Raw genomic sequence first — 53,451 nt, forward strand, 5'->3', positions numbered from 1 at the left:
AACAACCTGTAAAAGCCAAAAACAAACTTATACAAACTACAATAAAAAACAGTTGCAAAAAGAAAAACGCTTATAACGGATGTTTAAAATCCTGTTACAAGCGTTTTTTTATTGACTAAAAAAGGCACTAATCAAAATAGTCGATGTTTTTCAGTGCCCTCGATTTAATCGGGACTTTTTTATTTTTCGTTTAAAAATTTCAAATACAACTCTTTCATGGTTTCATCCGAAGTTGCTGCTATTTTTTCAACTATTGTTCTGTATTCTTGTTTTTTGAATAATAAGCGAATGTTATCTCTAGCAAATTTGGTAAACTGCCATTTGTGATGTACAGTTGCTTTAAACAATAATTCAATTACTTTTTCATCATTTGGATTTAGTTGCAATAGCAATTCTAAAGCGTTTTGTCTAACGGAACTTTCGTAGTTTTCAGAAGCAAAATCCAACAATTGATTATACGAAGTAGCTTTTACTTGTTCTGGAAGATTTTCGGTATTCATTGCTAAAGCTAACCAAGTTAGACGGAAACTTTTATCATTGTTCCCAACAATCTCTTTTGTTTGTTCTAAACAACGCAAACGGTCATCTGGAAAGTTTTTCCATAAATTAGTTAAAGCAATTTCTTTAGTTTGATATGAATTGTCATTCAACAACGTTTCATATTGCAATTTAAAAGCTTCTGGAATTACAGGTGTTGATTCTGCAACGGCTCTTCGAACTAAAATATTATTTGTGGCTAAAGCAGTTTCTAAAATTACTTTTCGTTCTTCGAAAGGAATATTTCGCGTTTGATATACAATGTATTGTTTGATTGGATAATATGCGTCTGATTTTAAAATTTCAGTCAATTCAGCTAATGATTTTTTACTTTTCTTCAAAGCATAATAGTCTTGAATGAATTTATTTTTAGACAGATATTTTTGAGCGATTTCCATTTCAAATCCTGACTTTTCTAACCAAACCTTTTTAAAATTCTCCACATCATAACCCGAAACTTGTTTCACAATTTTCAAGAAATCATCCGTGTTTACGTTTTTGTATTGGTATCTCTTTAAATACTTTTTTACCGCTTTTTGGAAATTCTTTGCACCAATGTCTTCTCGCATTACATGTAATGCCCAAGCGCCTTTTTTGTAAAACGATAACGAACTAGCCTTTTCATTCATCACTGGAATTGTATCGGTTTTGGAAGCACGTTTTAATTGTTCGGCATAATCGTTTAATTCTTCGTAGAAATAATCATCTCCAAATAAATGACGTTCTGCTAATAACGCATAATAAGTCGCAAAACCTTCCTGCAACCAATGATGTTTACCAGATTGAGCCGTAATCAAATCCCCAAACCATTGATGTGCTAATTCATGTGCATTGACATTGACATAATTTCTATCGTTAAACCCTATTTCATCGACTACAAAATCTTGTGAAAAAATGGTAGAAGTCGTATTTTCCATTCCCGCATATAAAAAGTCCCGAACCGGAACTTGGCGGTAAATGCCCCAAGGATACTTCACTCCTATTTCTTGCTCCAAATAATCAAACATTTCTTTGGAATAACGAAACGTGGGTTCAAATTTAGAAACATCTTTCTTATCCAGATAAAATTCTAATGGCGTTCCTGATTTAGTTGTTGATGTTTGTTTTGCAAAGTTTCCTATGGCTAGCATAACTAAGTATGACGACATTGGTTTTTGCATTTGATAATTCCAAGTAATTAAATTTCCTTTCGAATTGTACTTATTTGAAATAAAAGCACCATTTGAAATCACTGGGAAAACATTTCTAAATTCAACTGAAATATTAAAAGTTACCTTTTCATTCACATCATCAAAACTTGGCAACCAATGACTAGTGTAGCGTCCTTGACCTTGTGTCCAAATTTGTAAATTTTCATCTTGACCTGTAAAATAAAGAGTTTGCTTCGGTTTTGCTGAATATCTGAAAGTTAGTTTGTTCTTTCCTTTTTTAAATCCTTCAAATAAATTTAATGCTTTTCCTGAGTTTTTGAAATTCACAGATTTTCCATTGATCATAACCCTTGAAAATTCCATGCTTTTAGCATCAATTTTAATGGTATCGATTGCTTTTTTTACTTTAAATTCATAAACAACATCACCATAAATTGATTTTTCTGAGGCATATGGAGAAACTGAAGCATCACATTTTATAAAATCAACTTTATTCGTTTGTTGGGCAAATGAAAGACTTACAAATAATAAAGAAAAAAGAATACGAAACATCTTAATAGAATTTAATAAGGTACGAATATAAACATTTTCAAATTCTCTCCTTTTTAAATTAACAAATTATAAACTATCTTCGCTTTTGAATCCACACATAAGTACAGACAAGTCACGACTTGTCACTACGACAAATAATAATAAATGAATCTACTCGAAACTCCCATAGAATATCTCAAAGGCGTTGGTCCACAACGTGGCGATTTATTGCGCAAGGAGTTGGGCATTTATAAGTACGCAGATTTACTGAATTTATTTCCCAATCGCTATATCGATAGAACGCGTTATTACAAGATTAACGAACTACAAAACAGCAATTCAGAAGTTCAAATTGTTGGAAAAATCATCAATATTAAAACCGTTGAACAAGGCAAAGGAAAATCAAGAGTAGTTGCCACTTTTGTTGACGAGACTGGTCAAATGGAACTCGTATGGTTTCAAGGTCAAAAATGGATTCGAGAAAGTATCAAAATCAATATTCCGTATGTGATTTTTGGAAAAGTTTCCCAATTTGGCTCTACTTTCAATATGGCGCATCCCGAAATGGAATTGTTAGATGAACACAAAGCCAGTCTTCGTTCGGCAATGCAACCCGTTTATCCAAGTACCGAAAAATTAGCCAATAAAGGGATTTCGAATAAAGTCATCAATAAAATGATGCAACAATTGTTTGTGGAAACCCAAGCTTTGTTTTCGGAAAACCTGCCCAATTATCTTTTAGACGAATTGAAATTGATTCCAAAAAATGCCGCGTTATTCAATATTCATTTTCCGAAAAGTCAAGATTTATTGGCAAAAGCGCAATTTCGATTGAAGTTTGAAGAGTTGTTTTTCATTCAATTGCAATTGATTACGAAAAATCTCATTCGCAAACACAAAATCAAAGGAATGCCGTTTGAAAAAGTGGGTGAAAACTTCAATAATTTCTATAAAAATCATTTGCCTTTCGATTTAACCAATGCCCAAAAACGAGTATTAAAAGAAATTAGAAACGACTTAGGAAGCAATGCTCAAATGAATCGTTTACTTCAAGGTGACGTAGGTTCTGGAAAAACGATTGTGGCTTTAATGTGCATGCTTTTGGCAAAAGATAATGGCTTTCAAAGTTGCTTAATGGCGCCAACAGAAATTTTAGCCAATCAACATTTTAACGGAATTACTGAATTAGCTAAAGAACTCAATATCAAAATAAAAATATTAACTGGTTCAACTAAAACTTCAGATAGAAAAATCATCCACGAAGAACTTGAAAATGGTAGTTTAGATATTTTAATTGGAACGCATGCCTTGTTAGAAGATAAAGTTCAATTCCATAATTTAGGCTTAGCGATTATAGATGAACAACATAGATTTGGAGTGGAACAAAGAAGTAAATTGTGGGGAAAAGCCTCCCCTAACCCCTCCAGAAGAGGGGAAACAGAGCGTGTGTTACAAAAATACCAAACAGCACGTCCTTCAACCTATGCGCTCTTAAAAGACCTAAAAAAAGAAAATAAAAAAAACAGTACCCAAGCAGAAAATGTTCTTTGGGAATGTTTAAGAAATAAAAATCTAAAGTATAAATTTAGAAGACAACACGTAATTGATATCTTCATTGCGGACTTTGTTTGTTTAGAAAAAAATCTGATAATTGAAGTTGATGGTGGTTATCACAACACTCCAGAACAGAAAGAAGCTGATGAATTACGAACCCAAATATTAAATGAAATTGGTTTTAAAGTAATTCGTTTCACTAATGAAGAAGTGATTAACAATACGGAAAATACATTAAAAAAAATCACGACAATCTTGGAAAGCCTCCCTTCTGGGGAGGTTGGTGGGGCTACTATTCCACCACACGTTCTCGTAATGACCGCAACTCCTATTCCTCGAACATTAGCAATGAGTTTGTATGGCGATTTAGATATTTCTGTCATTGATGAATTACCACCAGGAAGAAAACCGATTCAAACAGTACATAGATATGATTCGAACCGATTGAAAGTTTGGAAATTCTTGAAAGATGAAATTGCTAAAGGTCGCCAAGTGTATATTGTATATCCGTTAATTCAAGAATCTGAAAAAATGGATTACAAGGATTTGATGGATGGTTATGAAAGTATTTCAAGAGATTTTCCTTTACCACAATATTCTATTTCCATCGTTCACGGAAAAATGAAACCAGCTGATAAAGATGAAGAAATGCGTCGTTTTTCAGAAGGAAAAACTAACATTATGGTCGCAACGACTGTAATTGAGGTTGGTGTAAATGTTCCCAATGCTTCCGTGATGGTCATTGAAAGTGCGGAACGTTTTGGTTTATCGCAATTGCATCAGTTACGTGGACGTGTAGGTCGTGGTGCCGAGCAAAGTTATTGTATCTTAATGACAGGTCATAAACTAAGCAACGATAGTAAAATCCGAATGGAAACGATGGTGCGTACCAATGATGGCTTCGAAATTTCGGAAGTAGATTTAAAATTACGTGGTCCGGGTGACATTATGGGCAAACAACAAAGTGGTGTTTTAAATCTTCAAATTGCCGATTTGGTAAGAGATAAAGAAATTTTACAATTGGCGCGTCATCACGCTATCAAATTACTGAAAGATGATGCTCCTATGGAAAAACCAGAGCATGCAAAATTACGTGAAGCATTTATTGAGTTAAGCAAAAAGAAAACGATTTGGAATTACATTAGCTAAATTTCATTTAATGTAACGAAGTTTAGAAAAATTATAACAAAAAATAAATTTCAATACCTATTTCGTAACTTTTTTAAATAAATCTCAAATTTTTAAAACATTTGTACCTACAACAATGTTAAATAAATGGTAAGGTTTTGGCATAATTATTTCTTAAAACCTAGCTTTGTATAAAATCTTAAGTTTAGTCCCGCAATTATGAAAATAAAAACTATAAGCATCACGCTAATCACTTTAACTCTTGTTGGTTTAATTGGATATCGAATTACAAAAAACAATGCCGAATCTGAAAAAGGTGGCGGAAAAGGAGATAAAAAACCGCCAATGATGGTGGATGCTATAGTGGTTTCGGAAACTAATTTTGCGAATACTATTTCTCTTTCTGGTTCTATTGAAGCTAACGAGAATGTTGAAATCAGAAGTGAAGTTTCTGGAATTGTAGAAAAAATTTATTTCACAGAAGGAACAAACGTTAGCAAAGGCCAGGTTTTATTGAAAGTAAACGATATCGAACTTCGTGCCCAACTTTCGCAAGCCCAAACCCGTCAAAGTTTAGCTTCTGAAAATGAAAGAAGAGCTAAATTATTGCTACAAAAAGAAGCTATTTCTCAAGAAGAATATGATATCGCAAGTGCTGAATATAGAAGTCTTAAAGCGCAAACCCAATTGATTCAAGCGCAAATTGCTAAAACAAGTATAAGAGCGCCTTTTTCAGGAAAAATTGGTTTACGAAATATTTCTCCTGGAACTTATGTTACACCTACTACGCTAATCACCAAATTAGTTAGTGCGAATCAGGTAAAAATTAGTTTCTCTATTCCTGAAAAATATGCTTCGGAAGTGGAAAACAATACCAATATTCAATTTACGATTCCAAATAATCCTGAAAAATTCACAGCAAAAATTTACGCAATCGAACCTGAAATTGAAACTTCTACCCGAACCTTAAAAATTAGAGCGATTGCTGAAAATCCGAATGGAAAACTTTTAGCGGGAACCTTTGCTACTATTGAACTTCCTCTAAAAAATATCAAAGGAGCTATTCAAATTCCTTCTGAAGCGGTTGTTCCAGTGCAAGACGGAAAAGTAGTTTATATTGCTAATAACGGAAAAGCAAAAGAAGTAAAAATAGAAACTATCGCCAGAACTGATAAAGATGTAATCGTTACGCAAGGCGTAAAATCAGGAGATACGATTTTAACTTCTGGCGTTATGGCTTTAAAAGACGAAGCCGATATCAAAGTAAAAGTAAAATAAGCTTCTCTAAATTCTAATTTCAAACTTCTAAATTTAAAATGAGTTTATCTACTTTAAGTATAAAAAGACCCGTATTTACCATTGTAATCAATTTACTGATTATACTTTTTGGTATTTTAGGATTTAGTTATTTGGGAGTTCGCGAATTCCCATCAATTGATCCTGCCGTAATTAACGTACGAACGAATTACACCGGTGCTAACGCAGAAATTATCGAATCGCAAATTACCGAACCACTTGAAAAAGCCATTAACTCCATTGATGGTATTCGAAACATAACATCTTCAAGTAATCAAGGTTCGAGTAATATTACAGTCGAATTCAAATTAGAGAAAAACCTAGAAGAAGCTGCTAACGATGTGCGTGATAAAGTTTCGCAAGCCGTTAGAAGTTTACCACAAGATATTGATGCGCCACCAGTAGTTTCGAAAGCTGATGCCGATTCTGATGCTATTATTTCGATGACGGTTCAAAGTCAATCGAGAAACGCATTAGAATTGAGTGATTATGCCGAAAACGTAATTTCTGAAAGAATTCAGACGATTCCAGGCGTGAGTAGCGTACAAATTTGGGGACAAAAGCGTTATTCAATGCGTATTTGGATGGATCCTATCAAATTGAATGCTTACGGAATCACGGTTGCCGATGTTCGAAATGCTTTGGACAAACAAAATGTAGAATTGCCTTCGGGAAAATTAACAGGTGCCAATACCGAATTAATGGTAAAAACGCTTGGAAATTTATCTACAGAAAAAGAATTCAACGATATTATCATTTTAGCTGATGCCAATAAAACCGTTCGTTTAAGCGATATTGGTTATGCGGTTTTAGCTTCTGAAAATTTAGAAACCAAGTTTACCGAATCAGGTAATCCGATGGTGGCTGTGGCTATTATTCCACAACCTGGAACGAATTACTTAGAAATTGCCGAACAATTTTATGCCGAAGTTGATAAATTAAAGAAAGATTTACCGAGCGATATCAAATTAGATATTGCTTTAGATAATACTATTTTCATTAAAAAATCAGTTGTTGAGGTAGCGGAAACATTAGCCATTTCTGTAGTTTTGGTAATCATTATTATCTTCTTATTCTTTAGAGATTGGTCCATCGCATTCCGACCTTTAATTGATATTCCGGTTTCGTTGATTGCTACATTTTTTATCATGTATTTGTGTGGTTTCTCTATCAACGTTTTAACCTTGTTGGCAATTGTTTTAGCCACAGGATTAGTAGTTGACGACGGAATTGTAGTAACCGAAAACATCTTCAAAAAAGTCGAAGAAGGTATGTCGCCTATCCAAGCGGCTATCAAAGGTTCGAATGAGATTTTCTTTGCTGTAATTTCGATCTCGGTAACATTAGCAGCCGTTTTCTTACCGATTATTTTCTTAGAAGGTTTCGTTGGACGATTGTTCCGAGAGTTTGGTGTCGTCATTGGTGCTGCTGTACTGATTTCCGCCTTTGTATCGTTGACTTTAACACCAATGTTGAATGCCTATTTAATGAAAGGTGGTGAGCAAAAGAAAACAAAATTCTATGAATTTACAGAACCTTTCTTCGTAAGTTTAAATACAGGATACGCCAATGCATTAACTAAATTCTTAAAAAGAAAATGGTTGAGTTTCCCAATTATCGGAGTTTGTATTGGATTGATTGTGTTGTTTTTTGCCATTCTTCCTAAAGAAACCGCACCTTATGATGATAGAAGTTTAGGTGTAATTAGTGTCACAACTCCAGAAGGTTCAACTTATGAATATACTGACCGATTCATGGAAGAATTATCCGATTTAATCAACGATTCGATTCCAGAAAAGAAAGTAGCATTAGTAATTACTTCACCAGGTTTTATGTCTTCTTCGGTAAATGCAGGAAGGGTTCGTTTAGCATTGGTAGATCCTAGCGAACGTGAAAAATCACAAAAAGAAATTGTCGATGATTTGAACAAATGGACCAAAAAATATCCACAAGCCAAAGTTAACGTTTCGGAACAACCAACGATTTCAGTTAACAGACGTGGTGGTTTGCCAATTCAATACATTATTCAAGCGCCAAATTTTGAAAAATTAAGAGAAAAAATTCCGCAATTCATGGAAGAAGCGAGTAAAAACGAAACTTTCTCCAATGTCGACGTGAATTTAAAATTCAATAAACCTGAAATCAACGTAACCATTAATCGCGAAAAAGCAGAAAGTTTAGGGATTTCGGTTTTAGATGTAGCGCAAACATTGCAATTATCGTTAAGCGGACAACGTTTTGGTTATTTCATGCAAAACGGAAAACAATATCAAGTTATTGGACAATTTGACGAAAAAGACAGAGATGCTCCATTGGATTTAACTTCGATGTTTGTAAAAAACAAAGCAGGTGAATTAATCCAATTAGATAACGTAGTTGAGGTGGAAGAACAAAGTAATCCACCACAATTATTTCATAACAATCGCTATATGTCGGCAACGGTTTCAGCAGGTTTAGCACCAGGAAAAAGTATGATTGATGGAATCAATGCCATGGACGAAATCAAAGAAAAAGTGTTAGACGATACTTTTACAACCGATTTAGGTGGTGAATCGCGTGACTTCGTAGAAAGTAGTTCCAATACTTCTTTCGCTTTCGGATTGGCATTATTGTTAATTTATTTGATTTTAGCCGCTCAGTTTGAAAGTTTTATTGACCCATTTATTATTATCTTAACCGTACCAATGGCAGTAGCTGGAGCGTTATTCTCGCTTTGGTTATTTGGACAAACTTGGAATATTTTTAGTCAAATTGGAACCGTCATGCTGATTGGACTCGTTACCAAAAACGGAATTCTGATAGTCGAATTTGCCAACCAACTTCGAGAACAAGGAAAATCGAAATACGATGCCATTTTAGAAGCTTCGGAAGCGCGTTTACGACCAATTTTAATGACGAGTTTAGCCATTGCTTTAGGAGCTTTACCAATTGCTTTATCACTTGGAGCGGCTTCGGCAAGTAGAATGGGAATGGGAATTGTAATTGTGGGCGGAACTATGTTTTCGTTAATCTTAACTTTATTTGTAATTCCAGCTATCTATTTAATGTGGTCAAAAGCAAAAAAACACCGACCAGAATTTGATAATTTAGACGCTTTAGAGAAATAATAGTATGCAACATTTATATAAAATAGTATTCCTTTTTATCATCGGATTTTCAGCACAAGCACAAGAATTGCTTTCACTTGAAGACGCGGTAAAAATTGCCTTGGAAAACAATTACGATATTAAAATCGCAAAAAACAATTCCAAAATTGATGCAACCAACAACAATTTAGCCAATGCTGGAATGTTGCCTTCGTTGAATGCAAATTTTACTAACAATAATAGTCAATTAAATACCACTCAAACGCAAGCTGATGGAACCGAAAGAAAATTAGACAACGCTAAAAACATGAACTTAACCTATGGTGTTGGTTTAGATTGGACGATTTTTGATGGCTTAAGCATGTTTGCAAGAAAAGAGCAATTGAACGTTTTAGAACAACAAGGAAAAGCCGAATTACAAATTGCGATTTTAACCCGAATTAGCGATGTTTATACAACTTATTTCGATTTGGTGCAACAACAACAAGTTTTAGCTTCGATTGATACAGCGATTGTGATTTCAAACCAACGCTTAACTACTGCTCAAAATCGTTTTAGTATTGGAAAAGCTTCGAAATTAGAAGTTTTGAATGCGCAAGTAGATTTGAATAGCGATTTAAGTTTGCAATTGAGACAAAAAGAACTCATCAAAATCAGTAAAATTAGATTGAACGAATTATTAGTTCGCGATATTCAAACCGATTTTAAAGTGGCTAACGAAGTTACATTCGAACAAAATTTAGATTTCAACGAATTAAAATCGACAGCAGAAAAACAAAATCCGCAATTACAAGCGCAAATTCTATCTAAAAAAGTAGCCGATTTGAATTTGAAACAAGTCAAAGGCAATAGATATCCAACGGTTCGACTTACTTCAGGATATAATTTCACGCGTTCGGAAGCTTCTTTGGGATTCATCACACAATCTTCTGGACAAGGTTTTGTGTATGGAGTAACGGCTACTGTGCCTATTTTTAATGGCTTTCTTCAAAACAAAAACGAAAAAGTAGCGAAATATCAAGTAGAGAATGCAGGTTTACTTTTGGAACAACAAAAATTATCGTTAACCTCTCAATTATCGTCTTTATATGCGAGTTATCAAACCAATTTAGAGTTGATAAAAGTGGAAGAAAAAAACTTAGAAATCGCCAAACAAAACTTAGATATTACATTAGCGAAATTCAAAATTGGAACCATAACCACAATCGAATTTAGGACAGCTCAGCAAAACTTTGTTGAAGCGTCAGTTCGTTATTCGAATGCACAATATGTAACCAAACTTTCAGAAATTAATTTAAAAGAATTAGCCGGTACTTTAAAATTGAATTAATATTTTAGATTTGTTAAAATGTTTAATTGTGAAACTGTGAAATTGAGAATCTGCTTTTCACTAATCACTAATCACTAATCACTAAAAAATGGTTCAATACAACCCTAAAGACTGGATTACTTTTATCTTTCGTTTTCACGAATCGGATACGTTTCGCCAACTAATTCCTATGATGTTTTTCATTGGTTTTTATGCTTACGGAATTGCCTATTTGGAAATCGAATATTGGAAACTTTCTGAAACCAGTCATGTAAAGAACCTTAATATAATGCACACTACAGTAGGTTTTGTGTTGTCGTTATTATTGGCCTACCGAACCAATACGGCTTACGACCGTTGGTGGGAAGGTCGAAAACAATGGGGCGCTTTAGTAAACAATAGTCGAAATTTAGCTTTAAAACTTTCAGCTTATTTGTCTGATGAAAAAGATAGAAATTTCTTCAGAAAAGTAATTCCAGCTTATGCTTCGGTGCTTTCGAAACATTTGTTGAATGAAGATGTGAGTAAAATGTTGTTTGAAGGTTTGGATTTAGAAATAGATCATCACAAACATCGCCCAAATCAAGTGGCAAAAATGTTGTTTCAAAAGGCAAATGATTTGTACCAATCAGGAAAAATTACAGGTGACCAATTTTACATCATCAATTCAGAATTACAATCGTTTACTGATATTTGTGGCGCTTGCGAACGCATTAAAAACACGCCTATTCCCTACTCGTATAGTTCGTTTATCAAAAAATTTATTTTCTTTTTTGTGATGACGTTACCTTTCGGATTTGTATTTAGCTTGGGTTACTACGTAATTCCGGTAGTGATTTTTATCTTTTATGTTTTAGCGAGTTTAGAATTAATCGCCGAAGAAATCGAAGACCCATTTGGCAATGACGCCAACGATTTACCCATGACAAAAATTGCTTCGAATATAAAGAAACACGTGGAAGAGATTTTGTAAGGGTTTGGAGGAAATTTGGTATATTTGAGATATTTTAACCTAAAAAATCATCATAAAATGGAAATTAAAAATTATGATCATATTATTCCATCTGAAGATTTTGACATTGTTTTTATTGAAAAAAAATATCATAATGAAGATATTGTAAAGTCAACAGTTTTACTTTTTGAAAACAAGGAGATTAAAATCACAATAAAGTTTGACCTAACAAATTATAGCATAATTGATGAAAATAGTTTCTTATTTATTCCAGAAACGAACTTGTTATTTTATAGTGGAAATATTGAATGGTGTGTTTTTGACTTGAAAAACAAAAGCATTATAAGAAATGAAGAAGCAACTCAATTGCCTTATATAGAAAGAAGAAATAATGTAATTTTAATTTTTGATGATTTGTATGTAGAATGTACGAATTTGAAAGGAGAAACAATTGATAAAGTCCCAGTTGACCCACCAACAGAATCTATAGATTATGATGACAGAATCGAATTTAATAGTACTATTTTTGGAAAACAAATATTAAAACTAAAAAAACAACCATGAAAAACCTATTCCACACAACACTCCTACTCTTTACCATAGCTTTATTCACAAGCTGTAAACAAGAAACCGTAGCCACTCAAAACGATTATTTTGCACAATCTTCTGATAGTATTCAAAATGGTGGTGTAAAAGTGATTCCCATTACAACTCCAAAAGGTACTTTTAATGTTTGGACGAAACGTATTGGAAACAATCCAAAAATTAAAGTATTGCTTTTAAATGGCGGTCCAGGCGCTACGCACGAATATTTTGAATGTTTTGAAAACTTCTTACCAGCAGAAGGCATCGAGTTCATTTATTACGACCAATTAGGTTGCGGAAATGCCGATAATCCAAACGATACTGCTATGTGGGATTTACCAAGATATGTGGAAGAAGTAGAACAAGTACGTAAAGCTTTGAACTTAGACAATACTAATTTTTACTTGTTAGGTCATTCATGGGGCGGCATTTTAGCAATGGAATACAGTTTGAAATATCAAAACAACATGAAAGGCTTAATCATTTCGAACATGATGGCAAGTTGCCCTGAATATGATAAATATGCCAATGAAGTATTAGCCAAACAAATGAAACCAGAAGTATTGGCAGAATTGATGAAAATAGAAGCTAATAATGATTTTTCAAATCCAAGATATATGGAATTGTTGCTTCCGAATTTCTATGAAAAACACATTCTTCGTTTCCCAGCAAAAGATTGGCCAGAACCGGTAAATCGTTCGTTTGCTAAGATGAATCAGTCGCTTTATGTCACCATGCAAGGTCCGAGTGAATTTGGTATCTCAGGAAAATTAGAAAAATGGGACCGAAAATCGGATTTGAAAAACGTAAAAATCCCAACACTTGTTATAGGAGCGAAATACGATACCATGGATCCAAAACACATGGAAGAAATTTCGAAAATCCTACCAAATGGTTCGTATTTATTCTGTCCAAAAGGAAGTCATATGGCATTTTACGACGACCAAAAAACGTATTTTTCTGGATTGATTTCGTTCTTGAAAAAGTAATTTTAAGCTTTCAAACTCTTAAACTTTAACTTATATTTGCACTCTTAAAATTCGATACAAAATGCGTATATCTTACAATTGGTTAAAACAATTCATTAAAACCGATTTAAAATCTGAAGAAATTGCCGATATTCTTACCGACTTAGGTTTGGAAGTAGAAGGCGTTGACAAATACGAAAGTTTAAAAGGAGGTTTACAAGGCGTTGTGATTGGTCATGTGTTAACATGCGAAAAACATCCTGATGCTGATAAACTAAAAATCACAACGGTTGATTTAGGTGATGGAAACTCGCCAGTTCAAATTGTTTGTGGTGCTCCAAATGTGGCAGCGGGACAAAAAGTTCCTGTAGCGACAATTGGCACCAAGTTATTTGACAAAGAAGGAAACGCATTCGAAATTAAAAAAGGTAAAATCCGTGGACAAGAAAGTCACGGAATGATTTGTGCTGAAGACGAATTAGGATTAGGCGAAAGTCATGACGGAATTATGATTTTGAACGAAGACTTAAAACCGGGAACGCCAGCTTCAAAAGTATTCGAAATTGAAACGGATGAAGTATTCGAAATTGGTTTAACGCCAAACCGTGCTGACGCTATGTCTCACATGGGAGTTGCGCGTGATTTACGTGCTGGATTATTACAAAAAGGAACTACTTCGGAATTAATTACACCATCGGTAAGTAAATTTAAAGTAGAAAAACGTACTTTAAAAATTGATATAAAAGTAGAAAACGACAAATTAGCACCAAGATATTGTGGTGTTACGATTTCGGGAGTTACTGTAAAACCATCTCCAAATTGGTTACAAAACCGTTTGAAAGCGATTGGTTTAACTCCAAAAAACAATATTGTTGACGTTACGAATTACGTTTTACACGAATTAGGTCAACCGTTGCACGCTTTTGATGCCGCTCAAATTAGAGGAAATAAAGTAGTAGTAAAAACAGTTCCAGCAGGAACTAAATTTGTTACTCTAGATGATATTGAACGTACACTTCACGAAGAAGATTTAATGATTTGTGACGAAAGTGGTCCAATGTGCATTGCAGGTGTTTTCGGAGGAAAAACTTCGGGAGTTTCTGAAAAAACACAGGCTATTTTCTTAGAAAGCGCTTATTTTAATCCGGTTTCAGTTAGAAAAACGGCTAAAAGACATACATTAAGTACCGATGCTTCTTTCCGTTTTGAAAGAGGAATCGATCCAACTATTACCGAATACGCTTTAAAACGTGCGGCTTTATTGATTCAAGAAGTGGCAGGTGGAGAAATTACTTCGGATATTATTGATATTTATCCTAAAAAGATTGAAGATTTTAGTGTGTTTATTCATTTCAATAAAGTGAATAAAATCATTGGTGAAGAAATTAAACCAGAAACCATTAAAAAGATTTTAGTTTCATTAGATATTAAAGTAAATTCAATTTCTGATGCTGGTTTAGGGTTAATTATACCTTCATATCGTGTGGATGTTACTCGCGAAATTGATGTAATTGAAGAAATTTTACGTGTTTACGGATACAATAATATCAAAATTCCTTCTAAAGTGAATGCTACTACAGCCTATTCATCAAGAACGGAAGAATATAAAGTTCAAAATATCATTGCCAACCAATTGTGTTCATTAGGTTTCAACGAAATGATGGCGAATTCTTTAACTACGCCAGATTACGTAAAACTTTCGGAAAACTTGAAAGAAGAATTCAATGTAATGATGTTAAATCCGTTGAGTAGTGATTTATCAGCGATGCGTCAATCGTTATTGTTTTCTGGATTAGAGGCGGTTTCTTTCAATATTAATAGAAAAAGAAGCGATTTAAAGTTCTTCGAATTTGGAAAAAGTTACCACAAAACAGCCAATGGTCACGATGAAAACAAACACTTAACCTTATTGGTAACTGGAAACAGACAAAACGAAAGTTGGACTAATCCACAATCAAAATCTGATTTCTTCTTGTTTAAAGGGTATATCAACACCATTTTAAGTCGTTTGGGATTAGATAAAAAAGTGACTTCATTACCATTTGAAAATGATGTTTTCTCTGAAGGTTTAGCTTTAGCGGTTGGAAAAGAAGTAATTGTAGAATTTGGAACGGTTAAAAAATTAGTTTTAAAGCATTTCGATATCAAACAAGAAGTGTTGTACGCTGATTTTGCTTGGGATAAAATTCAGAAATACGTTTCTACAAAAATTAAATTCACCGATATTCCAAAATATCCTGAAGTTCGTAGAGATTTAGCGTTATTATTAGACGAAAACGTGAAATTTGAACAAATCTACAACATCGCAAAACAAACGGAAAAAGGATTATTAAAAGACGTGAACTTATTCGACGTTTACCAAGGAAATAACTTGCCAGAAGGTAAAAAATCCTACGCCGTAAGTTTCATTTTACAAGATGATTCTAAAACGCTAACCGATACTCAAATTGATAAAATTATGAGTAAACTTCAAAGTAATTTTGAAAGTCAATTAGGAGCTAGCTTACGCTAGTGTTCAGTTTACAGTCGCAGTTTACAGTATAAAAAAACTCTCGATTCAAATGAATCGGGAGTTTTTTTATTACAAAACTTCCTCAAAATTCACTATTTTTACCCCATGATAAAAGTCGTACTAATCGGTTCAGGAAATGTTGCCCAACACTTAATTCAGGTGTTGTTGCAGGCTAAAGAAGTGGATTTGGTACAAGCGTTTGCTCGTAACCCAAGTCATTTATCGCATTTGCTTCCAGAGCATAAAATTACAGCTGATTATCAAAAAATTACGGAAGCTGATTTGTATATTATTTCGGTTTCAGATAATGCTATTGCTAAAGTTTCTGCGCAGTTACCGTTTGAAAATCGTTTGGTAGTGCATACTTCTGGAACTTCTGACATTTCGGTGTTAAACGATAAAAATAGAAAAGGCGTTTTTTATCCGTTACAAACGTTTACTAAAGGAAAAGAAATCGACTTCGCTCCTATTCCCATTTGTTTGGAAGCTGAAAATGAAGCTGATTACCAACTTTTAGAAGAATTAGGCAATTGCATTTCGCAAAAAGTATTTCACATTTCTTCGGAACAACGCAAAAGTTTGCACGTGGCTGCTGTTTTTGTTTGTAATTTTGTGAATCATTTGTATGAAATTGGAAATGAAATTTGCGAAGAAAACAACGTTCCTTTTGAAATATTACATCCTTTAATTCAAGAAACAGCTCATAAAATCACGGAACTTTCTCCAAAAGAAGCGCAAACAGGTCCGGCTTTACGAAACGATACCAAAACCATTGAAAAACATTTAGATTTCTTAGAAAATCCCGAATATAAAAACCTATATCAATTACTTACACAATCGATACAACATGTCAAAAAGTTATAAAGAACTCATGAACGAAATCACCACTTTCATCTTCGACGTTGATGGAGTGCTAACTGACGGAACTATTCACGTAACCCCAACAGGCGAAATGCTTCGCAACATGAATATCAGAGATGGTTATGCCATGAAAGCCGCTGTTGAAAATGGCTACACGGTTTGTATTATTTCGGGAGGAAGTAATGAAGGTGTTCGCGTTCGTTTAAGAAATTTAGGAATTACCGATATTCATTTAGGTGTTCCAAACAAAGTAGAAACCTTCAAAGAATTCACTGATATTTACAATATCCAACCTGAAAATGTGTTATATATGGGAGACGATATTCCAGATTATCACGTAATGCAATTAGTAGGATTACCAACGTGTCCACAAAACGCAGTTCCAGAAATCAAAGGAATTTCTAAATATATTTCGCACGTAGAAGGCGGAAAAGGAGCCGTTCGTGATGTTATCGAGCAAGTGATGAAAGTCCAAGGCAAATGGATGGAACATTTTGATGCGAAGTTTGATTAAATTTATGGAAGTTGGAAGATGGAAGTTGGGTGTCGGAAGTTTTAAATGTAAAATAAACAAGTGAAACATCTCTGTGTGCCTCTTTCAATAAAATCCAAATCAAAAAAAACTCGGTGAAGCTCTGTGTAAAAACCTGAAACTCGTAACAAAAAAAAACATGAAATACCTAAAACTAATTCGATACCAAAATTTATTAATGCTTGTCTTCATGCAATTGGTGTTTCGTTATTTATTTTTAGCACAATCGTATGTAGATTTAGCCTTAACCGATATTAATTATATTTTATTAGTCATTGCAACTGTTTGTATAGCAGCAGGTGGTTATGTCATCAATAATATTATGGATCAAGATACCGATGAAATTGCAAAACCACAAAACCGAGTAGTTGGGGTTTCTATTTCGGAAACGGTGGCTTATAATTGGTACATTGGTTTGACGATTGTGGGAGTTGGAATTGGGTTTTATCTTTCTAATGTAATTTACAAACCTACTTTCGCTTCGATGTTTATTTTGGTGGCGACTTTACTTTATATGTATGCTACGAGTTTTAAACAAATTCCAGTTCTTGGAAATGTGGTAGTAGCTTTGATGCTTTCCACTAGTATTATCATCATTGGATTATTTGATATTTTACCAGCAATTGATGTTGATAATCGTTTCCGAATGAAAGAAGCCTTTGATATTTTAATGCATTATGCGATTTTTGCTTTTATCATTAATTTAATTCGTGAAATTGTAAAAGACATGGAAGATATGGATGGCGATTATCAATCGGGAATTAACTCCTTACCTATTGCCATCGGAATTAAAAAAACGAAGATTATTGTTGGAGTTTTAACCGTACTTTCAATTGGAGTTTTAGCGTATTATGTTAATTCTAATTTATTCGAATTGGATTACGTAGTGTATTATGCGATGATTTTAATTGTTGGCCCACTAATTTATTTCGGAGTAAAATTACTAAATGCTGCAACTAAAAAAGAATTCCATCATTTGAGTTTGGTTTTGAAAATCATATTGTTTTTCGGAATTTTATCGATTGCTGTTATCGTTTTCAATTTAAAATTAGCTAATGCTTAAAGAGAAATTAAATAAAATCAACATCATTTTAGCTTCGGGTTCGCCCAGAAGACAGCAGTTTTTTAAGGAAATGGATTTGCATTACACCATTCGCTTAAAAGAAATTGAAGAAATCTATCCAGAGCATTTACAAGCGGAAGAAATCACCAATTTCTTAGCCGAATTAAAAGCAAGTGCCTTCGAAAACGAACTAAAAGAAAACGATGTTTTAGTTACGAGTGACACTATTGTTTGGCTAAACGGAAAAGCTTTGGGTAAACCAAAAGATTATGACGATGCGTTTAAAATGTTACAACAATTAGCGAATCAAACACATGAAGTGATTACATCTGTTTGCTTGAAATCGATTGACAAAACAGAAGTTTTTCATTGTGTGACCAAAGTTACTTTTGCTAATTTATCGGATGAAGCAATCAGATATTATCTTGATAATTACCAACCTTTTGACAAAGCTGGAAGCTACGGAATTCAAGATTGGATTGGTTTAATCGGTATTTCAAAAATTGAAGGTTCGTATACGAATGTGGTAGGATTACCAACAGAAATATTATTTCAAAAATTAATGAATTATGCTTAAATTTATTGATAATCCGTATTTACACGAAGAAATTGCAACACTTGTTGTGCTACTACTTTATGTTATTTTACGAATTAGCATTGCTAAAATTGTTACGCGTTTCGCCCGATTAAATGAAGTTTTAGAACATCGTACAAATTTGATTATCAAATACATAAATTTACTTCTTGGAATTTTAGCCATAATATCCATAACTATCATTTGGGGAGTTAAAAAAGACCAAATTTTACTTTTCATATCTTCAGTTTTTGCAGTGGTTGGTGTAGCTTCGTTTGCCCAATGGTCGATTTTGAGTAACATTACGGCAGGAATTATTTTATTTTTTTCTTATCCCTTTAAAATTGGTGATAAAATTAAGATTCACGATAAAGAATATCCAATAGAAGGCGAAATTGAGGATATTAAAGCATTTTACGTTGTACTAAAAACTAGCGATGGTGAAATGGTTACTTATCCAAACAATTTATTGATGCAAAAAGGAATTTCTGTTGTAAATAAACCTTTAGAAGAAAAAGAGTTTTTTGATTAAATCAACTTATAAAAAACTGTTAAAAAGGAAGCGATTAAAACTTCCTTTTTTTTATTTCCTTATTTTTGAAACAAAACCATTGTAATGAACAGAAGCTTTACTTCAATTTTTATATTCTTAATTTCTATAATAACATACGCTCAAGCGCCACAAAAACTGAATTCAGTTGAAATATACGAGCAAGTTCAAAAACTAAATTTCTTAGGAAAAGTATTGTATGTTGCCGCACATCCTGATGATGAAAACACAAAACTTATCACCTATTTTTCAAATCATTACCACGCACAAACCGCTTATTTATCGTTAACTCGTGGTGATGGCGGACAAAATTTAATTGGAACTGAATTGAGGGAAAAACTTGGAGCCATAAGAACGCAAGAATTATTAGCAGCAAGAAGAATTGATGGTGGCGAGCAGTTCTTTACGCGCGCTAACGACTTCGGATTTTCAAAAGAACCGAATGAAACCTTTTCCATTTGGAACAAAAATGAAGTGATGGAAGATGTTATTCAAGTAATTGAAACGTTTCGTCCTGATATTATAGTAAATCGTTTTAGTCACAACACTCCAGGAACTACGCACGGACATCATACCGCTTCGGCTATGTTGAGTTTAGAAGCGTATGATTTGGTGAAATATAAACCAAAACGCATTTTTTTCAATACTTCTTGGTGGTTTTACGGAAGTCAGGAAGCGTTTGATGCTGCTGATAAATCAAAATTATTAGCGATAAATTCCAATGTTTATTATCCGTTAAAAGGAAAAAGTAACAACGAAATTGCTGCTTTGAGCCGAAGTCAACACAAATGTCAAGGTTTTGGAACACTTGGAAGTCGTGGTGACGAAATCGAATATTTAGAACTTTTAAAAGGTGATTTACCAAGTAATACCAATCTTTTTGAAGGGATTGATACCTCATGGAATCGAGTAAAAGGTGGAAATGAAATTGGAAAAATTCTTTACGAGATTGAGAAGAATTTCAACTTTGGAAATCCGTCAGTTCATATTCCGAATTTGATTAAAGCGTATGATTTGATTCAAAAATTAGAAGATGCTCATTGGAAAGAAATCAAATCAAAACAAATTATTAAGATTATTGAAGCGTGTAGCGGTTTATTCATGGAAGCGGTTGCAGATACTGAAACCACAACAAAAGATAGTAATTTCAACATCAATATTGAAGTAATTAACAGAAGTCAATCGAATGCAAAATTGATTTCAGTGAAAGCCTTGCAACTTCCGTTAGAAACAAAAAATGCTGTTTTAAAAAATAATGAAAAAAAAAGTTTTCAATTTAAGAATGTAATAATTGGCGAAAATGTTGATTATTCCAACTTATTCTGGTTAAAAGAACAACAAACCGAAGGAATGTATCGTGTTTCGGATAAATCTATTCGAATTTTACCTGAAGTTTCATCAAATTTTCCAGTTGTTTTCACCATCGAAATTGAAGGGAAAACAATTGAATTCGTTAAGAATATTTGCTATAAATTTAATAATCCAGATGACGGAGAAACTTATGTTCCTTTTACCGTTTTACCTGATGTTACTACTAAAATTGAACCTGAAGTTATAATTTTTAACGGAACCCAATCTAAAGAAATAACGGTTTCAGTAAAAGCTCATAAAGCCAATGCAAAAGGCGTTTTATCATTAAATATTCCAACGGATTGGAAAGTAAATCCAAAAGAAATTCCATTTGAAATTACCACCAAAAACGAAGAGAGAAAATTCACATTCACACTTTATCCAACAAAACCCGAAATTGCTACAAAGTTGAGTGCAAAAGCTCAAATTGGTAATCAAACATTTACTGATAAATTAATTACGATTCAATATCCACACATTCCAAAACAAACCATTTTAGTGCCTTCTGAATCTAAATTAGTAAAATTAGACATAGAAACTAAAGGCAAAAATATTGGTTACATTATGGGCGCAGGCGATGAGGTAAACAAGAATTTAGAAAATCTTGGATTTAAAGTTTCAACAATCAATCCGAACGAAATTTCAATAGAAAAACTACAACAATTTGATGCTGTAATTTTGGGAATTCGAGCGTTTAATGTAATTGATGAATTAAAATACAAGAATAAAATATTATTTGAATATGTAGAAAAAGGTGGTAATTTAATAATTCAGTACAACACTACTAACAATTTGGTTACCAAAGAAATAGCACCATACAATTTAAAACTTTCAAGAGATCGTGTAACCGATGAAAATGCAAAAGTTACTTTCTTAGCACCGAATCACAAAGTACTAAATCAACCAAACAAAATTTCAGAAAAAGATTTCACAGGTTGGGTTCAAGAGCAAGGATTGTATTATCCTAACGAATGGAGTTCAGAATTTATTCCTATTTTAGCTTCTAATGACGAAGGTGAAACGCCAAAAAAAGGCGGATTATTAATCGCAAAACATGGAAAAGGAAATTACATTTACACCGGATTAAGTTTCTTTAGAGAACTTCCAGAAGGCGTAAGTGGCGCATATAGATTATTGGCTAATTTAATTGCATTAGATAAGTAATGGAAGAAAAACATCGATGGAAAAAAAGTTATAGCATTGTACTGATTTTGAATGCTATCTACATTTTGATTTTCTATTTATTAAAAGAAATTTATACCTAATTATGGAAAATTTAGATTGGATAGTTTTATCAGTCACTTTATCGTTTATCGTCATTTACGGAATCCTAAAAACCAAAGGAAGTGCCAATGTAAAAGACTATTTATTAGATAACAACGAAACGCCTTGGTTTACCGTTGGAGTTTCGGTTATGGCAACACAAGCCAGCGCGATTACCTTTTTATCAACGCCAGGGCAAGCTTATCATGACGGAATGGGATTTGTACAATTCTATTTCGGACTTCCATTAGCCATGATTGTTATTGCGTATACTTTTATTCCGATTTACCATCGCTTGAAAGTGTATACGGCCTACGAATATTTAGAACAACGATTCAACATTGAAACTAGAACATTAGCCGCTATTTTATTCCTAATTCAAAGAGGATTAGGAACCGGAATTACGATTTATGCTCCTTCTATTATTTTATCGGCTTTATTGGGTTGGAACTTGAATATGCTGAATATCATTATTGGTATTTTAGTAATCGTTTACACCGTAACAGGTGGAACTAAAGCCGTTAACGTTACCCAAAAACAACAGATGTTCGTGATTATGTCGGGAATGTTTATTATTTTCTTTTACATTTTAACGAATTTACCACACGAAGTAGATTTCTCAAATGTTCTTCATTTGGCTGGTGCTAATGGAAAAATGGATATTCTAGATTTCTCTTACAATCCTGAAACACGTTACACGTTCTGGAGCGGAATAACTGGTGGATTCTTTTTAATGCTTTCTTATTTTGGTACCGATCAATCTCAAGTTGGTCGCTACTTATCAGGAAAATCGGTTAAAGAAAGCCAAATGGGATTAATCATGAACGGAATTTTAAAAGTTCCGATGCAATTTTTCATTCTTTTAACTGGAGTTTTGGTTTTTGTTTTCTTTCAATTTAACGATGCACCACTTCATTTCAATCCAACAAATGTTGAAAAAGTAAAAGCTTCGGAATATAAAGCCGATTATGAAAATTTAGAACAAAAGTTAACCCAAATCAACACAGATAAAAAAATTGTGAATCAAATTTACATTGAACAATTAAAACACAATGAATTCGATAATCCAATTCTGAAAAAACAAATGGTAGCGCTTTCTTTAAAAGAGAAAGATTTACGAGAAGACGCCAAAGAAGTAATTAAAAAAGCAGATGGAAAAACAGAAACCAATGACAAAGATTATGTTTTCCTTTACTTTATTCTAAATTACTTACCAAAAGGTCTTTTAGGATTATTGTTAGCTGTAATTTTCAGTGCAGCTATGTCATCAAGTGCTTCTGGCTTGAATTCACTTGGTGCTACTTCAGCTATTGACATCTACAAAAGAAATGTAAGCAATAAATCCGATAAACATTATGTAGTAGCTACACAATATTTCACGGTATTTTGGGGAGTTGTAGCAATTGGATTTGCTTGTATAAGTTCGTTATTCGAAAATTTAATTCAATTAGTAAATATCATTGGTTCGATTTTCTACGGAACGGTTTTAGGAATTTTCTTGATTGGATTTTATATCAAGTATATCAAAGGAAAAGCGGTTTTTATTGGAGCTTGTATTAGTCAGCTAGCCATATTTTATATTTTCTATTTAGATGTAGTGAGTTATTTATGGTTGAATTTTATTGGTGCTTTACTAACAATCAGTATTTCTTATTTACTTCAGAGAACATTCAATAAAACTGACATATAACACATAAAAAAAGTCCCAAATTAATTTGGAACTTTTTATTTGAATTAATTCTTAACTCTTATTTTGACCATTCAGCAATGCTGTCTTTGTTCATTTTTTCATAGTCGGCGTTTCCTGCTTTAACTGATAAAGCTAAAGATTCTTTTGCAGTAGCAATAGCTCCTTTTTTGTCACCCAATTTAGCTTGAATTAATGATTTTAATCTCAAGTACCAAAATGGTGTATCTCTATCTTTTGGTGAATTTGAAATAGCATTGTTAACCCAAGTTAACGCTTTGTTTAAATCACCATTTGATTGATAATAATATTGAGCCGAAGAAAAATAATCAGCAGCCGAAGGGCCTGACAATGCTTTTTCAATACTCTTCATCGCCATTTCTTGTGTTGGAACTGAAAATGGAATACTTACCATTGTTCTTTCCCAAGACAACTCGATAACACCTGTATCATTTGTCAAATTGTTTAAGAAAATTGAAAATGATTCAATTGATTTATTTAATGTTTCTGGCTTAACCGTAACTTTTAATGCAACTTTTGCATCATCCCATTTCTCTGGTAAACCCCAATTGTTTGTATCAGTATAGAAAACTACATCCCAACTATCCGCTTTTGGAGTTGTAAATAATGCATACTTACCTTTTTTAAGGTCTTTACCTGCTACTTTTACATCTTCGCTAAATGAAATAGTGGTATTAGCATTAGCTCCTGTTCTCCATAATTTTCCAAAAGGAACTAAATCTCCATAAACAGTTCTTCCTTTTGCACTCGGTCTAGAGTATTCTACTTGTACAGTTGTTAGTCCAACAACTTGTTCAACTTTTGCTAATGGACTTGATTGAGGTGTTTTTACTTGAGCCTCAACCATAAAATTGGCTAATACTACAGCCAACATTACAATAATTTTTCTCATAGGTTATGTTTTTGATTTCCAAATTTACAAATTGTCATGAAATCAAATGTTAATTTATACTTAAATGATTTAATTTTGTTTAATAAAAACAAATAAAGTTTAAACAATTTTGTAATTTTACAAAAAAATAGAAAATGAAAATCTACCGTTTACATACCAAACAAAATTTACCAATCAGCATTGACAAAGCTTGGGAACTTTTATCTGATCCAAAGAATTTACAACTTATAACACCCGATTACATGGGATTCAAAATTCTTTCAGGAGCAGATAGACCTATGTTTCCAGGTCAAATCATACAATATATTGTAACTCCTGTTCTAGGAATTCCAACTAAATGGGTTACAGAAATAACTCACGTGGTAGACAAACAGTATTTTGTAGATGAGCAACGTTTTGGTCCCTATGCACTATGGCATCATAAACATTTCATCAAAGAAATCCCAGGTGGAGTTGAAATGGAAGATATTGTAGATTATAAAGTGCCTATGGGTATTTTAGGTCAACTCGTTCATCCTATTTTAGTGAAACCTAAACTAGATGAGATATTTGAATACCGAAGAAAAAAATTAATCGAATTGTTTGGAGAATTTAAAGGATAACATCATGAAAAACATATTATTAATAGGTGGTTCTTACGGAATTGGATTAGCCATAGCAAAAGAACTACAATTTGAAAATAACGTTTATATTGCTTCAAGAAGTAATGAAAATTTAGCCGATGTTAAAGCAACTCACATTGCATTTGACGCAACAAATGACACCATTGATACATCTAAATTACCAAATGTAATTGATGGTCTAGTATATTGTCCAGGAAGCATTAATTTAAGACCTTTCAAAGGACTAAAACCAGAAGCTTTTGAATCCGATTTACAAATTAATTTCTTAAGTTTGGTAAAAGTAATTCAATCGGTTTTGCCAAATCTATTAGCATCGGAACAAGCGAGTATAGTTGCTTTTAGTAGTGTAGCTGCTACCATGGGAATGCCATTTCATACTAGCGTTGCCGCTTCAAAAGGAGCAATAGAAGGTTTTGCAAAAGCTTTAGCAGCAGAATATGCACCAAAAATCAGAGTAAACGTAATTGCTCCGTCATTAACCGATACACCTTTAGCCGATAAATTCTTAAACAACGAAACCAAACAAGAAAAATCAGCCGAACGTCATCCATTAAAACGATTTGGAAAACCAGAAGACAGTGCACAAATGGCAACTTTTTTATTAAGTGATAAAAGCAGTTGGGTTTCTGGACAGATATTTCACGTTGATGGCGGAATGTCAACATTATTAGTAAACGGATAACTAGTTCAAGAGCAAGTTCAATTTCAAGTTCAAAAATCAAACCTGAAACTTGAAACTTGAAACCTGAAACTTTAAACAATTAAACAAACATGAACATCTTTTGGTTTAGACGCGATTTAAGAATAGATGACAACGTAGGATTTTTTCATGCTTTAAATAGTAATGAAGAAGTCTTGCCCATTTTTATTTTTGATGAAAATATTCTGTCTGAATTACCAAAAAATGATGCTCGCGTTACTTTTATTCATGAACAATTAGAGAAAATTCAATCGGAATTGAAGAAGCATGGAAAATCATTAGCGGTTTTTCATGGCAAACCTATTGAAATTTTCGAAAAACTAATTTCCGAAAATAAAATTACGTCGGTTTACTCCAATCACGACTACGAACCTTACGCTCGTAAACGTGATAAGGAAATGAATCAGTTATTTGTAAGTAAAGGAATTTCGTTTTTAACCTCAAAAGATCAAGTAATATTTGAAAAAAGCGAAGTCGTTAAAGACGATGGAAGTCCGTATGTAGTCTACACGCCTTATTCGAAAAAGTGGAAAGAAAATTTCAAAAAAATAAAATTAGTTCATTATCCTTCCGAAGAAAAATTGGTTAAAATAGCTAATCACTCCTACCCTTTTTTAACATTGGCTGATATTGGTTTTGAAAAATCAGAAATCAAAGTTACGCCTTATGATGTTTCGGAAAGTTTAATTCAGAATTACGAAGCTACTCGAAATTTTCCTGCTTTAAACAAAACCTCCTATTTGGGAATTTATCTCAGATTTGGAGCTGTTTCCATTCGAAAAATGATTGGAAAAGCTATTGCTGAAAAGAACGAAACCTTTTGGAACGAATTGATTTGGCGCGAATTCTTCATGCAAATTTTATGGCATTTTCCGCATACATCTAACAAAAGTTTCAAAGAAAAATATGATGCTATTCAATGGGAAAATAACGAAGAAAAATTCAAAAAATGGTGTCAAGGAAAAACAGGTTACCCTTTCGTTGATGCTGGAATGCGTGAATTGAACAAAACCGGTCACATGCACAATCGTGTTCGTATGATTGTAGCTAGTTTTCTATGTAAACACTTATTAATTGATTGGCGCTGGGGTGAAGCCTATTTTGCTCAAAATCTTTTGGATTATGAAATGGCGAGTAACGTTGGGAATTGGCAATGGGCTGCAGGTTCTGGTGTTGATGCTGCACCTTATTTCCGAATTTTTAATCCCACAGAACAAATCAAGAAGTTTGATAAAGACTTAAAATACATCAAAAAATGGGTTCCCGAATTGGAAACTCAATATTATCCAAAACCTATTGTAGACCACAAAGAAGCGCGAGAAAAATGCCTTAAAGTTTACAAAGAAGCAGTTGGATAAAATAGCGTTGCCCTAAACACTATAAAACGAAAAAAAAATGAAAATTGTTTGGTTCAAGAGAGATTTGCGTTTGCACGATCATGAAGCCTTACATGAAGCCTTATCGACTTCTGAGAAGACTTTATTGCTTTACATTTTCGAACCATCGTTGATGAAAGATTATCATTACAGTCAGCGTCATTTTGATTTTATAAAACAGTCTTTAGAAGCGCTTCAAAAAGAATTACAAAAATATCATACCCAAATTTTAATTGTTCAAGGTGAAGCTGTAACAGTTTTTGAAAAACTATCGAAACTTATTTCCATCAGAGCCGTTTATTCGCATCAAGAAACTGGAATTCAATTGACTTTTGATAGAGATTTAGCAGTGGCTGAATTCCTGAAAGAAAAGGGAATTATTTGGAATGAATACATCACAAACGGCGTTATTCGTGGAATAAAAAATAGAAAAACGTGGAAAGAAGATTGGTATGACTTTATGGATAAAGATTGCCTACCTTTCAATCCAACGCCTAGAAGCTTTGTCAAATACATTGAAATTGAAGAATTAGAAAATCATTTCGAAATTCCATCAATTCAAACGGTTCACAATCCCAGTTTTCAGAAAGGTGGCGTTCCAACGGCTTTACGCTACATGAAATCTTTTTTTGAAGATCGCGTTCAAAATTACAGCAGTCATATTTCAAAACCAGAATTAGCTAGAAAAGGTTGTAGTCGATTATCGCCTTATATTGCTTGGGGAAATTTATCGGTGAGACAAGTGTATACCAAAGCTTGGGAATTGCATCAGCAAGGAAAATTTATGCGTCAGATTTCCAATTTTGCTTCACGTTTGCGTTGGCAAGCGCATTTCATACAAAAATTTGAAATGGAATGTTCAATGGAATTCATCGCTGTAAATAAAGGCTATCGCAATTTGAATCAAAGAATTAACGAAAAATATCACAAGGCTTGGATTACTGGAAAAACGGGCGTTCCGTTAGTTGACGCTTGCATGCGCTGTTTGAATACAACCGGATATTTGAATTTTAGAATGCGTGCTTTGGTGGTATCGTTTTATACGCATCATTTGTTCCAACCTTGGCAAAATTGTAGTCAGCATTTGGCCCAACAATTTTTAGATTTTGAACCAGGAATTCACTATCCTCAAATTCAGATGCAAGCTGGCGTTACAGGAATCAATACATTAAGGGTTTATAATCCGGTGAAAAATTCTTACGAACATGATGAAGATGGAAATTTTATCAAAAAATGGGTTCCAGAATTAGCCAATATACCAACCGAATTCATTCACGAACCTTGGAAATTGACTCCAATAGAATCCATGTTGTACGGTTTTGAATTAGGACGCGATTATCCAAATCCTATTGTAAATTTGGAGGAAGCAAGAAAGTTTTCCAGTGATTTCTTTTGGTCGATGCGAAAAAATGAATCGGTTAAAAAAGATAGTAAGCGTATTTTAGCGAAACATACGCTGCACGATCAAGAAATGAGTTAGTTTAAATCACGAACTTTCTCAAAATTCAATTCGTTAAAGTGTCGAATAACTACATTAGCTTTAGATAAATCTTGGTCTTTCGAATGAAAACTATCATAACCTACACAATAAATTCCGGCTGAAACTGCGGCTTGAATTCCGTTGGTACTATCTTCAATTACAATACAATTTTCTTTTGGAGCAATCGATAAACTCGCGGCATGTTCAAAAATTGCAGGATGCGGTTTCGACTTTGGAAAATCTTCACCTGAAACAATATGAGTGAAATATTGATGTAAATTAAAACGCGTAAAAACGCGATGAATCGTAACTTTTGAAGCTGAAGAAGCTACAATTAGCTGAATTCCGTTTGCATGCAAATCTTTAATTAAATCTTCTACTCCATCAATCAAATACAAATCTTCTTTCAAATCGAAAGCTTCATTAAATAAATGACGTTTTCTTAAGATTAAATGTTCCACATCTTCTTGTAAATCGAACTGTGCTTTTAATTTCTGAAAGATATTTCGAGTAGAATTACCCGTAAACGAACGATACATTTCATCTGAAACAGCGATGTTTAATTCATTAAAATGTTGGTAATACGCGAAATGATGTACCGGTTCGGTATCTACAATTACGCCATCCATATCGAAAATTACAGTTTGTATCATATTAAAATTCAAATTCTTTGCCGTCATCGGCTAAAAGTACATTTTCAAAAACTGTTTCTGCTTCCGTTTTAAAAGGCTCAATTGAACCATAACGTGTAGAATAATGTCCTAAAATTAAGTTTTTAGCATTGGCTAGTTTTGCGATTTTAGCCGCTTCTTTTGCGGTTGCGTGTTTGGTTTTTTCGGTGTATTGTGCTTCAGAATCTAAGAAAGTAGATTCGTGGTACAACACATCGACATCTTTGATAATGGGAACAATAGATTCGTCATACAAAGTATCGCTACAAAACGCATAACTCAATGGTTTATCTGGCGGAAACGAAAGCAATTCATTGTCAATCACTTCGCCTGAATCTAAAGTAACATTGCCACCCGATTTAATTTTATCGAAATACACTTTTTCAATTTTATATTTCGCAACGGCTTCGATATTCAAATGGCGTTTTCCTAACTTTTCTTGAAACAAAAAGCCGTTCGTATACACGCGATGATTTAATGGAATTGTTTTCACAATTACGGTTTCGTCTTCAAAAATAACTTCGCTTTCTTTCGATTCTAATTCGTGGAAATACAAATTATAACCCGTAAACGAACCCGAAGCTCGCAATTGCAATAAAATAATTTCTTTGATTCCTTTTGGACCATAAACATGTAAATCGTTTTCTCGATTTAACAACATAAACGTTGAAATTAAACCTATTAATCCATAAAAATGGTCGCCGTGTAAATGCGAAATAAAAATATGATTAATTCGGGAGAACTTGATTTTATGCTTGCGCAATTGCACTTGTGTTCCTTCACCACAATCGATTAAAAACATATGATTTTTTATGTCTAAAACTTGTGAGGTAGGATTCGTAATGGTTCTAGGAGTGGCTGCGTAACAACCGAGTATTTGTAGTTTCATTTTTTAGTGTTCAGTCGCAGTTTTCAGTCGCAGTTACTGAATACTGTAAACTGAGACTGTAAACTTTTATTAAAATCCTAAATCGCGTTCAATTTCGTCCATTTCAATCATATCGTGGGCTTCTAAAACGGAAGGAACTACGTTTAAATAATTGGGAACTTTATTAAAATCAACCGTGTCTGTAACTATAATCATTGATTTTTTTGCCTTTTTGTGGTTTTTGGCCAAGTCTTTAAAATGCGCTAAATCGGCATTTGAAATGGCTTTATCATGCGAAACATCTAAAATCAAGTTTTGATTTTGAAACGCATGATATTCATTGATTACCTTTTCCACAAAAGCTTCTAGATTATTTTGTGTATCTTTAATGATAGTAGTATGTCCTTTTTGATCGACTTTCATTTGTTGAATTTCTGATTTTATGCTAAGATACTAATTTTTAATCTTACTTGCCAATAAATAAATCACTGCCATTCGTACTGCAACACCGTTTTCCACTTGCTCCAAAATCACCGATTGTTGTGAATCTGCAACATCAGAAGTAATCTCTACTCCTCTATTAATTGGTCCTGGGTGCATGATTACGATTTCTTTGTTTAGCGAATCTAATAATTCTTTGGTTACACCGTATTGTTGCGTGTATTCTCTAGTCGTAGGAAAATAACTCACATCTAAGCGTTCGTTTTGCACACGTAACATATTCGCAACATCTGCCCATTCTAAGGCTTTACGAAGATTTGGTTCCACTATTACGCCAAGTGATTCAATGTATTTTGGAATCAATGTTTTTGGTCCGCATACTTTTACTTCGGCGCCTTGCATTTGTAAAGCGAAGATATTGGACAACGCTACTCTTGAATGTAAAATATCACCTACGATTACGATTTTCTTTCCACCAACATCGCCTAATTTTTCTCTAATTGTAAAACTATCTAATATGGCTTGTGTTGGGTGTTCATGAGCGCCATCTCCAGCATTTACAACACTTGCTCCAATATTTTGTGATAAGAAATGAGCGGCTCCCGGGCTGCTGTGACGCATTACCACCATATCTACTTTCATAGATAAAATGTTGTTTACCGTATCAATCAAAGTTTCTCCTTTTTTAACCGAAGATTGTGCTGCAGAAAAACTAATAACATCAGCTGAAAGTCGTTTTTGAGCTAATTCGAAAGATAATTTGGTTCTTGTACTGTTTTCAAAGAAAATATTGGCAATCGTAACATCTCGTAATGATGGTACTTTTTTGATTGGACGATTGATAACTTCTTTGAAATGGTCTGCCGTTTCGAAAATTAAATCAATATCTTGTTTGGTAATATATTTTATTCCGATTAAATGATTTACTGATAATTCTTTCATTTATATGTAGTTGTGTGTTTGTTGTTGTTTATTTTGTAACCAGATATACCGCGTCTTCTCCATCATTTTCTTGCCATTTAACAATTACTTTCTCATTGTTTATAGCATCCACTTGTCTTCCTCTATAATCAGGTTGAATGGGTAAATGGCGACTGAATCTTCTGTCGATTAGCGTTAAAAGTTCTACTTCTGAAGGTCTTCCGAAAGATTGTATTGCAGTTAAAGCGGCATTGATACTTCTTCCGGTATATAAAACGTCGTCAATAAAAACTACTTTTTTATCTTCAACTAAGAAATCTATCTGGGTTTTGTTAGCTTCCAATGGTTTTTCGCCTCTTCTGAAATCATCTCGAAAGAACGTAATATCTAAAAACCCTAATTGAATGTTGGAAATATTGTAATCCAATTCTAAAATTTGCTTGATTCTTTGCGCTAAATATTTACCTCTTGGTTGTAATCCTATTAAAACGGTATTGGAAAAATCTAAATGATTTTCAATTAGTTGGCAAGCTAATCGATGCAAGATAATGTGTACTTCTTTTGAAGTGAGCAAAACTTTTTGACTCATAGTGTGTTGTTTGTACAAATTTAGAATTTATATTTCTAATAGCAATCGTATTGTAAAAAAAAGAGAATATTCATAATTTATTTTTTGCCACGGATTTCATGGATTTAAAAGGATTACCATTAGATAAAATCTTTTATAATCAATGCAATCGGTGGCTTTCATGCAAAAAAAATCCCGTTACTAAAATTAGCAACGGGATTGATATTAAGAATACATTTTCTTTCTTAATTCTTTGATTTTTTCATCTTCTAAATATTCGTCAAATGTCATGTATCTGTCGATAGCTCCATTTGGTGTTAATTCTAAGATTCTGTTTGCAACTGTTTGCGCAAACTCGTGGTCATGCGTTGTAAACAAAACCGAACCTTTGAAATTATTTAATGAATTATTAAAAGCGGTAATCGATTCTAAGTCTAAGTGATTTGTAGGTTCGTCTAACATTAATACATTAGCTCTAATCATCATCATACGAGATAACATACAACGTACTTTTTCTCCTCCAGATAAAACGTTACATTTTTTTAAGGCTTCTTCTCCTGAGAAAATCATTTTTCCTAAGAATCCACGAACATAAACTTCATCGCGTTCTTCTTCTGTTTTTGCCCATTGACGTAACCAATCTACTAAATTTAAATCTACTCCATCAAAAAACTCATGATTATCTACTGGTAAATACGATTGTGTCGTAGTAATTCCCCAATCAAAAGTTCCAGCATCAGGAGTCATTTTATTGTTTAAGATTTCATAAAAAGCTGTTGTTGCTCTTGAATCTTTTGAGAAAACTACAATTTTATCGCCTTTAGCCATGTTTAAATCTACATTTTTAAACAAAGTTTCTCCATCAACTGAAGCTGCTAAATCTTGTACATTTAAAATTTGATCTCCTGCTTCCCTTTCGGTTTCGAAAATGATTGCTGGATATCTTCTGCTTGAAGGCTTAATCTCGTCTAAATTTAATTTTTCAATCATTTTTTTACGAGAAGTTGCTTGTTTCGATTTAGCTACGTTGGCACTAAAACGACGGATAAACTCTTCTAATTCGGCTTTTTTCTCTTCAGCTTTCTTATTTTGTTGTGCTTTCTGACGTGCCGCTAATTGAGATGACTCGTACCAAAACGTATAATTTCCTGAATAGTGTGTAATTTTTCCGAAATCAATATCTGAAATGTGCGTACAAACCGCATCTAAAAAGTGACGGTCATGCGATACTACTAAAACCGTATTTTCATAATTGGCTAAGAAATTTTCCAACCATCCGATAGTTTCAAAATCCAAGTCATTGGTAGGCTCATCCATAATCAACACATCTGGATTTCCGAATAAAGCTTGTGCTAATAACACACGAACTTTAAGTTTTCCATCCAAATCAGCCATTAATGTGTAATGATACTCTGGACCAATTCCTAAATTTGATAACATTGTTGCTGCGTCACTTTCAGCATTCCAACCGTTCATTTCGTCAAATTGCAATTGTAATTCTCCGATTCTGTTGGCATTCTCATCTGTATAATCAGCGTATAAAGCATCCATTTCTGTTTTCACAGCATGTAATACTTTGTTTCCCATCATTACGGTATCTAAAACTGTATATTCGTCAAATAAGTTATGATTTTGGTTTAAAACCGACATACGTTTTCCTGGTTCTAGGATTACTCTACCCGATGTAGGCTCCATTTCTCCAGCGATAATTTTCATGAAAGTCGATTTTCCGGCACCATTCGCTCCAATGATTCCGTAGCAATTTCCTTGCGTGAAAGTAGTATTTACTTCATCGAATAAAACTCGTTTTCCAAATTGAACCGATAAGTTTGAAACTGTTAACATTTTGATATTTTTATTAAAATTGTTGCAAAAGTACTAAATTTAGTAGATTTTTAAACACTTTAATTTAGAATTAATATAGGTTTATTTTAACTGTACCTTAACAACAAGATTTGAATATATCTGATACATTTGTTTCAGAATTAATAATCAAGTAAATGATTAAAAATTACATAAAATACTTTTTACCCCTTTCTATCGTCCTTTTTTCTACTTTAACTTCTTGTAAAAGAGTATTTAAGGAAGATGATTACGTTGCCTATTTTGGTGGAGAAATCATAAATCCTCAAGATAAATATGTACTTTTCTTAAAAGACAATGAGGTTATTGATACGATTTATTTAGATAAAAATAATCGTTTCATGCACAAATTTGATTCGTTAGCTCCTGGATTATATACTTTTAAACACAATCCTGAATATCAATATGTATATTTTGACAAAAATGATAGTTTGATGGTCAGACTAAATACATTTGATTTTGATAACTCCGTTGTTTTTTGTGGTCGTGGCGATCAAAAGAACAATTTCTTGATGGAATTGTATCTTAAAAATGAAGCTGACAGAGATAAAATGTATGATACATTTGATAAAGATGTTAAAAGTTTCATCAAAAACATTGATTCCAGTTTTGCTATTCGTAAATCGTTTTATTTAAAACGTAAGGCTGAAATTGGTTGGGATGAGAATTTTGATGTGGTAGCAAAAGCTTGTTTAGACTTTCATCACATCACAAAAAAAGAAATTTATCCTTATGTACACCAATTTAGGACTGGTGAAAATATTAGAGCAAAATTACCATCTAATTATTACGCACACCGTAAAGAAGTTGATTTTGAAAATGCGTTATTAACCAATTATTCTCCATTTATCAAATACGTGAGTGTAATGTTAAATAACGTTGCGCTACAAAAAGATCACTTAGATTTGAATGAGAATTCATTGGAAAATAATATTGAAAAATTAAATATCACAGATACTTTAATCAAAAATCAGAAGGTTAAAAATGTAGTTTTGAATAATGTTGCCATGATGTACTTGTTGGAAGATCAAAACATGTACAACAATCAGAAATTTATTGAACGTTATTTACAATTAACTACCGATAAAGACAATAAAAAGGAAATTACCGAAATATACAATTCCGTTCAGAACTTAAAAGTGGGTAATCGTTTGCCTAAAATTGAATTGGTTGATACTTCCTATAAACCTTTGGATGTTAATTCAATTATCAATAAACCAACCGTTTTATTCTTCTGGACGAGTCATGCGGAATCTCATTTTGCTGCTTCTCATAGAAAGGTAACCGAATTACAAGCTAAGTATCCAGAATACGAATTTATAGCTATAAATGTAAATGATAACGATGCGAACTGGAAAAACGCTTTAAAGAAATACAATTTTGAAGGTATTAAAGAATTACACGCTGTTGATTTTGAAACCATCAGAAAACAATGGGTAATTACAAAAATTCACAGAATTATTATCCTAAATGCGGATGGAACTATTAAAAATGGTTTTGCTAATTTGTTTGACGTGAATTTTGAACAAAACTTAAAATAAAAATTAGTACTGTTTTTGGATAACCATTACTAATTAAAAAAGCGTTCTAAATTTAGAACGCTTTTTGTTTTTATAACTTAATAAATTACTTATTTCCTTTTTCGTAATCTGCAATAAACTGAGCAATTCCGATATCTGTTAATGGGTGTTTTAACAATCCAGTAATTGAAGATAAAGGTCCTGTCATAACGTCTGCACCAATTTTAGCACAATTTACTACGTGCATCGTATGACGAACAGAAGCAGCTAAAATTTGAGTTTCAAAACCATAATTATCGTAGATATCTCTAATTTCTTGGATTAAATTTAATCCGTCTGTAGAAACGTCATCTAATCTTCCTAAGAAAGGAGAAACATAAGTAGCACCTGCTTTAGCCGCTAATAAAGCTTGACCTGCTGAGAATACTAAAGTAACATTCGTTTTAATTCCTTTATCTGAAAAATATTTACAAGCTTTAACGCCTTCTTTAGTCATAGGTAATTTCACTACGATTTGTTCGTGTAAGTCAGCTAACTCCTCACCTTCTCTAATCATACCTTCTAAATCCATTGCATTTACTTCTGCACTTACATCACCATCAACAATGTTACAAATGTCTACGTAATGTTTTAGGATATTGTTTTTTCCTGTAATGCCTTCTTTAGCCATTAATGATGGGTTTGTAGTAACGCCATCTAAAATTCCTAATTCTTGTGCTTCTTTAATTTGCTCTAAATTAGCTGTGTCAATAAAAAATTTCATCTTTTTTAAATTTTAAAGTATTGTGTGTTGTTTTGTCCTTCGACAAGCTCAGGATTAATTGTTTGCAAAAGTACGAATAAAAATTTCCAAATTCAAGGGCAAGGACAAGTTGAAAAAAGTTCAAACGCAAAGATCACAAAGTTTTTCGCAAAGTTCGCAAATGAATTTATAAAAAATCTGTGTCTTCTATTTTCAAAAAACACCCATCACCCATCACCCATCACCCATCACCCATCACCACAATCTACAACTTATAATGATTCATCAACATTTTCTCATATAACGTATCAGGCAAAATGCGTTTTAAAACAATAGAGAATTTTTGTAAAAAAGCGCCAACTTTATAATGTACTTTTGGTTTATCGGTTTGTATGATAGCGAAAATTGCTTCTGCCATTTCGTTTGGATTGCTACCGCTATCTACGTGCGAATCCATTTCTTTTAAGGTGTTTCCGTAAGGAACTTCGTAAGCTGAACCTTTCACAACCGGTGCATGATAACGTCCTGCAGCGATATTAGTAGCAAAATCGCCTGGAGCTACATTGGTAATTTGGATTCCGAACGATTTCACTTCCATTCGCAACGCTTCGGTAATTAATTCTAAAGCGCCTTTTGAAGCCGAGTAAATTCCACGATAAGGCAATCCCATATAACCCGCAATCGACGTAATATTAATAATCAAACCCGATTTTTGTTCTCGCATTTGAGGTAAAACCGCTTTCATCACTTCGATTGGTCCAAATAAATTCGTCTCGAAATTATTTCTTATTTCTTCGGTTGGGATTTCTTCGATTGGACCGGTTATTCCAACACCAGCATTATTAATTACGATATCCAATCGTCCTGATTTTTGAATGACTTCGGTTACACAATTGATAATACTTTGCTTATCGCGAACATCCAAAGCTACTAATGGAAATATCGAATTCGTGATTTTTTCAGGATTTCGGCTTGTGCCATACACTACAAAACCTTTTTGATGCAAAAACTCGCCAATTGATTTTCCAATTCCTGATGAACCACCTGTAATTAATACTACTTTACTCATTTTAGTGTGAATTATACTGCGAAAATACGGCTTTAAATTATTTCAAGGAAATTCCTAACCCAACTTTCTCCGAAAGCAACACTTTTCCTTTTTCGATGGTGCTTCCAAAAGCGATGTCGTTGGCAATTAAATTCGCGCCATCTAAATCTACATAATCCACTAATGGAACCAAAACTGCTCCAGCAGAAATTCCTACGGTAGATTCGGTCATGCAACCTATCATGATTTTGAAATCGTTTGCTCGTGCTTCTTTTATTAACTGTAAAGCGGGAGTTAATCCGCCAGTTTTGACCAATTTGATGTTGATTGTTTTATAATGCGATTTTAAATCGGAAAATTTTGTTTGTTCTTGACAATCTTCATCGGCCATCCAATTCGCAAATTTGGAAGCGTTTAAGTGTGAATAATTTGAATTTCCGATTTTCATAGGTTGTTCAATATAGGTAAACTTTGCTACTGCAGGATTTTCTTCCAATTGCTGACATTCGGAAATAGAGAAACTTCCGTTAGCATCTAAAGCTATTTCTTTTTCGCAATTCAATAATAAATTCAATGCTTTTTCATCGTAATGATTCCATTTTACTTTGAATTTATTCCAATCGGATTTTGCTATTTTTTGTAATTGTTCTTCAATTGGAGCGACGCTTATTGTGATGGAAGATTCGGGTAGTTGTTTTATTTCAATTGAATTCAATTCTAAGAAACTTTTATTTTCTAATTTCCCGAATAAATCCCAATATGCACAATCTAAAGCTGAACGTAGAAAAGAATGCAATTGTAAACTTTCTAAAAAAGCATAAAATTCGGAAGGATGATTTATGTATTGTTTTTCAATTTGTGCTTGAATTTCGGCTAATTTCTTAGTGAAATCGGATAAGTTAATTCCGTAGTAATCAATTGCTGTACATTCGCCATAGCCTGTTTTTCCGTTTTTGGAAAGCGAAATAATTAAGGCTTCTCTGAATGAGTAACTTCCATAACTAATTGAAAACGTTTCTTTTAGTTGTAAGCGTACAATTTGCCAAATGATTTGCATAGGAATTAGAATTGGTGTAAAAATAAAAAATCCCGAACAATCGGGACAACAATTCAAAAGAAATAAAAAATGGCAAGCGACCTACATCGCACCGCTACAACCACATACCTTTGCTGTGTTCCCACCCTGGAGGAGTCTGCAGGAGCTGGTCGTGTAGGACTTGCCGGTGCAAATATACAACCTTTTTATATTTTTGCAAGGCAATTGTGAGTATAAAAAATCATTGTATATTTACGGTAATAAATATTTCAACCATGTTAAAAGTTAAGCTATTCGCTTTCATTGTTTTAGGTGTAATTTCTACGTCATGTAAAGATGATGAAAATGCATTAAAAAATTTATTTTCGATTGAAAATCCTACTATAAAACCAATTCTTAAGCTTGAAGAAAGCATTGATTTGGTTCTTCAAAACAAAGAAAACAAAACAATAGATTCTGTTGTTTACTACATTAACGAAGTTAAAATTGGTTCGGTAAAAGGGAACGAGAAATTACCTTTCGCCTTGAACAATCAGAAACTAGGAAACCAAACTATTAAAGCTTTAGTTTATTTCGAAGGGCAAAATATCGATATTACTTCTGGATTCTCCATTTATGCTAGTACAGAACCAAAGATTTTGAATTATAAAATTGTCAATACGTATCCGCATGATATTAATGCTTATACACAAGGATTTGAATTTTATAATGGCGTATTATTAGAAGGAACTGGTCAATATAAAGAATCAACTTTAAGAAAAACCGATTATAAAACAGGAAAAGTAACCGAACAAATTAAGCTAGAAGACAAATATTTTGGTGAAGGAATTACGGTTTTAAAAGACAAAATCTATCAATTGACTTGGAAAGAAAAAACGGGTTTTGTTTATGATGCCAAAACATTTAAATTAGAAAAAACATTTTCATTTGACACCGAAGGCTGGGGGATTACTAATGATGGTGAGAAATTATACATGAGTGATGGCTCTGAAAAAATTTATATTTTAAATCCAGAAACTTTAAAAGTTGAAGATTATATAAACGTTTACACGAATGGTGCAAAGATTGAAGCCGTAAATGAAATGGAATGGATTAATGGAAAGATATGGGCTAACATTTACCAAAAAGATGCTATTGCGGTAATTAATCCAAAAACAGGAGCTGTAGAGAACGTAATCAATTGTCATGATTTAAGAAGCAAAGTAACACAACACCAAGAATTAGATGCGTTTAATGGAATTGCCTACAACCCAGCTACCAAAACCTATTTTGTTACTGGTAAAAACTGGGATAAAACATTTGAAATAATAGTTGAATAATTTTCATAAAAAACATAAAAAAAGCCTCATTTCTGAGGCTTTTTTACTTTTAAATTTAATTGGTAATAACATCTAACCATTTTTTAGCAATTCTAAACTCTTCTCCGATGATGAAATTTTTAGCATCGGCATGAAAGAAAACTAAATGAATTTCTTTGTGGTTACTTAAGGTTAAATGCAATGCCAATTTGTTGATTTCATGATTGTTTTTTGGGACGTTTCCATGTTTATCAAATTGAAAAAGTGAACATTTCTTAACTTCTTTAACATTGATAACTTCTTTCATAGAATGCTCTTCTCCATTTCCAAAAAAACACAATTCATCTCCTTTAATTCCAATTCCTGAATTGTTTGACCAAAAATCGGTATCTGAGAACTTGGTGTTTTTATCTGATGATAATTCGTTTAAGGTATTTAATAATTGATTTTTTCTTTTTTTAATATTGTTATTGATGATGAAAATAGGAATAATGATTAATGAAAAAAATACGATTCCTATAACTGTGTTGGTAATATCCATTTTGAATTTATTTTTAAATTAAGTATATAATAAAATTTCCCAAGTATACTATTTACAAGGGATTAACGAAACTTAAAATAAATTTTACCAAAAATAATGAAACGGAAAAATGATTCTAGATGTGTTTAAAAACGGATGTAAAAGGTTCTTCTTAACAAAGAAAACTTCAAAACTATTTTTATTAAATATTTCTAATTGAACGAAGGAAGTTGGTAATAAAAACGAAGGAATTTGTTTTCTAGCAATTTCCGTTGAACCCGAATAATTTTGACTCGTTTTTAATGAAATCGATTCTTTTTGAATTCCCTCCTGATTATAATCAATTTTTCCTTGACTAAAATGAAGCGAAATTTCTTTTGTAGATTCCTTTTTTATCGGTTGAGAAATAGCCGAAGTATCATTACTATGTAACAACAGATAACCGAATACGAAAATGGTTAAAGCAGTAACAATATAATGAGCGACTCTTTTCAATTGGTTTATTTTTGCAAATGTAAATATAAATGAACTACTTAACTAATTTAGATACAATTTCAGAAACGGGCAAAATAGCTTTGGTATCTTCAATACTTGGTCCAGCTACCCAAACGGTTTTATAAGTTACTTGCGTAGCTGCTTTTTCAGTGGCCTTCATTCCAATGTAAAAACGAATCATTTTGACCCATTTTTTAAGGCTTTTATTCTTATTTAGCAAAGTTTCTAACCAAGTCTGTTTAGTTCCTACTTTTTGAACATATGGTGTATTTATAACAGTACATGGTGTTCCCGAAATACGTTCTGTCATTACGATATCTTTTGCACCATAATCCACACAAGCTTGTTTGTATTCTTGTGAAACGCCTGCTTCATTTGAGGCAATAAACGGACTTCCTACTGAAACTCCAACCGCTCCATAACTTAACATCTTATCCAAATCAGCTTTATTCCCTACTCCACCGGCTGAAATAACAGGTAATAAAGTATTTTCATTTAAAGATTTTATTAATTCTTCTGGACTTATATTTCCTCTATGTCCACCTGCTTGATTGTTTACTGCGATTAAAGCATCGGCTCCTAAACTTTCTACTTTTTTTGCGAAAGATAAATCGGTAACATCACAAAAAACTTTAATTCCTGCTTTATGTGCTTCATTTATAGTTTCTTCAGGAGAACCTAACGAAGTTAGAATAAAATCCACTTTTTCTTCACATAAAATACGTAACTGTTCTTTGTATTTTACGTTAGATTTATTAACAATTAAATTAAACCCAAAACTTCCACCTGGAACTTTAGCCGCTTTTAATTCGTGAATAGCAGATTTTAATTCTTCTAAAGTTCTATAATTCAACGCTGGAATACAACCTGCAACGCCACTTTTCATTCCTTCAACAACCATTTTAGTATTCGAAACTAAAAACATTGGAGCCATAATAACAGGATGTGTAATTTGTAAAAGCGAAGTCAGCGATTGTTTTTCCATAATTTTAAAATTTAAATCAAATATAAGAAAAATAAAATATTATGCATGCATATAAAAATTATTAATTCTTTCTTTTTAATAAAAAATGTGATAACAAATGTTAAAATTCTTAATAAAAACTTAATATGAAAAGGTTAATTTAAAGATTAGAATAAATTTGATAAAAATAACCTAAACAAAATGAATAAAAAACTAACCATCCTGAGTTGTCTTTTTATTTTCTTTTTAACGGCTGACACATTTGCCCAAAAGAAGAAAAAAGACAAAAAGAAACCCACAACTGAAGCGGTTGCATCTGATACTAAGAAAACTGATGCAAAAAAAGAGCCTAAACCTTACAAAAGAGTAATTGATTCCACTGCGGTTACCCAAAAAGGGTTAATTGATGTCCACAAAGTTGGAGATAAATATCTTTTTGAGATTGCTGATTCTTTAATTGGAAAAGAAATCATGACCATCACCAGATATTCTAAAACTCCTGCTGGAGGAGGAATTTTTGGAGGTGAAGAAGTAAACAGACAAGTAATTAAGTTTGAAAAAGGACTGAACCACAACATTTTAGTTCGTTCTGTAACTTACGTCATTGCTACTCCTGATGAAGACAAACCAATTACAAAAGCGGTTAAAAACTCAAGTGCAGACCCAATTATTGGAAACTTTGATGTTTTAGCATACAAAAAAGATGCTAAAGGAAAAGAAAATGTAGGTTATGTTATCGACATGACTGCTGCTTTTGACTCTGATTTACAGACTTTTTCTTTAAGTCCAATGAACAAACAAATGTTAAAAGTTCAAGCATTTCAAAAAGATCGTTCGTTTATTCAAAGCATCAAAAGTTTTCCGATAAACACTGAAATCAGAACTGTAAAAACTTTTACTACAGTTCCTAGACAAATTTCTATGACACCGGCACCAAGAATTGGGACAGATTTACCCGCTGCTTTAGATGCTGGAGTTTTGACATTTGAGTTTAACACTTCTATGATTTTGTTACCTCAAAAGCCTATGCGTAAAAGAGCTTTTGATAAGCGTGTTGGATATTTCGCAAACGATTATGATGTTTTTGAAGAAGATTCTCAAAAAGCAGACAAAGAAATTTTTGCGGTAAGATGGAGATTAGAACCTAAAAATGCGGAAGACGCTGAAAAACAAAAAAGAGGGGAATTAATTGAACCTAAAAAACCAATTGTTTATTACTTAGATCCTGCAACACCAGACAAATGGAAGCCTTATATCAAGCAAGGAATTGATGATTGGCAAGAAGCGTTTGAATTCGCAGGTTGGAAAAACGCTATTCGTGGAGAATACTGGCCTGAAAACAATCCTGAAATGAGTTTAGAAGATGCTCGTTTTTCAGTATTACGTTATTTTGCTGCTGATATTCAAAATGCCTATGGACCAAATGTGCATGATCCTAGAACAGGTGAAATCTTAGAAAGTCACATTGGATGGTACCATAACATTATGAGTTTATTACGTGATTGGTATTTAATTCAAACTGCTGCGGTAGATCCTGCTGCCAGAAATATCAAATTTGACGATAAATTAATGGGCGAATTAATTCGTTTCGTTTCAGCTCACGAAGTGGGACATACTTTAGGATTACGTCACAATATGGGAGCGAGTTTTGCTACACCAGTTGAAATGTTAAGAGATCCTGAATTCCAAAAGAAAAACGGTCACACTTCTTCTATCATGGATTATGCTCGTTTCAATTACGTGGCACAACCAGAAGATGGTGTAAAAGATTTATTCCCAAGAATTGGTGACTATGACAAATGGGCTATTAAATGGGGTTATTCTTATTTCAAAGATGCAAAAGACGAAGATACTGAGAAAGCATTATTGAATGAAATGACTAAAGACGCATACAAAAATCGTCGTTTGTGGTTTGGTACAGAAACAAATCCATATGATCCACGTTATCAAACAGAAGACTTAGGAGATAATGCTATGAAAGCTTCTGAATATGGAATTAAAAACTTAAAAAGAATTTTACCAAACTTAATTGAGTGGAGTAAAGAAAATGGTGAAGATTATGATGAATTAAACGGATTGTACAACTCATTAACAGGTCAGTACAGACGTTACATGGGACATGTTACTAAAAATGTTGGAGGTATTTACGAAACACCAAAAACCTATGACATGGAAGGTAACAAATATGAAGTAGTTCCATCATCAATTCAAAACGAAGCGGTTGCTTTCTTAAATGAGCAATTATTTAAAACGCCAAAATGGTTATTAGATCAAAATGTATTATCTAAAATTAAACCAGAAAATGGAGTTGAAGCGATTAAATCAATTCAAGATGGTACTTTATCAAGTTTATTAGCTGGAGATCGTTTAGTTCGTTTATTAGAGACATCTTCTCAAAGTAAAGCAAACTACTCAGTTGATGAATTAATGAGTGATTTAAGAAGAGGAATCTTCTCAGAATTGAAAACAAACGCTCCAATTGATATCTACAGAAGAAATCTTCAAAAATTGTATGTATCAAAATTAATTGAAACAATGTCTAGTGATAAAACTAATGTAGCTTTCTTCAACGGAAGAAGAATTGTTTTAGCTGACACTGATATTCCATCAATTGCTCGTGGTCAATTGAACGAATTGAAAAATCAATTAAAAGCCGCTGCAGCTGTTTCTGCTGATAGATTAACTAAATTCCATTTAAATGATTTAGTAGCAAGAATTGAAAATGCAATGAAACCTAAATAAACTAGTAAGTTAAAAACAAAAAGGGATGACTTAATTGTCATCCCTTTTTTATATTATAATTATTTTTTCTTTTTTGTTCCTGAAGTTTTTGGAGCTCCTTTAATTTCGTACTTACTTGACGCAGTGTTATAGACATAAGTACTATTCTGTGTTTTGGTCTTTAAATTAAAACTTCCATCTGAATTCAGTGTAAACTCGAAACCTTCACTTCTATTCTTTTCAACGTCATGAGAAGCCGTTTTATTTTTATCCAAAAAAACTGTTTCTTTTATATGAGATGATTTATGCATGTTTCCTAACAAAAGAGTTTTAGTTTCAGTATCCCAAATTTGATCTTCTGTAACTACCCCATTTTCTTTTTTTAGCTTCGTATCAACTTTAATTTCTTCTTTCCAATTTACATAATAAAACTTCTTACCTTGAGTTGTGAAACTTTTCACGGTGAAATTGGTTGGTTTAAAATCAACTTTATCTAATTTTTTAACTTCTAATGTATCTACTTTTCCTTCATTTTTAACAAATAGCACTACTCGCTTTCCTTTTTTTTCCGAAATTACTTCGGCTGAAATATTATCAACTTTAGTTAAAAGAACATTTTTTGGAGTAGGTTTTCCTTTGCCTTTTTGAGCAAATCCAATAGTTGACACTAATAAAACAAGAAGTAAAAATAGTTTTTTCATAATAGTAGGTTGTTAAATTAAGTTCCTAATATACAAAAAAATAGATACGATTGATTTTTATGAAATAAAAAAACCGAATCTGTAATGATTCGGTTTTTAATTTATTTACGTTTAAGTAAATTATTTCACTTCTTCGAAATCTACATCTTGAGTTTGATCTCCTGAAGCATTTGCTTGAGGTTCTGCTTGTGCAGCGCCACCTTCAGCTTGTGCTTTGTACATTTCTTCTGATGCATTTTTCCAAGCTTCATTGATTTTATCTAAAGCTGGAGTAATAGTTGCTACATCTTTAGTTTCGTAAGCTGCTTTTAATTCATTTAAAGCACTTTCGATTGCTCCTTTATTAGCTTCTGATAATTTATCCCCAAACTCACCTAATTGTTTTTCTGTTTGGAAAATCATAGAATCAGCTTCGTTTAACTTGTCTGCTCTTTCTTTAGCTAATTTGTCTGCTTCTGCATTCATTTCAGCATCTTTTTTCATTTTCTCGATTTCTTCTGGAGTTAATCCTGAAGAAGCTTCGATACGAATATCATGTGATTTTCCAGTTCCTTTATCTGTAGCAGAAACTTTGATGATTCCATTTGCATCAATATCGAAAGTTACTTCAATTTGAGGAACTCCTCTTGGTGCTGGTGGAATACCATCTAAATGGAAACGACCAATTGTTTTGTTATCATTTGCCATTGGTCTTTCTCCCTGTAATACGTGGATTTCTACCGATGGTTGGTTATCTGCTGCAGTTGAGAAAACTTGTGATTTTCTTGTTGGGATAGTCGTATTAGCTTCGATTAATTTTGTCATTACACTTCCCATAGTTTCAATACCTAATGAAAGTGGTGTAACGTCTAACAATAATACGTCTTTTACTTCACCTGTTAAAACTCCACCTTGAATAGCAGCTCCAATTGCTACTACTTCATCAGGATTAACTCCTTTTGATGGTTTTTTGTTGAAGAATTTCTCTACTTGCTCTTGGATAACCGGGATACGAGTTGAACCTCCTACTAAGATCACTTCGTCAATATCAGAAACTGATAAACCTGCATCTTTTAACGCTTTAGCAACTGGCTCCATAGAACGTTTTACCAAAGATTCAGCTAATTGCTCAAATTTAGCTCTTGTTAATGTTTGAACTAAGTGTTTTGGTCCAGAAGCCGTAGCTGTTACGTAAGGCAAGTTGATTTCTGTTTGAGTAGAAGCTGATAATTCAATTTTAGCTTTCTCAGCTGCTTCTTTTAAACGTTGTAATGCCATTGGATCTTTACGTAAATCAACACCTTCAGCAGCATTGAACTCGTTAGCTAACCAATCGATAATTACTTGGTCGAAATCATCTCCTCCTAAGTGTGTATCTCCATTTGTAGATAATACTTCGAAAACTCCGTCTCCTAATTCTAAGATAGAAATATCAAAAGTACCTCCACCTAAATCGTAAACTGCGATTTTTTGGTCTTTTCCTTGTTTGTCTAATCCATAAGCTAAAGCCGCTGCTGTAGGCTCATTAATAATACGCATTACTTTTAAACCTGCAATTTCACCCGCTTCTTTTGTAGCTTGACGTTGTGCATCGTTAAAGTAAGCTGGAACAGTAATAACTGCTTCAGAAACTGAATGACCTAAATAATCCTCAGCTGTTTTTTTCATTTTTTGAAGTGTCATTGCAGACAATTCTTGTGGTGTGTATAAACGTCCATCGATATCAACACGTGGCGTATCGTTGTCCCCTTTTACTACCTTGTAAGCTACAGTTGAAGCTTCTTTTGCACTTTCAGTGTACTTGTTCCCCATAAAACGTTTGATAGATGCAATCGTTTTTGTTGGGTTAGTTACTGCTTGTCTTTTTGCCGGATCTCCAACTTTAATTTCTCCACCTTCTACAAATGCAATAACAGATGGTGTTGTTCTTTTTCCCTCTGCGTTTGCAATTACAACAGGTTCTCCACCTTCCATTACAGCCACACATGAGTTGGTTGTTCCTAAGTCGATTCCTATAATTTTACTCATTTTTATACTTGTTAGATTTTAAATTTCAATTTTAAACTCGATGACTTTAATTCAATGATTGTGCCATTACAAAAAATAAGGAAAATTGACAGAAAATAGCTTTTGTCAGGTAAAACAAACTGACAAAATGTCGTTTTGATGTGATTATTTCACTCTATTCTGTCTTAGATTTTTAAAATTCGTCAGGTTAAAAACCAAGATAGAAATCAAAATCAAGGAGTAAGAAATGATTTGGGCAACCGAAACCGATTCTTTGAAATAGAAAATCGCTAAAAAGAAATGAATCAACGGATTGGTATACATTAAAATCCCAACGGTAGAAGAATTTAATCCTTTTAAAGCATATAAATTCAGGAATAAAGGAATAATTGTGAAAACAATTACAATAATTAAAATTAACGAATAAAACAAAAAATCGGCTGGAACAACTCCACCATAATTAGGATAAAAAGGTAATAAAATAGCTGATGAAATCACCATTTGAATGGTCAATATCAAGAATTTATCAAAATCACTATTCTTTCTTTGGGAAACCAGATAAAATCCGAAACTTAAAGCGATAATTACACTGTAAATTAAATCTTTAAAATTTCCGTAAGACAATATTATACAACTAATTACACACAATCCTACAGCAATCCATTGCCAAACATCTATTCTTTCTTTCAATAATATAAAAGCTAAAACCGTAGTTAGAATGGGGCAAATAATATAAGCAAACGAAGCCGATTGTAAGCTAACGTGATTCACCGCATAAATGAATAAAAACCAATTTAATACTAGCAAAAGTCCTCCAACAATCGTCATAATTACAGCTGATTTTTGTTTTTTCTTTGAAAGTTCTTTAAACGTTTTCTTCGCTTCAATAACAACTGATTTTCTAAAAAACAAATTAATTACCAATAAGAAAGCCGTAGCAATAAAAACTCGGAAGAATAAAATATCTAACGAAGGATAATCCGTTAAAGGCTTCAAAGCCAAGCTGAAAAATCCCCAAATAATAAAGGCAATAAGAGCAGCTAAAAAATACTTATTTATTGGCATTACTTTTTTTTGCAAAAGAACTAAAAAAGAAGGAAATCAAATCCCAATTTTATGTTATTAATTCAAAAGATTTATAACAATTGAACTGTTTTACGTGTTGTATAATTTCAATTTTAAAAACTATCTTTGCTATACTAAATAACTATTTATGGAATGTATTTCTGTTTTTGATATGTTAAAGATTGGTGTAGGACCTTCGAGTTCTCACACTCTTGGACCATGGAGAGCTGCCGAACAATTTTTAAAAGAATTGCGCAATCGCAATCTAATTGATAACATAATTGGTGTCAAAGTAGATTTATATGGTTCCTTATCATTAACAGGAAAAGGGCATGCAACAGATTTAGCAGTAATGCTTGGTTTAAGCGGCGCTGATCCAGAGTACATACCTGTTGAAAGTATTGATGTGATTATTTCGGCTATCAAAAACAAGAAAGAAATTTTCTTAGGAAATGAAATTTTAATTCCGTTTTGTTTTGAAACGGATATTGTTTTCAACCGAAACTTTTTACCTTTTCATGCCAACGGATTAACTTTTACAGCCAAAACTGATACCGAAACTTTCTCGGAAACCTATTATTCTATTGGTGGCGGATTTGTTGTAAAAGAAAAAGAAGATCGTCATAAAGAAGAAATTTTACATACTTTTCCGTTTCCAGTTGAAAAAGCCGATGAACTTTTAGCATTCTGCAAAGCAGAAAACAAGAAAATTTCGGAAATCGTATATGAAAATGAGAAAACCATGCGTAGCGAAGAAGAAATTCACAACGAATTGCTTCGCATTTGGGATACGATGCTAGAATGTATGTACATTGGTTGTCATTCGGAAGGCATTCTTCCTGGTGGACTTAATGTTAGAAGACGAGCGTATGACATGCACAAAAACTTAATTGGTGTTTTACCTTACGAAGACCCATATTCTTGGTTACAAATCATTAGACAAACCGAAGTTAAATTCCGTCAGATTTTAAAATGGGTAAGTTGTTTTGCTTTGGCTGTAAATGAAGTAAATGCTTCGTTAGGTCGAGTAGTTACAGCGCCTACAAACGGAAGTGCAGGAGTTATTCCAGCCGTTTTGATGTATTATTTGGTAATCGAAAATCATGAAGCTGGCGAAAAAGAAATCAAACAATTTTTAATGGTGGCGGGCGAAATTGGCTCTATCTTTAAAAAAGGAGCTACTATTTCAGCAGCTATGGGTGGTTGTCAGGCGGAAATTGGTGTTTCGAGCGCTATGGCAGCCGCAGCTTTATGTGAATTGATGGGCGGAACTCCAGCTCAAGTTACTATGGCAGCCGAAATTGCAATGGAACATCACTTGGGATTAACTTGTGACCCGATTGGTGGTTTGGTGCAAATTCCGTGTATTGAAAGAAATACTATGGGTGCAATTAAAGCCATAAATGCAGCCGAATTAGCCTTAGAAACCGATGCTTTAAATGCAAAAGTGCCATTAGACAAAGTAATCAATACCATGTGGGAAACAGCTAAAGACATGAATACCAAATACAAAGAAACTTCAGAAGGTGGATTAGCAGTTGCGGTTGGATTAGCAGATTGTTAATGAAAAACGAACGACCAAACTATTTTATTTCAATCTTATTAATTTTAATTCTTGGAATACTTTCAAGGAAAATATCGGGCATTCCATTGTTTATTGGAGATATTTTGTATGCTGTTTTGATTTATTTTGGGTTTCGATTTTTAATTATGGATTCGAAAAAATCAACCTCACTCCTATTGAGTTTACTTTTTTGCTTTGGTATCGAAATCTTACAATTGGTTCAAATCGATTGGTTAATAGCTATTAGAAAAACCACTTTAGGACATTATATTTTGGGTGAAGGTTTTCTTTGGTTGGATTTACTTTGTTATGTAGTGGGAACTTTGATGGCTTATTATCTCGACAAATTATTTCTTTCTTCTCGTATCAATTAAATGAATAATTTGCCATTTCCCGTTGTCATTATACAAGGTAAAAGCGTTGGCACCAATATGACTTAGCTTATCATTTACATAAAATTCATACGGAGTCCAAACGTGTGCTAAATTACCATCTATTTCTACTTTATAATCAATAAGTTTTTCAAATATTTTCATATTTGCGGGAATAGTCGCAATTGAATTTAAAAACTCATCAAATTTTTCGTCATTTAATTTATTCCCTTCTCTCGTATTGGCTATAGTTCGCATTACAATTTCGGGATGACACAATTGTTTTAAAGTAAGTGTGTCTTTAGCATGAAAAGCAGTAAAAAAATCATCTACTACTTTTTTTGGATTCGATTCTTGAGCTAAAATAGAAGTTGATAAACTAAAAGTAAATACTAATACTAAAAATTTCATAACAATAGTTTTAATGAATTAGTATTCCAATCAATAAATAAGTTACAATTCCTGCTATATAACCTGCTACAGCTAAAGGTGTGATTTTCTTTAAATACCACATAAAAGTAATTTTTTCTTTTTCCATAATAGCAACTCCTGCTGCAGATCCAATAATCAACATACTTCCTCCAGTTCCTGCACATAATGCAATAAATTCCCATAATGAATGATCCATTGGATAATCTGTTAAAGAGAACATTCCTTGTGTTGCTGCTACTAAACTTCCATTATCTACAATTGATGACAATACACCTATAGCTACAATCATTGCGTTTGTACTTGGTAAATTTTCCTCTAAGAATAATGCCATCTGTGATAAAATATTTGCCTCTTGTAATGCAAAAACCATCAATAAAATTCCCATAAAATACAAAATAGAACTTACATCTACTTTTGAAAGCGCAGATGCAACAGAATATTTTTCTTTTTCTTCCTGAGTCTTATTCCTATGATAATTAATCGACACTAATGACACAAAAGCTAGAGAAATCAAAACTCCAATAAAGGGAGGTAATCCCGTTATTGTTTTTATAACTGGAACCATTACCAATCCAAAGACTCCTGCTAAAAAAACACTTAAACTTCCTTTCATCTTTTCCTCTCTGATAGCATCAGCCATAGAAATTTGGGCTCTGAGTACCGCAAAACCTTTCATTTTATAACTCGCTAATAATAATGGTATAAACAGCACCATAATAGAAGGCAATAAAAGTATTTTAACAATTCCGACAGCACTTACCTGACCTCCAATCCATAATAAGGTTGTGGTAACATCGCCTATTGGACTAAAAGCACCTCCTGCATTTGCAGCAATTACTACTATTCCAGCAAGAGTCATTCGGATTTCTCCTTTAGGCATTAATTTTTTTAAAAGCGTTATCATGATAATTGCAGTAGCTAAATTGTCCAATAATGCAGATAAAACAAAAGTAACTACACCAACAATCCAAAGAAGTTTCAACACGGATTTTGTTCGAATACGATGCGTAATTACTGTAAAACCTTTGTGTAAATCAATCAATTCAACAATTGTCATTGCCCCTAAAAGAAATATCAATAATCCTGAGATTTCTCCAAAATAAGCAATTAATTTTTCCGAAACTTCGTGGTGATCCCCTTCATTGAAAACAGCTAGTACAACCCAACAAAGTGCTCCAGTTAAAATTGCAGTTATTGTTTTATTTATTCGTATTGGAGATTCAAAAATTACAAGTATATAGCCAATTAAAGCAACTAGAAGTAATGCAGTTATCATTTTTTTACATTTAAAACGACACTAAATTAACACATTAATTTAACATTAATTTAATATTTGATAAATATTTTTTTTGGGCAAAAAAAGAAAATAACATTTAGTACCTTTGTGTTTTAAATACCAAAAAAATCATGTCAGTAGCGAAAAAAGATTACAAAAGAATTACTACAAGAACTTTAATAGATATGAAAGAAAATGGGGAGAAGATTTCCATGCTGACTTCATATGACTACACAATGGCTAAAATAGTTGATTCTGCTGGAGTTGACGTTATTTTAGTTGGTGATTCTGCAAGTAATGTTATGGCGGGACATGAAACTACACTTCCTATAACACTAGATCAAATGATTTATCATGCATCAAGTGTGGTTAGAGCCTGCGAAAGAGCTTTAGTTGTTGTAGATTTACCTTTTGGAAGTTACCAATCAGATTCTAAAGAAGCCTTGCGTTCTGCCATTAGAATTATGAAAGAAAGTGGCGGACATGCTGTAAAATTAGAAGGTGGAAGTGAAATTAAGGATTCTATCAAGAAAATATTAAACGCTGGAATTCCTGTAATGGGACATTTAGGTTTAACGCCGCAATCGATTTATAAATTCGGAACTTACACTGTAAGAGCTAAAGAGGAAGCTGAAGCTGAAAAATTAATCGAAGATGCAAAAATGTTAGAGCGTTTGGGTTGTTTTTCATTAGTGTTAGAAAAAATTCCAGCAGCTTTAGCTGAAAAAGTAGCTAAAAGTATTTCGATTCCTGTAATTGGAATTGGTGCCGGAGGCGGTGTTGACGGTCAAGTTTTAGTAATTCATGACATGTTGGGAATGAATAATGAATTTAGTCCAAGATTCTTACGTCGTTACTTGAATTTATATGAGCAAATGACACAAGCCATTGGACAATATGTTACGGATGTAAAATCGCAAGATTTCCCTAATGCTAATGAACAATATTAATTGTGTCTACTAAAGAAATTTCAACTAAAAACAATCTCCAAATTCTGCACGAAGACAATCATATCATTGTCATCAATAAACGTGTAGGCGACATTGTTCAAGGTGACAAAACAGGTGACAAACCACTTTCGGATGTTGTCAAAGAATACATCAAAGAAAAATACAATAAGCCAGGAGATGTTTTTTTAGGTGTCGTACATCGTTTAGACAGACCAACTACTGGAATTGTGGTTTTTGCTAAAACATCAAAAGCTTTGTCACGTCTAAATGAGACTTTTAAAAATAGAGAAACTCAAAAAACATATTGGGCAGTAGTGAAAAATTGTCCACCAAAAGAAAAAGACACTTTGGTTCATTTCTTAAAAAGAAATACGAAAAACAATACTTCAAAAGCTCATCTAAAAGAAGTTCCCGAAAGCAAAAAAGCAAGTTTAAGCTATCAAATCATAAAAAAATTAGATAATTATTTTGTACTTGAAATCGATTTACATACAGGAAGACACCACCAAATAAGAGCACAACTACAAGCGATAGGCTGTCCAATCAAAGGCGATTTAAAATATGGATTTGACCGAAGCAATCCAGATGGAGGAATACATCTACATGCTAGAAAATTAGTTCTAACACATCCTGTTTCAAAAGAAATTATTACATTTATTGCACCAACACCAAAAGACAATATCTGGAACTCAATTTAATTATTTTAATCTAACCCGTTGGGTGTAATTATTTGAGAGAAAAAAGAGAGAATTTAGTGAAAAAAAATGGTTTAGATATTGTTCAAGATACTGAAATTCAGTATCTTGATGTCGTCAAACAAAACAATATCTATGTCAAATATAGTAAAAA

At 32.9% G+C, this 53,451-nt stretch carries 45 protein-coding genes and 1 other RNA gene; 26 read left to right on the plus strand and 20 right to left on the minus strand.

The window, feature by feature from the left end:
* Positions 1-179: 179 nt before the first annotated feature.
* The gene (locus ACE3PD_RS04340; protein WP_374399876.1) at positions 180-2,240 is read right to left on the minus strand and encodes a M1 family metallopeptidase; all 2,061 of its coding nucleotides are present in this window, start codon (positions 2,238-2,240) and stop codon (positions 180-182) included.
* Between the two features lie 144 nt (positions 2,241-2,384).
* Between ACE3PD_RS04340 and ACE3PD_RS04345 the strand changes: the two genes are divergently transcribed.
* The 15 genes from ACE3PD_RS04345 (at position 2,385) to ACE3PD_RS04415 (ending at position 23,492) form a co-directional block, all read left to right on the plus strand.
* Positions 2,385-4,922 (plus strand): DUF559 domain-containing protein, encoded by a 2,538-nt coding sequence (locus tag ACE3PD_RS04345; protein WP_374399878.1) that lies wholly within the window; start codon positions 2,385-2,387, stop codon positions 4,920-4,922.
* A gap of 198 nt (positions 4,923-5,120) precedes the next feature.
* Positions 5,121-6,179 (plus strand): efflux RND transporter periplasmic adaptor subunit, encoded by a 1,059-nt coding sequence (locus ACE3PD_RS04350; protein ID WP_374399880.1) that lies wholly within the window; start codon positions 5,121-5,123, stop codon positions 6,177-6,179.
* A gap of 38 nt (positions 6,180-6,217) precedes the next feature.
* Positions 6,218-9,304 carry an efflux RND transporter permease subunit gene (locus ACE3PD_RS04355; protein WP_374399882.1) on the plus strand — a complete coding sequence of 1,029 codons (3,087 nt, stop codon included), beginning with the start codon at positions 6,218-6,220 and terminating at the stop codon, positions 9,302-9,304.
* Between the two features lie 4 nt (positions 9,305-9,308).
* Entirely contained in the window at positions 9,309-10,613 is a 1,305-nt protein-coding gene (locus ACE3PD_RS04360) for a TolC family protein (RefSeq protein ID WP_374399884.1), read from the plus strand.
* A gap of 88 nt (positions 10,614-10,701) precedes the next feature.
* Entirely contained in the window at positions 10,702-11,565 is an 864-nt protein-coding gene (locus tag ACE3PD_RS04365) for a bestrophin family protein (RefSeq protein WP_374399886.1), read from the plus strand.
* 57 nt (positions 11,566-11,622) lie between these two features.
* Positions 11,623-12,108 carry a hypothetical protein gene (locus ACE3PD_RS04370; protein ID WP_374399888.1) on the plus strand — a complete coding sequence of 162 codons (486 nt, stop codon included), beginning with the start codon at positions 11,623-11,625 and terminating at the stop codon, positions 12,106-12,108.
* Positions 12,105-13,118, plus strand: a complete 1,014-nt coding sequence (locus tag ACE3PD_RS04375) for a proline iminopeptidase-family hydrolase (protein ID WP_374399890.1) — start codon at positions 12,105-12,107, stop codon at positions 13,116-13,118. Before ACE3PD_RS04370 ends, ACE3PD_RS04375 begins: the two co-directional genes overlap by 4 nt.
* 61 nt (positions 13,119-13,179) lie before the next feature.
* Positions 13,180-15,609, plus strand: coding sequence for a phenylalanine--tRNA ligase subunit beta (gene pheT / locus ACE3PD_RS04380; RefSeq protein WP_374399892.1), 2,430 nt, complete (start codon positions 13,180-13,182; stop codon positions 15,607-15,609).
* A 105-nt stretch (positions 15,610-15,714) separates the two neighbouring features.
* Entirely contained in the window at positions 15,715-16,473 is a 759-nt protein-coding gene (locus tag ACE3PD_RS04385) for a Rossmann-like and DUF2520 domain-containing protein (RefSeq protein ID WP_374399894.1), read from the plus strand.
* Positions 16,457-16,984: an HAD family hydrolase gene (locus tag ACE3PD_RS04390; RefSeq protein ID WP_111567146.1), complete on the plus strand. Its 528-nt coding sequence runs from the start codon at positions 16,457-16,459 to the stop codon at positions 16,982-16,984. The genes ACE3PD_RS04385 and ACE3PD_RS04390 overlap by 17 nt, the downstream gene beginning before the upstream one ends.
* 157 nt (positions 16,985-17,141) lie before the next feature.
* Complete coding sequence (locus ACE3PD_RS04395; protein ID WP_374399896.1) at positions 17,142-18,065, plus strand: geranylgeranylglycerol-phosphate geranylgeranyltransferase; 924 nt, start codon at positions 17,142-17,144, stop codon at positions 18,063-18,065.
* Positions 18,058-18,642 carry a Maf-like protein gene (locus ACE3PD_RS04400; RefSeq protein ID WP_374399898.1) on the plus strand — a complete coding sequence of 195 codons (585 nt, stop codon included), beginning with the start codon at positions 18,058-18,060 and terminating at the stop codon, positions 18,640-18,642. Before ACE3PD_RS04395 ends, ACE3PD_RS04400 begins: the two co-directional genes overlap by 8 nt.
* Positions 18,635-19,171 carry a mechanosensitive ion channel domain-containing protein gene (locus ACE3PD_RS04405; RefSeq protein ID WP_374399900.1) on the plus strand — a complete coding sequence of 179 codons (537 nt, stop codon included), beginning with the start codon at positions 18,635-18,637 and terminating at the stop codon, positions 19,169-19,171. The genes ACE3PD_RS04400 and ACE3PD_RS04405 overlap by 8 nt, the downstream gene beginning before the upstream one ends.
* Positions 19,172-19,255: 84 nt before the next feature.
* Entirely contained in the window at positions 19,256-21,703 is a 2,448-nt protein-coding gene (locus tag ACE3PD_RS04410; protein ID WP_374399902.1) for a PIG-L family deacetylase, read from the plus strand.
* A 103-nt stretch (positions 21,704-21,806) separates the two neighbouring features.
* Entirely contained in the window at positions 21,807-23,492 is a 1,686-nt protein-coding gene (locus ACE3PD_RS04415) for a sodium:solute symporter (protein ID WP_374399904.1), read from the plus strand.
* Positions 23,493-23,550: 58 nt separating this feature from the next.
* Here ACE3PD_RS04415 and ACE3PD_RS04420 read toward each other — a convergent pair whose 3' ends face one another.
* A complete protein-coding gene (locus ACE3PD_RS04420) occupies positions 23,551-24,402 on the minus strand; it encodes a DUF2911 domain-containing protein (RefSeq protein WP_374399906.1) in 852 nt (283 codons plus the stop codon).
* Positions 24,403-24,536: 134 nt separating this feature from the next.
* On the opposite strand from ACE3PD_RS04420, the gene ACE3PD_RS04425 reads away from it, so the two are divergent.
* The 4 genes from ACE3PD_RS04425 (at position 24,537) to ACE3PD_RS04440 (ending at position 28,581) form a co-directional block, all read left to right on the plus strand.
* Positions 24,537-25,004: an SRPBCC family protein gene (locus ACE3PD_RS04425; protein WP_291107773.1), complete on the plus strand. Its 468-nt coding sequence runs from the start codon at positions 24,537-24,539 to the stop codon at positions 25,002-25,004.
* Between the two features lie 4 nt (positions 25,005-25,008).
* Entirely contained in the window at positions 25,009-25,707 is a 699-nt protein-coding gene (locus ACE3PD_RS04430) for an SDR family NAD(P)-dependent oxidoreductase (RefSeq protein WP_374399909.1), read from the plus strand.
* An 89-nt stretch (positions 25,708-25,796) separates the two neighbouring features.
* Complete coding sequence (locus tag ACE3PD_RS04435; RefSeq protein ID WP_374399911.1) at positions 25,797-27,083, plus strand: deoxyribodipyrimidine photo-lyase; 1,287 nt, start codon at positions 25,797-25,799, stop codon at positions 27,081-27,083.
* A gap of 37 nt (positions 27,084-27,120) precedes the next feature.
* Entirely contained in the window at positions 27,121-28,581 is a 1,461-nt protein-coding gene (locus ACE3PD_RS04440; RefSeq protein WP_374399913.1) for an FAD-binding domain-containing protein, read from the plus strand.
* Here ACE3PD_RS04440 and ACE3PD_RS04445 read toward each other — a convergent pair.
* From ACE3PD_RS04445 to ACE3PD_RS04470, 6 genes are all read right to left on the minus strand, one after another.
* A complete protein-coding gene (locus ACE3PD_RS04445; protein WP_374399915.1) occupies positions 28,578-29,234 on the minus strand; it encodes an HAD family hydrolase in 657 nt (218 codons plus the stop codon). The genes ACE3PD_RS04440 and ACE3PD_RS04445 overlap by 4 nt on opposite strands.
* A gap of 1 nt (position 29,235) precedes the next feature.
* Positions 29,236-30,141 (minus strand): ribonuclease Z, encoded by a 906-nt coding sequence (locus ACE3PD_RS04450; protein WP_374399917.1) that lies wholly within the window; start codon positions 30,139-30,141, stop codon positions 29,236-29,238.
* 69 nt (positions 30,142-30,210) lie between these two features.
* Positions 30,211-30,543, minus strand: coding sequence for a ribonuclease Z (locus ACE3PD_RS04455; RefSeq protein ID WP_374399919.1), 333 nt, complete (start codon positions 30,541-30,543; stop codon positions 30,211-30,213).
* 30 nt (positions 30,544-30,573) lie between these two features.
* Positions 30,574-31,503, minus strand: coding sequence for an aspartate carbamoyltransferase catalytic subunit (locus ACE3PD_RS04460; protein ID WP_374399920.1), 930 nt, complete (start codon positions 31,501-31,503; stop codon positions 30,574-30,576).
* A gap of 28 nt (positions 31,504-31,531) precedes the next feature.
* Positions 31,532-32,071 (minus strand): bifunctional pyr operon transcriptional regulator/uracil phosphoribosyltransferase PyrR, encoded by a 540-nt coding sequence (pyrR, locus tag ACE3PD_RS04465; protein WP_374399922.1) that lies wholly within the window; start codon positions 32,069-32,071, stop codon positions 31,532-31,534.
* A gap of 204 nt (positions 32,072-32,275) precedes the next feature.
* Positions 32,276-33,895 carry an ABC-F family ATP-binding cassette domain-containing protein gene (locus ACE3PD_RS04470; RefSeq protein ID WP_374399924.1) on the minus strand — a complete coding sequence of 540 codons (1,620 nt, stop codon included), beginning with the start codon at positions 33,893-33,895 and terminating at the stop codon, positions 32,276-32,278.
* A 155-nt stretch (positions 33,896-34,050) separates the two neighbouring features.
* On the opposite strand from ACE3PD_RS04470, the gene ACE3PD_RS04475 reads away from it, so the two are divergent.
* Complete coding sequence (locus ACE3PD_RS04475; protein WP_374399926.1) at positions 34,051-35,454, plus strand: TlpA family protein disulfide reductase; 1,404 nt, start codon at positions 34,051-34,053, stop codon at positions 35,452-35,454.
* An 85-nt stretch (positions 35,455-35,539) separates the two neighbouring features.
* On the opposite strand, the gene fsa is transcribed toward ACE3PD_RS04475, so the two are convergent.
* The 4 genes from fsa to ffs all read right to left on the minus strand — a co-directional run bounded on the left by fsa (position 35,540) and on the right by ffs (position 38,446).
* The gene (gene fsa / locus ACE3PD_RS04480; RefSeq protein WP_250581980.1) at positions 35,540-36,196 is read right to left on the minus strand and encodes a fructose-6-phosphate aldolase; all 657 of its coding nucleotides are present in this window, start codon (positions 36,194-36,196) and stop codon (positions 35,540-35,542) included.
* A gap of 244 nt (positions 36,197-36,440) precedes the next feature.
* Positions 36,441-37,244 (minus strand): SDR family oxidoreductase, encoded by an 804-nt coding sequence (locus tag ACE3PD_RS04485; RefSeq protein WP_374399927.1) that lies wholly within the window; start codon positions 37,242-37,244, stop codon positions 36,441-36,443.
* A gap of 37 nt (positions 37,245-37,281) precedes the next feature.
* The gene (locus ACE3PD_RS04490; protein ID WP_374399928.1) at positions 37,282-38,280 is read right to left on the minus strand and encodes an enolase C-terminal domain-like protein; all 999 of its coding nucleotides are present in this window, start codon (positions 38,278-38,280) and stop codon (positions 37,282-37,284) included.
* A gap of 67 nt (positions 38,281-38,347) precedes the next feature.
* Positions 38,348-38,446, minus strand: an RNA gene (ffs, locus tag ACE3PD_RS04495) — signal recognition particle sRNA small type.
* A gap of 88 nt (positions 38,447-38,534) precedes the next feature.
* Between ffs and ACE3PD_RS04500 the strand changes: the two genes are divergently transcribed.
* Complete coding sequence (locus ACE3PD_RS04500; RefSeq protein WP_374399930.1) at positions 38,535-39,578, plus strand: glutaminyl-peptide cyclotransferase; 1,044 nt, start codon at positions 38,535-38,537, stop codon at positions 39,576-39,578.
* A 55-nt stretch (positions 39,579-39,633) separates the two neighbouring features.
* Here the strand turns inward: ACE3PD_RS04500 and ACE3PD_RS04505 are convergent, their stop codons facing one another.
* The 3 genes from ACE3PD_RS04505 to ACE3PD_RS04515 all read right to left on the minus strand — a co-directional run bounded on the left by ACE3PD_RS04505 (position 39,634) and on the right by ACE3PD_RS04515 (position 41,557).
* Entirely contained in the window at positions 39,634-40,098 is a 465-nt protein-coding gene (locus ACE3PD_RS04505) for a hypothetical protein (protein ID WP_374399932.1), read from the minus strand.
* A gap of 84 nt (positions 40,099-40,182) precedes the next feature.
* Positions 40,183-40,572: a hypothetical protein gene (locus ACE3PD_RS04510; RefSeq protein WP_374399934.1), complete on the minus strand. Its 390-nt coding sequence runs from the start codon at positions 40,570-40,572 to the stop codon at positions 40,183-40,185.
* A 34-nt stretch (positions 40,573-40,606) separates the two neighbouring features.
* Positions 40,607-41,557 carry an NAD(P)H-dependent flavin oxidoreductase gene (locus tag ACE3PD_RS04515; protein WP_374399936.1) on the minus strand — a complete coding sequence of 317 codons (951 nt, stop codon included), beginning with the start codon at positions 41,555-41,557 and terminating at the stop codon, positions 40,607-40,609.
* Positions 41,558-41,737: 180 nt separating this feature from the next.
* Here ACE3PD_RS04515 and ACE3PD_RS04520 point away from each other — a divergent pair, with 180 nt between their 5' ends.
* Positions 41,738-44,278 (plus strand): zinc-dependent metalloprotease, encoded by a 2,541-nt coding sequence (locus ACE3PD_RS04520; RefSeq protein ID WP_374399938.1) that lies wholly within the window; start codon positions 41,738-41,740, stop codon positions 44,276-44,278.
* Positions 44,279-44,337: 59 nt separating this feature from the next.
* Here ACE3PD_RS04520 and ACE3PD_RS04525 read toward each other — a convergent pair whose 3' ends face one another.
* The 3 genes from ACE3PD_RS04525 to ACE3PD_RS04535 form a co-directional block, all read right to left on the minus strand.
* Entirely contained in the window at positions 44,338-44,958 is a 621-nt protein-coding gene (locus ACE3PD_RS04525) for a hypothetical protein (RefSeq protein ID WP_374399940.1), read from the minus strand.
* A 120-nt stretch (positions 44,959-45,078) separates the two neighbouring features.
* A complete protein-coding gene (dnaK, locus tag ACE3PD_RS04530; RefSeq protein WP_374399942.1) occupies positions 45,079-46,965 on the minus strand; it encodes a molecular chaperone DnaK in 1,887 nt (628 codons plus the stop codon).
* A 144-nt stretch (positions 46,966-47,109) separates the two neighbouring features.
* Positions 47,110-48,009: an EamA family transporter gene (locus ACE3PD_RS04535; protein ID WP_374399944.1), complete on the minus strand. Its 900-nt coding sequence runs from the start codon at positions 48,007-48,009 to the stop codon at positions 47,110-47,112.
* Positions 48,010-48,157: 148 nt separating this feature from the next.
* Between ACE3PD_RS04535 and ACE3PD_RS04540 the strand changes: the two genes are divergently transcribed.
* Together ACE3PD_RS04540 and ACE3PD_RS04545 are read left to right on the plus strand one after the other, a co-directional pair.
* Positions 48,158-49,573 carry an L-serine ammonia-lyase gene (locus ACE3PD_RS04540; RefSeq protein ID WP_374399946.1) on the plus strand — a complete coding sequence of 472 codons (1,416 nt, stop codon included), beginning with the start codon at positions 48,158-48,160 and terminating at the stop codon, positions 49,571-49,573.
* On the plus strand, positions 49,573-49,947 hold the full coding sequence (locus ACE3PD_RS04545; protein WP_374399948.1) for a DUF2809 domain-containing protein: 375 nt from the start codon (positions 49,573-49,575) through the stop codon (positions 49,945-49,947). The genes ACE3PD_RS04540 and ACE3PD_RS04545 overlap by 1 nt, the downstream gene beginning before the upstream one ends.
* Here the strand turns inward: ACE3PD_RS04545 and ACE3PD_RS04550 are convergent.
* Entirely contained in the window at positions 49,921-50,355 is a 435-nt protein-coding gene (locus ACE3PD_RS04550; protein ID WP_374399950.1) for a nuclear transport factor 2 family protein, read from the minus strand. The genes ACE3PD_RS04545 and ACE3PD_RS04550 overlap by 27 nt on opposite strands.
* Before the next feature lie 10 nt (positions 50,356-50,365).
* On the minus strand, positions 50,366-51,652 hold the full coding sequence (gene nhaD / locus ACE3PD_RS04555) for a sodium:proton antiporter NhaD (RefSeq protein ID WP_374399952.1): 1,287 nt from the start codon (positions 51,650-51,652) through the stop codon (positions 50,366-50,368).
* Between the two features lie 131 nt (positions 51,653-51,783).
* On the opposite strand from nhaD, the gene panB reads away from it, so the two are divergent.
* Together panB and ACE3PD_RS04565 are read left to right on the plus strand one after the other, a co-directional pair.
* On the plus strand, positions 51,784-52,602 hold the full coding sequence (gene panB / locus ACE3PD_RS04560; RefSeq protein WP_374399954.1) for a 3-methyl-2-oxobutanoate hydroxymethyltransferase: 819 nt from the start codon (positions 51,784-51,786) through the stop codon (positions 52,600-52,602).
* Positions 52,603-52,604: 2 nt separating this feature from the next.
* Positions 52,605-53,300: an RluA family pseudouridine synthase gene (locus ACE3PD_RS04565; protein WP_374399956.1), complete on the plus strand. Its 696-nt coding sequence runs from the start codon at positions 52,605-52,607 to the stop codon at positions 53,298-53,300.
* Positions 53,301-53,451: the final 151 nt, after the last annotated feature.

The organism is Flavobacterium sp. (assembly GCF_041911335.1).
Classification (GTDB): Bacteria; Bacteroidota; Bacteroidia; order Flavobacteriales; family Flavobacteriaceae; genus Flavobacterium.

Coding starts and splice junctions, on each gene's coding strand:
- ACE3PD_RS04535 (WP_374399944.1), bottom strand. CDS start 48,009: ATGCCAATAAATAAGTATTTTTTAGCTGCTCTTATTGCCTTTATTATT.
- pyrR (WP_374399922.1), bottom strand. CDS start 32,071: ATGAGTCAAAAAGTTTTGCTCACTTCAAAAGAAGTACACATTATCTTG.
- ACE3PD_RS04390 (WP_111567146.1), top strand. CDS start 16,457: ATGTCAAAAAGTTATAAAGAACTCATGAACGAAATCACCACTTTCATC.
- ACE3PD_RS04505 (WP_374399932.1), bottom strand. CDS start 40,098: ATGGATATTACCAACACAGTTATAGGAATCGTATTTTTTTCATTAATC.
- ACE3PD_RS04520 (WP_374399938.1), top strand. CDS start 41,738: ATGAATAAAAAACTAACCATCCTGAGTTGTCTTTTTATTTTCTTTTTA.
- ACE3PD_RS04350 (WP_374399880.1), top strand. CDS start 5,121: ATGAAAATAAAAACTATAAGCATCACGCTAATCACTTTAACTCTTGTT.
- ACE3PD_RS04450 (WP_374399917.1), bottom strand. CDS start 30,141: ATGAAACTACAAATACTCGGTTGTTACGCAGCCACTCCTAGAACCATT.
- ACE3PD_RS04460 (WP_374399920.1), bottom strand. CDS start 31,503: ATGAAAGAATTATCAGTAAATCATTTAATCGGAATAAAATATATTACC.
- ACE3PD_RS04550 (WP_374399950.1), bottom strand. CDS start 50,355: ATGAAATTTTTAGTATTAGTATTTACTTTTAGTTTATCAACTTCTATT.
- ACE3PD_RS04470 (WP_374399924.1), bottom strand. CDS start 33,895: ATGTTAACAGTTTCAAACTTATCGGTTCAATTTGGAAAACGAGTTTTA.
- ACE3PD_RS04375 (WP_374399890.1), top strand. CDS start 12,105: ATGAAAAACCTATTCCACACAACACTCCTACTCTTTACCATAGCTTTA.
- ACE3PD_RS04455 (WP_374399919.1), bottom strand. CDS start 30,543: ATGAAAGTCGATCAAAAAGGACATACTACTATCATTAAAGATACACAA.
- ACE3PD_RS04365 (WP_374399886.1), top strand. CDS start 10,702: ATGGTTCAATACAACCCTAAAGACTGGATTACTTTTATCTTTCGTTTT.
- ACE3PD_RS04430 (WP_374399909.1), top strand. CDS start 25,009: ATGAAAAACATATTATTAATAGGTGGTTCTTACGGAATTGGATTAGCC.
- ACE3PD_RS04345 (WP_374399878.1), top strand. CDS start 2,385: ATGAATCTACTCGAAACTCCCATAGAATATCTCAAAGGCGTTGGTCCA.
- ACE3PD_RS04370 (WP_374399888.1), top strand. CDS start 11,623: ATGGAAATTAAAAATTATGATCATATTATTCCATCTGAAGATTTTGAC.
- ACE3PD_RS04515 (WP_374399936.1), bottom strand. CDS start 41,557: ATGGAAAAACAATCGCTGACTTCGCTTTTACAAATTACACATCCTGTT.
- fsa (WP_250581980.1), bottom strand. CDS start 36,196: ATGAAATTTTTTATTGACACAGCTAATTTAGAGCAAATTAAAGAAGCA.
- ACE3PD_RS04360 (WP_374399884.1), top strand. CDS start 9,309: ATGCAACATTTATATAAAATAGTATTCCTTTTTATCATCGGATTTTCA.
- ACE3PD_RS04425 (WP_291107773.1), top strand. CDS start 24,537: ATGAAAATCTACCGTTTACATACCAAACAAAATTTACCAATCAGCATT.
- ACE3PD_RS04545 (WP_374399948.1), top strand. CDS start 49,573: ATGAAAAACGAACGACCAAACTATTTTATTTCAATCTTATTAATTTTA.
- pheT (WP_374399892.1), top strand. CDS start 13,180: ATGCGTATATCTTACAATTGGTTAAAACAATTCATTAAAACCGATTTA.
- ACE3PD_RS04410 (WP_374399902.1), top strand. CDS start 19,256: ATGAACAGAAGCTTTACTTCAATTTTTATATTCTTAATTTCTATAATA.
- ACE3PD_RS04340 (WP_374399876.1), bottom strand. CDS start 2,240: ATGTTTCGTATTCTTTTTTCTTTATTATTTGTAAGTCTTTCATTTGCC.
- ACE3PD_RS04385 (WP_374399894.1), top strand. CDS start 15,715: ATGATAAAAGTCGTACTAATCGGTTCAGGAAATGTTGCCCAACACTTA.
- ACE3PD_RS04500 (WP_374399930.1), top strand. CDS start 38,535: ATGTTAAAAGTTAAGCTATTCGCTTTCATTGTTTTAGGTGTAATTTCT.
- ACE3PD_RS04440 (WP_374399913.1), top strand. CDS start 27,121: ATGAAAATTGTTTGGTTCAAGAGAGATTTGCGTTTGCACGATCATGAA.
- ACE3PD_RS04445 (WP_374399915.1), bottom strand. CDS start 29,234: ATGATACAAACTGTAATTTTCGATATGGATGGCGTAATTGTAGATACC.
- ACE3PD_RS04435 (WP_374399911.1), top strand. CDS start 25,797: ATGAACATCTTTTGGTTTAGACGCGATTTAAGAATAGATGACAACGTA.
- ACE3PD_RS04475 (WP_374399926.1), top strand. CDS start 34,051: ATGATTAAAAATTACATAAAATACTTTTTACCCCTTTCTATCGTCCTT.
- ACE3PD_RS04395 (WP_374399896.1), top strand. CDS start 17,142: ATGAAATACCTAAAACTAATTCGATACCAAAATTTATTAATGCTTGTC.
- ACE3PD_RS04540 (WP_374399946.1), top strand. CDS start 48,158: ATGGAATGTATTTCTGTTTTTGATATGTTAAAGATTGGTGTAGGACCT.
- ACE3PD_RS04485 (WP_374399927.1), bottom strand. CDS start 37,244: ATGAGTAAAGTAGTATTAATTACAGGTGGTTCATCAGGAATTGGAAAA.
- ACE3PD_RS04405 (WP_374399900.1), top strand. CDS start 18,635: ATGCTTAAATTTATTGATAATCCGTATTTACACGAAGAAATTGCAACA.
- ACE3PD_RS04415 (WP_374399904.1), top strand. CDS start 21,807: ATGGAAAATTTAGATTGGATAGTTTTATCAGTCACTTTATCGTTTATC.
- panB (WP_374399954.1), top strand. CDS start 51,784: ATGTCAGTAGCGAAAAAAGATTACAAAAGAATTACTACAAGAACTTTA.
- ACE3PD_RS04400 (WP_374399898.1), top strand. CDS start 18,058: ATGCTTAAAGAGAAATTAAATAAAATCAACATCATTTTAGCTTCGGGT.
- nhaD (WP_374399952.1), bottom strand. CDS start 51,652: ATGATAACTGCATTACTTCTAGTTGCTTTAATTGGCTATATACTTGTA.
- ACE3PD_RS04490 (WP_374399928.1), bottom strand. CDS start 38,280: ATGCAAATCATTTGGCAAATTGTACGCTTACAACTAAAAGAAACGTTT.
- ACE3PD_RS04420 (WP_374399906.1), bottom strand. CDS start 24,402: ATGAGAAAAATTATTGTAATGTTGGCTGTAGTATTAGCCAATTTTATG.
- ACE3PD_RS04525 (WP_374399940.1), bottom strand. CDS start 44,958: ATGAAAAAACTATTTTTACTTCTTGTTTTATTAGTGTCAACTATTGGA.
- ACE3PD_RS04355 (WP_374399882.1), top strand. CDS start 6,218: ATGAGTTTATCTACTTTAAGTATAAAAAGACCCGTATTTACCATTGTA.
- dnaK (WP_374399942.1), bottom strand. CDS start 46,965: ATGAGTAAAATTATAGGAATCGACTTAGGAACAACCAACTCATGTGTG.